Origin of the sequence: Nocardia australiensis, assembly GCF_020733705.1 — a bacterium.
In the GTDB taxonomy this organism is placed as follows: domain Bacteria; phylum Actinomycetota; class Actinomycetes; order Mycobacteriales; family Mycobacteriaceae; genus Nocardia; species Nocardia australiensis.
Genome location: NZ_JAJFZM010000001.1, coordinates 1,609,431 through 1,666,395 on the forward strand (window position 1 = coordinate 1,609,431; position 56,965 = coordinate 1,666,395).

General features: G+C 65.4%; 55 protein-coding genes and 1 pseudogene (1 of these 56 running past the window's edge). 26 read left to right on the top strand and 30 right to left on the bottom strand.

The features are described 5' to 3' along the window. The first annotated feature begins 70 nt into the window (after nucleotides 1–70). From aroQ to LKE06_RS07275, 4 genes are all read left to right on the top strand, one after another. On the top strand, nucleotides 71–706 hold the full coding sequence (gene aroQ, locus LKE06_RS07260) for a gamma subclass chorismate mutase AroQ (RefSeq protein WP_227997847.1): 636 nt from the start codon (nucleotides 71–73) through the stop codon (nucleotides 704–706). A 714-nt stretch (nucleotides 707–1,420) separates the two neighbouring features. Next, entirely contained in the window at nucleotides 1,421–6,073 is a 4,653-nt protein-coding gene (gene gltB, locus LKE06_RS07265; protein WP_227997848.1) for a glutamate synthase large subunit, read from the top strand. Between the two features lie 59 nt (nucleotides 6,074–6,132). Continuing rightward, a complete protein-coding gene (locus tag LKE06_RS07270; protein ID WP_227997849.1) occupies nucleotides 6,133–7,602 on the top strand; it encodes a glutamate synthase subunit beta in 1,470 nt (489 codons plus the stop codon). 366 nt (nucleotides 7,603–7,968) lie between these two features. Continuing rightward, nucleotides 7,969–8,868, top strand: a complete 900-nt coding sequence (locus tag LKE06_RS07275; protein ID WP_227997850.1) for a cutinase family protein — start codon at nucleotides 7,969–7,971, stop codon at nucleotides 8,866–8,868. 81 nt (nucleotides 8,869–8,949) lie between these two features. Here LKE06_RS07275 and LKE06_RS07280 read toward each other — a convergent pair whose 3' ends face one another. From LKE06_RS07280 to lysX, 4 genes are all read right to left on the bottom strand, one after another. Further along, a complete protein-coding gene (locus tag LKE06_RS07280; protein WP_227997851.1) occupies nucleotides 8,950–9,261 on the bottom strand; it encodes a hypothetical protein in 312 nt (103 codons plus the stop codon). Between the two features lie 133 nt (nucleotides 9,262–9,394). Beyond that, entirely contained in the window at nucleotides 9,395–10,012 is a 618-nt protein-coding gene (locus LKE06_RS07285; protein ID WP_227997852.1) for a histidine phosphatase family protein, read from the bottom strand. A gap of 59 nt (nucleotides 10,013–10,071) precedes the next feature. Next, complete coding sequence (locus LKE06_RS07290) at nucleotides 10,072–10,275, bottom strand: hypothetical protein (RefSeq protein WP_227997853.1); 204 nt, start codon at nucleotides 10,273–10,275, stop codon at nucleotides 10,072–10,074. Between the two features lie 108 nt (nucleotides 10,276–10,383). Beyond that, a complete protein-coding gene (gene lysX / locus LKE06_RS07295; protein WP_227997854.1) occupies nucleotides 10,384–13,707 on the bottom strand; it encodes a bifunctional lysylphosphatidylglycerol synthetase/lysine--tRNA ligase LysX in 3,324 nt (1,107 codons plus the stop codon). Nucleotides 13,708–13,892: 185 nt separating this feature from the next. Between lysX and LKE06_RS07300 the strand changes: the two genes are divergently transcribed. Beyond that, nucleotides 13,893–14,114, top strand: coding sequence for an RNA-binding S4 domain-containing protein (locus LKE06_RS07300; protein ID WP_227997855.1), 222 nt, complete (start codon nucleotides 13,893–13,895; stop codon nucleotides 14,112–14,114). A gap of 29 nt (nucleotides 14,115–14,143) precedes the next feature. Here the strand turns inward: LKE06_RS07300 and rraA are convergent, their stop codons facing one another. From rraA to LKE06_RS07345, 9 genes are all read right to left on the bottom strand, one after another. After that, nucleotides 14,144–14,632, bottom strand: coding sequence for a ribonuclease E activity regulator RraA (rraA, locus tag LKE06_RS07305; RefSeq protein WP_227997856.1), 489 nt, complete (start codon nucleotides 14,630–14,632; stop codon nucleotides 14,144–14,146). Between the two features lie 49 nt (nucleotides 14,633–14,681). Further along, nucleotides 14,682–15,047 (bottom strand): DUF5313 family protein, encoded by a 366-nt coding sequence (locus LKE06_RS07310; RefSeq protein WP_227997857.1) that lies wholly within the window; start codon nucleotides 15,045–15,047, stop codon nucleotides 14,682–14,684. Nucleotides 15,048–15,107: 60 nt separating this feature from the next. After that, nucleotides 15,108–15,488, bottom strand: a complete 381-nt coding sequence (locus LKE06_RS07315) for a DUF5313 family protein (RefSeq protein WP_227997858.1) — start codon at nucleotides 15,486–15,488, stop codon at nucleotides 15,108–15,110. Nucleotides 15,489–15,568: 80 nt separating this feature from the next. After that, nucleotides 15,569–16,027 (bottom strand): SRPBCC family protein, encoded by a 459-nt coding sequence (locus LKE06_RS07320; RefSeq protein WP_227997859.1) that lies wholly within the window; start codon nucleotides 16,025–16,027, stop codon nucleotides 15,569–15,571. Between the two features lie 30 nt (nucleotides 16,028–16,057). Continuing rightward, nucleotides 16,058–16,990, bottom strand: a complete 933-nt coding sequence (locus LKE06_RS07325) for a CopD family protein (RefSeq protein ID WP_227997860.1) — start codon at nucleotides 16,988–16,990, stop codon at nucleotides 16,058–16,060. Next, nucleotides 16,987–17,526: a copper resistance CopC family protein gene (locus LKE06_RS07330; protein ID WP_227997861.1), complete on the bottom strand. Its 540-nt coding sequence runs from the start codon at nucleotides 17,524–17,526 to the stop codon at nucleotides 16,987–16,989. Before LKE06_RS07330 ends, LKE06_RS07325 begins: the two co-directional genes overlap by 4 nt. Beyond that, on the bottom strand, nucleotides 17,523–18,179 hold the full coding sequence (locus LKE06_RS07335; protein ID WP_227997862.1) for a YcnI family copper-binding membrane protein: 657 nt from the start codon (nucleotides 18,177–18,179) through the stop codon (nucleotides 17,523–17,525). Before LKE06_RS07335 ends, LKE06_RS07330 begins: the two co-directional genes overlap by 4 nt. A gap of 41 nt (nucleotides 18,180–18,220) precedes the next feature. Beyond that, nucleotides 18,221–18,745 (bottom strand): hypothetical protein, encoded by a 525-nt coding sequence (locus LKE06_RS07340; protein WP_227997863.1) that lies wholly within the window; start codon nucleotides 18,743–18,745, stop codon nucleotides 18,221–18,223. Between the two features lie 13 nt (nucleotides 18,746–18,758). Next, entirely contained in the window at nucleotides 18,759–19,391 is a 633-nt protein-coding gene (locus LKE06_RS07345; protein ID WP_227997864.1) for a DUF6474 family protein, read from the bottom strand. Between the two features lie 310 nt (nucleotides 19,392–19,701). On the opposite strand from LKE06_RS07345, the gene LKE06_RS07350 reads away from it, so the two are divergent. The 5 genes from LKE06_RS07350 to LKE06_RS07370 all read left to right on the top strand — a co-directional run bounded on the left by LKE06_RS07350 (nucleotide 19,702) and on the right by LKE06_RS07370 (nucleotide 25,973). Then, complete coding sequence (locus tag LKE06_RS07350; RefSeq protein WP_227999319.1) at nucleotides 19,702–21,366, top strand: TM0106 family RecB-like putative nuclease; 1,665 nt, start codon at nucleotides 19,702–19,704, stop codon at nucleotides 21,364–21,366. Between the two features lie 110 nt (nucleotides 21,367–21,476). After that, complete coding sequence (locus tag LKE06_RS07355; RefSeq protein ID WP_227997865.1) at nucleotides 21,477–22,040, top strand: VOC family protein; 564 nt, start codon at nucleotides 21,477–21,479, stop codon at nucleotides 22,038–22,040. Further along, nucleotides 22,033–22,839, top strand: coding sequence for a MerR family transcriptional regulator (locus tag LKE06_RS07360; RefSeq protein ID WP_227997866.1), 807 nt, complete (start codon nucleotides 22,033–22,035; stop codon nucleotides 22,837–22,839). Before LKE06_RS07355 ends, LKE06_RS07360 begins: the two co-directional genes overlap by 8 nt. A gap of 251 nt (nucleotides 22,840–23,090) precedes the next feature. Then, nucleotides 23,091–25,064 (top strand): molecular chaperone HtpG, encoded by a 1,974-nt coding sequence (gene htpG, locus LKE06_RS07365; protein ID WP_227997867.1) that lies wholly within the window; start codon nucleotides 23,091–23,093, stop codon nucleotides 25,062–25,064. A 90-nt stretch (nucleotides 25,065–25,154) separates the two neighbouring features. After that, nucleotides 25,155–25,973 (top strand): class I SAM-dependent methyltransferase, encoded by an 819-nt coding sequence (locus LKE06_RS07370; RefSeq protein WP_227997868.1) that lies wholly within the window; start codon nucleotides 25,155–25,157, stop codon nucleotides 25,971–25,973. Between the two features lie 49 nt (nucleotides 25,974–26,022). Here the strand turns inward: LKE06_RS07370 and LKE06_RS07375 are convergent, their stop codons facing one another. Next, nucleotides 26,023–26,790, bottom strand: a complete 768-nt coding sequence (locus LKE06_RS07375) for an SDR family NAD(P)-dependent oxidoreductase (protein ID WP_227999320.1) — start codon at nucleotides 26,788–26,790, stop codon at nucleotides 26,023–26,025. 153 nt (nucleotides 26,791–26,943) lie between these two features. On the opposite strand from LKE06_RS07375, the gene LKE06_RS07380 reads away from it, so the two are divergent. After that, nucleotides 26,944–27,822 (top strand): SDR family NAD(P)-dependent oxidoreductase, encoded by an 879-nt coding sequence (locus LKE06_RS07380; protein ID WP_227997869.1) that lies wholly within the window; start codon nucleotides 26,944–26,946, stop codon nucleotides 27,820–27,822. A gap of 52 nt (nucleotides 27,823–27,874) precedes the next feature. Continuing rightward, a pseudogene (locus LKE06_RS07385) lies at nucleotides 27,875–28,093 on the top strand (TetR/AcrR family transcriptional regulator); the annotation flags it as partial. A gap of 334 nt (nucleotides 28,094–28,427) precedes the next feature. Here the strand turns inward: LKE06_RS07385 and LKE06_RS07390 are convergent. From LKE06_RS07390 to LKE06_RS07400, 3 genes are all read right to left on the bottom strand, one after another. After that, nucleotides 28,428–29,204, bottom strand: coding sequence for a TMEM165/GDT1 family protein (locus LKE06_RS07390; RefSeq protein WP_227997870.1), 777 nt, complete (start codon nucleotides 29,202–29,204; stop codon nucleotides 28,428–28,430). A 295-nt stretch (nucleotides 29,205–29,499) separates the two neighbouring features. Further along, a complete protein-coding gene (locus LKE06_RS07395; protein ID WP_227997871.1) occupies nucleotides 29,500–30,027 on the bottom strand; it encodes a peptidase in 528 nt (175 codons plus the stop codon). Nucleotides 30,028–30,211: 184 nt separating this feature from the next. Further along, entirely contained in the window at nucleotides 30,212–30,835 is a 624-nt protein-coding gene (locus tag LKE06_RS07400) for a superoxide dismutase (RefSeq protein ID WP_227997872.1), read from the bottom strand. Nucleotides 30,836–31,015: 180 nt separating this feature from the next. Between LKE06_RS07400 and msrA the strand changes: the two genes are divergently transcribed. Continuing rightward, complete coding sequence (gene msrA / locus LKE06_RS07405; protein WP_227997873.1) at nucleotides 31,016–31,696, top strand: peptide-methionine (S)-S-oxide reductase MsrA; 681 nt, start codon at nucleotides 31,016–31,018, stop codon at nucleotides 31,694–31,696. Between the two features lie 103 nt (nucleotides 31,697–31,799). On the opposite strand, the gene LKE06_RS07410 is transcribed toward msrA, so the two are convergent. Next, nucleotides 31,800–32,411, bottom strand: coding sequence for a hypothetical protein (locus tag LKE06_RS07410; RefSeq protein WP_227997874.1), 612 nt, complete (start codon nucleotides 32,409–32,411; stop codon nucleotides 31,800–31,802). Between the two features lie 573 nt (nucleotides 32,412–32,984). Between LKE06_RS07410 and LKE06_RS07415 the strand changes: the two genes are divergently transcribed. From LKE06_RS07415 to LKE06_RS07430, 4 genes are all read left to right on the top strand, one after another. Then, entirely contained in the window at nucleotides 32,985–33,317 is a 333-nt protein-coding gene (locus LKE06_RS07415) for a rhodanese-like domain-containing protein (RefSeq protein ID WP_372477352.1), read from the top strand. Between the two features lie 20 nt (nucleotides 33,318–33,337). Beyond that, nucleotides 33,338–34,438 (top strand): DUF4328 domain-containing protein, encoded by a 1,101-nt coding sequence (locus LKE06_RS07420; RefSeq protein WP_227997876.1) that lies wholly within the window; start codon nucleotides 33,338–33,340, stop codon nucleotides 34,436–34,438. Further along, nucleotides 34,435–35,202 carry a glycerophosphodiester phosphodiesterase gene (locus LKE06_RS07425; RefSeq protein WP_227997877.1) on the top strand — a complete coding sequence of 256 codons (768 nt, stop codon included), beginning with the start codon at nucleotides 34,435–34,437 and terminating at the stop codon, nucleotides 35,200–35,202. The genes LKE06_RS07420 and LKE06_RS07425 overlap by 4 nt, the downstream gene beginning before the upstream one ends. Before the next feature lie 66 nt (nucleotides 35,203–35,268). Beyond that, nucleotides 35,269–36,189, top strand: a complete 921-nt coding sequence (locus LKE06_RS07430) for a DUF5926 family protein (RefSeq protein WP_227997878.1) — start codon at nucleotides 35,269–35,271, stop codon at nucleotides 36,187–36,189. 304 nt (nucleotides 36,190–36,493) lie between these two features. Here LKE06_RS07430 and LKE06_RS07435 read toward each other — a convergent pair whose 3' ends face one another. The 5 genes from LKE06_RS07435 to LKE06_RS07455 all read right to left on the bottom strand — a co-directional run bounded on the left by LKE06_RS07435 (nucleotide 36,494) and on the right by LKE06_RS07455 (nucleotide 41,068). After that, complete coding sequence (locus tag LKE06_RS07435) at nucleotides 36,494–37,042, bottom strand: ferritin (RefSeq protein WP_227997879.1); 549 nt, start codon at nucleotides 37,040–37,042, stop codon at nucleotides 36,494–36,496. A 93-nt stretch (nucleotides 37,043–37,135) separates the two neighbouring features. Then, nucleotides 37,136–37,684: a ferritin gene (locus LKE06_RS07440; RefSeq protein ID WP_227997880.1), complete on the bottom strand. Its 549-nt coding sequence runs from the start codon at nucleotides 37,682–37,684 to the stop codon at nucleotides 37,136–37,138. 10 nt (nucleotides 37,685–37,694) lie between these two features. Then, nucleotides 37,695–39,044 (bottom strand): LCP family protein, encoded by a 1,350-nt coding sequence (locus LKE06_RS07445; protein ID WP_227997881.1) that lies wholly within the window; start codon nucleotides 39,042–39,044, stop codon nucleotides 37,695–37,697. 175 nt (nucleotides 39,045–39,219) lie between these two features. After that, on the bottom strand, nucleotides 39,220–40,011 hold the full coding sequence (locus LKE06_RS07450; protein WP_227997882.1) for a CPBP family intramembrane glutamic endopeptidase: 792 nt from the start codon (nucleotides 40,009–40,011) through the stop codon (nucleotides 39,220–39,222). Between the two features lie 295 nt (nucleotides 40,012–40,306). Further along, complete coding sequence (locus LKE06_RS07455; RefSeq protein WP_227997883.1) at nucleotides 40,307–41,068, bottom strand: DUF2470 domain-containing protein; 762 nt, start codon at nucleotides 41,066–41,068, stop codon at nucleotides 40,307–40,309. Nucleotides 41,069–41,079: 11 nt separating this feature from the next. Between LKE06_RS07455 and LKE06_RS07460 the strand changes: the two genes are divergently transcribed. From LKE06_RS07460 to LKE06_RS07480, 5 genes are all read left to right on the top strand, one after another. Beyond that, entirely contained in the window at nucleotides 41,080–41,679 is a 600-nt protein-coding gene (locus LKE06_RS07460) for a hypothetical protein (RefSeq protein ID WP_227997884.1), read from the top strand. Between the two features lie 235 nt (nucleotides 41,680–41,914). Then, a complete protein-coding gene (locus tag LKE06_RS07465; RefSeq protein ID WP_227997885.1) occupies nucleotides 41,915–42,247 on the top strand; it encodes a glyoxalase superfamily protein in 333 nt (110 codons plus the stop codon). A 67-nt stretch (nucleotides 42,248–42,314) separates the two neighbouring features. Beyond that, a complete protein-coding gene (locus tag LKE06_RS07470; RefSeq protein ID WP_227997886.1) occupies nucleotides 42,315–42,701 on the top strand; it encodes a transposase in 387 nt (128 codons plus the stop codon). A gap of 82 nt (nucleotides 42,702–42,783) precedes the next feature. Further along, nucleotides 42,784–43,698, top strand: a complete 915-nt coding sequence (pheA, locus tag LKE06_RS07475) for a prephenate dehydratase (protein WP_227997887.1) — start codon at nucleotides 42,784–42,786, stop codon at nucleotides 43,696–43,698. Then, nucleotides 43,659–44,348, top strand: coding sequence for a histidine phosphatase family protein (locus LKE06_RS07480; RefSeq protein WP_227997888.1), 690 nt, complete (start codon nucleotides 43,659–43,661; stop codon nucleotides 44,346–44,348). The genes pheA and LKE06_RS07480 overlap by 40 nt, the downstream gene beginning before the upstream one ends. Before the next feature lie 49 nt (nucleotides 44,349–44,397). On the opposite strand, the gene LKE06_RS07485 is transcribed toward LKE06_RS07480, so the two are convergent. The 5 genes from LKE06_RS07485 to LKE06_RS07505 all read right to left on the bottom strand — a co-directional run bounded on the left by LKE06_RS07485 (nucleotide 44,398) and on the right by LKE06_RS07505 (nucleotide 48,429). Then, a complete protein-coding gene (locus tag LKE06_RS07485) occupies nucleotides 44,398–45,228 on the bottom strand; it encodes an ESX secretion-associated protein EspG (protein WP_227997889.1) in 831 nt (276 codons plus the stop codon). Beyond that, complete coding sequence (locus LKE06_RS07490; protein WP_227997890.1) at nucleotides 45,225–46,379, bottom strand: PPE domain-containing protein; 1,155 nt, start codon at nucleotides 46,377–46,379, stop codon at nucleotides 45,225–45,227. Before LKE06_RS07490 ends, LKE06_RS07485 begins: the two co-directional genes overlap by 4 nt. A 45-nt stretch (nucleotides 46,380–46,424) precedes the next feature. Continuing rightward, complete coding sequence (locus LKE06_RS07495) at nucleotides 46,425–46,748, bottom strand: PE family protein (RefSeq protein WP_227997891.1); 324 nt, start codon at nucleotides 46,746–46,748, stop codon at nucleotides 46,425–46,427. Nucleotides 46,749–46,922: 174 nt separating this feature from the next. Beyond that, nucleotides 46,923–47,273 carry a metallopeptidase family protein gene (locus tag LKE06_RS07500; RefSeq protein WP_227997892.1) on the bottom strand — a complete coding sequence of 117 codons (351 nt, stop codon included), beginning with the start codon at nucleotides 47,271–47,273 and terminating at the stop codon, nucleotides 46,923–46,925. Nucleotides 47,274–47,283: 10 nt separating this feature from the next. Further along, nucleotides 47,284–48,429, bottom strand: a complete 1,146-nt coding sequence (locus LKE06_RS07505; RefSeq protein WP_227997893.1) for a septum formation family protein — start codon at nucleotides 48,427–48,429, stop codon at nucleotides 47,284–47,286. A gap of 98 nt (nucleotides 48,430–48,527) precedes the next feature. Between LKE06_RS07505 and serS the strand changes: the two genes are divergently transcribed. The 4 genes from serS (at nucleotide 48,528) to LKE06_RS07525 (ending at nucleotide 54,457) form a co-directional block, all read left to right on the top strand. Further along, nucleotides 48,528–49,790 carry a serine--tRNA ligase gene (gene serS / locus LKE06_RS07510; protein WP_227997894.1) on the top strand — a complete coding sequence of 421 codons (1,263 nt, stop codon included), beginning with the start codon at nucleotides 48,528–48,530 and terminating at the stop codon, nucleotides 49,788–49,790. A gap of 84 nt (nucleotides 49,791–49,874) precedes the next feature. After that, on the top strand, nucleotides 49,875–51,737 hold the full coding sequence (locus LKE06_RS07515; RefSeq protein WP_227997895.1) for a putative bifunctional diguanylate cyclase/phosphodiesterase: 1,863 nt from the start codon (nucleotides 49,875–49,877) through the stop codon (nucleotides 51,735–51,737). Between the two features lie 244 nt (nucleotides 51,738–51,981). Continuing rightward, nucleotides 51,982–53,232, top strand: coding sequence for an oxygenase MpaB family protein (locus LKE06_RS07520; RefSeq protein ID WP_227997896.1), 1,251 nt, complete (start codon nucleotides 51,982–51,984; stop codon nucleotides 53,230–53,232). A 268-nt stretch (nucleotides 53,233–53,500) separates the two neighbouring features. Then, the gene (locus LKE06_RS07525) at nucleotides 53,501–54,457 is read left to right on the top strand and encodes a DMT family transporter (protein ID WP_227997897.1); all 957 of its coding nucleotides are present in this window, start codon (nucleotides 53,501–53,503) and stop codon (nucleotides 54,455–54,457) included. A gap of 67 nt (nucleotides 54,458–54,524) precedes the next feature. Here the strand turns inward: LKE06_RS07525 and LKE06_RS07530 are convergent, their stop codons facing one another. Continuing rightward, nucleotides 54,525–56,066, bottom strand: coding sequence for a Rieske 2Fe-2S domain-containing protein (locus tag LKE06_RS07530; RefSeq protein WP_227997898.1), 1,542 nt, complete (start codon nucleotides 56,064–56,066; stop codon nucleotides 54,525–54,527). Between the two features lie 190 nt (nucleotides 56,067–56,256). Continuing rightward, nucleotides 56,257–56,965, bottom strand: the 3' portion of a protein-coding gene (locus LKE06_RS07535; protein ID WP_227997899.1) for a hypothetical protein. The gene runs 188 nt beyond the window's last position; the window shows 709 of its 897 coding nt (coding positions 189–897); the start codon falls outside the window, past its right edge — the gene reads right to left on this strand; the stop codon is at nucleotides 56,257–56,259.

Here is a 56,965-nt window from a genome sequence, read left to right on the forward strand (position 1 = left end):
CCTGTTTGGCGGGCGTAGATGTGGTTGCCGCCTAATCTGGCGCGGTGACTCGTTCGGCGAACATGGAGGCATGGAAATGCGGGGACTCGTCGGTGTCATCTTGTCGGTGCTGTTGGTGCTGGCACCTGCCAATGCGCACGCGGAGCCGGGCGAGCAGGACCCCGCAACGGTGAGCGTGGAGCCGATGAACGCGGAGCAGGTCGACGCGGAGTTGTTGAATCGGTTGGTCGAGTTGGTGGCCGATCGGCTCGATACCGCGGATGCCGTCGCCGCCGCGAAGTGGGCGACCGCCGTACGCGATGGCACCGAGCTCACCGTCGACGATCCGGCCCGCGAGGCCGAGGTCTATGACGGCATGGCTCGCCTCGGCGCGCGTCGTGATCTGCCCGAGAACTGGGTCAGGCAGGTGTTTTTCGGCCAGATCGAGGCCAACAAGATGGTGCAGCGCGGCCTGCTGACGCGTTGGCGTTTCGACCCGGCCGCGGCGCCGTCGACCCTGCCGGACCTGTCCGCGGTCCGGCCTCGGATCGATCGACTAAATGCGGACATCGTCGATCAGTTGGCCGCCCGGCACGACGAACTCGCCGCGCCGGACTGTGTGGAACGACTCGCGCACAGCGTCTTCCGCACCCTTACATCGGGCGGCGCCGATCCGTTGCATCAGGCGGCGCTTGTCCGCGCGGCGGCCGGTTTGTGTAAGCCATAGGCGCGCAACGGTATCCAGTGTGGCGAATAGCACTCCAAGACTGTTGCTGAAAGTGTGCTGAAAACCATAATTGCAAAAAGAGTCCGGACGGTCGGATCCGGTTTGCTGCTCGTCACGCCCCTGTCGGAAATGTCTCATCAGGCCCGTTGACGAGTTAGCCGCAGTACGGGTGGTTTGCCTGCCCCGGACCGGGGGAAATCATCTTCGATGCAGGTGAGCGCCGGTTCCGGAATTCGGTCGGCGCACCGGATCGGGCTCGGTACGCTCGTTGTCGCTGGTTAGCGCGGCGAGTCGGGGGATCGCTCCTGCCGGATTCACTGCTTTACACTGGACAACGCGCACACGTGGAGGATCGAATGAAGAAGCCCAGCTAGACCTGGTTATTAGTGCAACCTAAGTTGGTTGGGCCCCGGACCTGAATTATCGTTTGCTCTTACGCCGAACGCAGAATGTTCGGCGCTATGCCCCGCTCTGGCAGCCGAAGCAGGTGCCCAGCGTAGCGGGCTAGCATTCGCACGGAGGTAGGGAACACGTAAGTATCCCGTTACCATCGAGCACCCACTACGTGGTACCCGCGGGTGGACAACTGGAGACGTGACTGCACGCCGAAGACCATCAGCGCGGCTGGATTCGGACCGTACGGGCGCAGTCTTGACGGAGGCATTCGACGAAAGGCCCTTTTCTTCGAAGGCCGACTTTCCTGAAGGCAGAGGCATGACGCAACTTCCTGGCCACAGGTCCCCTGGACCTATCGGGCTCTATGACCCGGCGAACGAACACGACGCCTGCGGTGTCGCGTTCGTCGTCGACATGTACGGCCGCCGCAGCCGCGACATCGTCGACAAGGCTATTACTGCTCTGTTGAACCTGGAGCACCGCGGTGCCGCAGGTGCCGAACCCAACAGCGGTGACGGCGCCGGCATCCTGATCCAGATTCCGGACCGGTTCTTCCGGGCCGTGGTCGACTTCGAGTTGCCGCCCGAGGGCTCCTACGCCACCGGTATCGCCTTCCTGCCGCAGGCCCGGCGCGAGGCGACGAAGGCCGCCTACGGCCTGGAGCGCATCGTCGAATCCGAGGGCCTCGCCGTGCTCGGCTGGCGTGAGGTCCCCACCGACGAATCCACGCTCGGTGCGCTCGCGCGCGATGCCATGCCGACCTTCCGGCAGATCTTCATCGGATCTCCGAGAGGCGCGGCCGAACAACTGTCGGGCATGGATCTGGAGCGTCGTGCCTATGTCGTGCGCAAGCGCGTCGAGCACGAGCTCGGCAAGGCGGGCGCCGGTGAGGGTGCGGTTGGCAAGGAGTCGGTGTACTTCCCGAGCCTGTCCGGTCAGACCTTCGTCTACAAGGGCATGTTCACCACGCCGCAGCTGCGCGCGTTCTACCTGGACCTGCAGGACGAGCGGGTGGAATCCGCCCTCGGCATCGTGCACTCCCGGTTCTCCACCAACACCTTCCCCTCGTGGCCGCTCGCACACCCGTTCCGCCGGGTGGCGCACAACGGTGAGATCAACACCGTCACCGGCAACGAGAACTGGATGCGGGCCCGCGAAGCGCTGCTGCGCTCGGACGTATTCGGGATCAACGAGGCAGGCAACAACCGGCTCGAGAAGATCTTCCCCGTTTGCACGCCCGGGGCGAGCGATACGGCCCGCTTCGACGAGGTCCTGGAACTGCTGCACCTCGGCGGCCGCAGCCTGCCCCACGCGGTCTTGATGATGATTCCCGAGGCGTGGGAACGCACCGAGACAATGGACGCGCAGCGACGCGCCTTCTACGAGTACCACTCGATGCTGATGGAGCCGTGGGACGGCCCGGCATCGGTGTGCTTCTCCGACGGCACCGTCGTCGGCGCGGTGCTCGACCGCAACGGCCTGCGCCCCAGCCGTATCTGGGTGACCGATGACGGCCTGGTCGTGATGGCCTCCGAGGTCGGTGTCCTCGACATCGATCCGTCCAAGGTGGTCAAGAAGATCCGGCTGCAGCCCGGCCGCATGTTCCTCGTCGACACCTCGCAGGGCCGCATCGTCGGTGACGACGAGCTCAAGACCCAGCTCGCCGCCGAGCAGCCATATCAGGAATGGCTCGACGCCGGCGTGACCAAGCTGGCCGACCTGCCTGATCGCCCGCACGTGCACATGTCGCACGATCGCGTGCTGATCCGTCAGCAGATCTTCGGATACACCACCGAGGAGCTGAACCTGCTGATCTCGCCGATGGCGAAGACCGGTGGTGAGGCGCTCGGTTCGATGGGCACCGACACCCCGATCGCGGTGCTTTCGTCGCGACCGCGACTGCTGTTCGACTACTTTTCGCAGCTGTTCGCGCAGGTCACGAACCCGCCGTTGGACGCGATCCGGGAAGAGGTCGTCACCAGCCTGCGCCGGGCCATCGGCCCCGAGGCGGACCTGCTGCACCCCGGCCCTGAGTCTTGCACGCAGATCGCCATCGAGCAGCCCATCCTGGACAACGACGAGCTGGCCAAGCTCATGCATATCAACGACGACGGTTCGCAGCCCGAGCTGCGTTCGGTGGTCGTGCGCGGTCTCTACGCCGTCAAGAAGGGCGGCAAAGGCCTGCGCAAGGCGCTCGAGGCGATCAACACCCAAGTGTCGGCCGCCATCGACGGTGGCGCGCGGATAATCGTGCTGTCCGATCGCGAATCCAACGAGAGGCTGGCGCCGATCCCGTCGCTGCTGCTGACCTCGTCGGTGCACCACCACCTGGTCAGGGAACGCACCCGCACCATGGTCGGCCTGGTTGTGGAGGCCGGTGACGCCCGCGAGGTGCACCACATGGCCATGCTGGTCGGTTTCGGCGCGGGCGCGATCAACCCGTACATGGCTTTCGAGACCATCGAGGACATGATCGACCGCGGTGCGCTGGTGGTGCCGGGCAGCACCGGCGACACGTCCGCCGACTATCGCAAGGCGGTCGCGAACTACAACAAGGCCGCGAGCAAGGGTGTGCTCAAGGTGATGTCCAAGATGGGCATCTCCACGCTGGCCTCCTACACCGGCGCACAGTTGTTCCAGGTGATCGGCCTTTCGCAGGAACTGGCCGACGAGTACTTCACCGGGCTGCGCTCGCACCTCGATGGCATCGGGCTCGACGAGGTCGCCGCCGACGTGGCGGCGCGGCACAACATCGCATTCCTGGAGAACCGCAACGAGCGCGCGCACCGCGAGCTCGAGGTCGGCGGTGACTACCAGTGGCGGCGCGAGGGTGAATACCACCTGTTCAACCCGGATACCGTGTTCAAGCTGCAGCACGCGACCCGCACCGGTCAGTACTCGATCTTCAAGGAGTACACCAAGCTGGTCGACGACCAGTCCGAGCAGCTGGCCTCGCTGCGTGGCCTGTTCAAGTTCAACACCAAGAGCCGCGCCTCGATCTCGATCGATGAGGTCGAGCCCGCCAGTGAGATCGTCAAGCGGTTCTCGACCGGTGCGATGAGCTACGGGTCCATCTCCTCGGAGGCTCACGAGACCCTCGCGGTCGCGATGAACCGTCTCGGCGGTCGCTCGAACTCGGGTGAGGGCGGCGAGAGCCCGGCTCGCTTCGAGCCGGAGGAGAACGGCGACTGGCGGCGCAGCGCGATCAAGCAGGTCGCCTCCGGCCGCTTCGGCGTGACCGCGCACTACCTGACCAACTGCACCGATATCCAGATCAAGATGGCCCAGGGCGCCAAGCCGGGTGAGGGCGGCCAGCTTCCGGCGCACAAGGTGTACCCGTGGGTCGCCGAGGTGCGGCACTCGACACCAGGTGTCGGCCTGATCTCGCCGCCGCCGCACCACGACATCTACTCGATCGAGGATCTCGCGCAGCTGATCCACGACCTGAAGAACGCGAACCCGCAGGCTCGGATTCACGTGAAACTTGTCGCGGAGCCGGGTGTCGGCACCGTCGCGGCCGGTGTGTCGAAGGCACACGCGGACGTGGTGCTCATCTCGGGTCACGATGGCGGCACCGGTGCCTCGCCGCTGACCTCGCTCAAGCATGCGGGTGGACCGTGGGAGCTCGGCCTCGCCGAGACCCAGCAGACGTTGCTGCTCAACGGACTTCGTGACCGGATCGTTGTGCAGGTCGACGGCCAGATGAAGACCGGCCGCGACGTGATGATCGCCGCGCTGCTCGGAGCCGAGGAATTCGGTTTCGCCACCGCGCCTTTGGTGGTGTCGGGTTGCATCATGATGCGCGTCTGCCACCTCGATACCTGCCCGGTCGGTGTCGCGACGCAGAACCCGGTGTTGCGGGAACGTTTCAACGGCAAGCCGGAGTTCGTCGAGAACTTCATGCTGTACATCGCCGAAGAGGTCCGGGAACTGCTGGCGGAGTTGGGCTTCCGCACGTTGAACGAGGCGATCGGCCGGGTCGACATGCTCGACACCACCAAAGCCAAGCAGCATTTCAGGGCCAGCAAGCTGGATCTCTCGCCGATTCTCGACGATGTCGAGACCGCGTTCATGCGTCAGGATCGTCGCTGCACCAAGACCCAGGACCACGGTCTGGACCGAGCGCTGGATCAGCAGCTGATCACACAGAGCCGCGATGCGCTCGAGCGTGGCCAGGCGGTGAAGTTCGAAACCAAGATCACGAACGTGAACCGTACCGTGGGCACCATGCTTGGTCACGAAGTGACCAAGCTCTACGGTGGCGCGGGCCTGCCCGACGACACCATCGACATCACCTTCACCGGGTCCGCGGGCAACAGCTTCGGCGCCTTCGTGCCCGCTGGCATCACGCTGCGGGTGCAGGGCGACGCGAACGACTATGTGGGCAAGGGACTTTCCGGCGGCCACATAGTCGTCCGCCCGTCGCTGAACGCGCCGGCCGAGTTCGTTGCGGAGCAGAACATCATCGCGGGCAACGTGATTCTGTTCGGCGCCACCAGCGGCAGGGCGTTCATCCGCGGTGTCGTCGGCGAGCGGTTCGCCGTGCGCAACTCGGGCGCCCTCGCGGTGGTGGAGGGTGTCGGTGACCACGGCTGTGAGTACATGACCGGTGGCCGGGTCGTCATCCTCGGTGAGACCGGGCGCAATTTCGGCGCCGGCATGTCCGGCGGTGTCGCGTTCGTCTACGACCCGAACGGCGGCTTCCGAGCGAAGCTCAACCCGGAGCAGACCGACGCCGTCGAGACGCTGTCCGGTGACGACTTCACCTGGCTGCGCGACATCATCACCGAGCACCGTGAGCAGACGGGTTCGGCTGTCGCCGAACACATTCTGACCGACTGGTCGCAGCAGGTGAACCACTTCGTGAAGGTTATGCCACGCGAATACAAGAAGGTACTGCTCGCTATCTCCGAGGCTGAGAAGAGCGGCAAGGACGTGGACGAGGCGATTATGGAGGCCGCTCGTGGCTGACTTGACCCGCGACCAAGAGATGATCACCTCCTCGAGGGGCGAGAAGACGGAGGCGGCTCGTGGCTGACCCGCAGGGATTTCTGAAGAGCACCTCTCGGGAGCTGCCGACGCGTCGTCCGGTCCCGCTGCGCCTGATGGACTGGAAAGAGGTCTACGAGGAGGGTTTCGCGCACGAAACCCTGCAGCGTCAGGCCAGCCGGTGCATGGACTGCGGTATTCCGTTCTGTCACAACGGCTGTCCGCTGGGCAATCTCATTCCCGAGTGGAACGACCTGGTCTACAAGGGCCAGTGGCGTGAGGGCATCGACCGGCTGCACGCGACCAACAACTTCCCGGAATTCACCGGGCGGCTGTGCCCCGCGCCGTGCGAGGCGTCCTGCGTGCTCGGCATCAACCAGGACCCGGTGACGATCAAGCAGGTCGAGGTTGAGCTCATCGAGAACGCCTTCGACGAGGGTTGGGTGACGCCGGTTTATCCGACCCGCCTGACCGGTAGGAAGGTCGCGGTCGTCGGATCCGGCCCGGCCGGCCTGGCGGCCGCGCAGCAGCTGACCCGGGCCGGTCACACGGTCACTGTATTCGAGCGGTCCGACCGCATCGGCGGCCTGCTGCGCTACGGCATCCCGGAATTCAAGATGGAGAAGCGCTTCATCGATCGCCGCGTCGCGCAGATGGAGGCCGAGGGCACCATCTTCAAGACCAGCGTGAACGTCGGTATCGACATCACCGCCGACCAACTGCGTGAGCGGTTCGACGCGGTGGTGCTCTCCGGTGGCGCGACCCTCGCGCGTGACCTGCCGATCCCGGGCCGTGATCTGGACGGCATCCACCAGGCGATGGAATTCCTGCCGTGGGCCAACCGAGTGCAGCTCGGCGACGACGTCACCGACGCCGACGGCCTGCCTCCGATCCACGCCAAGGACAAGAAGGTCGTCATCATCGGTGGCGGCGACACCGGCGCGGACTGCCTTGGCACCTCGCACCGTCAGGGTGCGGCGAGCGTGCACCAGTTCGAGATCATGCCGCGCCCGCCCGAGGAGCGTGCCGTCTCTACTCCGTGGCCGACCTACCCGCTCATGTACCGGGTGTCCTCGGCGCACGAGGAGGGCGGCGAGCGGGTGTTCTCGGTGAACACCGAGCGTTTCGTCGGCGCCGACGGCAAGGTCACCGGGCTGGACGCGCATGAGGTCAAGATGGTCAACGGCCGCTTCGAGAAGGTCGAAGGCACCGACTTCACCCTCGAAGCCGACCTGGTCCTGCTGGCCATGGGCTTCACCGGTCCCGAGAAGCGGGGCCTGCTCGAGGGTCTCGGTGTCGGCTACGACCAGCGCGGCAACGTCCAGCGCGACAAGAACTGGTCGACCAACGTCCCCGGCGTCTTCGTCGCCGGCGATATGGGACGTGGCCAGTCGCTGATCGTCTGGGCTATCGCCGAAGGCCGTGCCGCGGCGTCCGCGGTCGACAAGTTCTTGGAAGGGGAGACCGCGCTGCCCGCGCCGATCACCCCGACCATGGTCGCCCAGCGCTGAGGAAGAACCCGCCTCTTACCGGAGCGGAAAAGGCGCCTGTGGACAGTTTGTCCACAGGCGCCTTTGTCGTTCGCGCTCGAAGTTTGCCGGTACCCCAGTAGCGGTCGTCGAATCGCAACGGCGGCATAGTCATCGAGGCGGAAATCGGACATGGATCGGGGTTCGAATGGCGTCTGCGCAGTTGTGGCCTTATTGTGATCCCCGGTGTGTTTCGATTGTCGGGATGTCGGTCCGTGTAGCGCACGTGATACCGGAGGGGACCCGCGTTGACACGGTGTGTACCAGAACGACATCCTTCGAGGTCAGCATGGCTAGCGACAACTTGTCAGGAACGCCCCTCGAGAGGCAAATATGAACTGGAGCAGTATGCAGTTGAAGAAGGTTGCGGCGGCTGTCGGCGCGTGCGCGGCTGTTGCGTCTGGATTGGTTTTCGGTAGCGGTTCCGTAACGGCGGATCCGGGATGCCCGAACCTCTACGTCGTGGCGATTCCGGGTACCTGGGAAACCGGTCACGACAAGGAGTCGCAGCCCGGCATGTTGTCCGGTGTCACCAATGGGCTGCCGCGCGGGACAGACGTCGACTACGTGACCTATGCCGCGACCGCGTTCCCGTGGGAAGGCGACGTCTACGGCGCTTCCAAGAAGGAAGCGACCGATAAGGCGCGCGGGCTGGTCGGTGCGATGGGCGCACGCTGCGGCGGCACCAAGATCGCGCTGCTCGGCTACAGCCAGGGCGCCGACGCGGCCGGTGATCTCGCGGCCGAGATCGGCACCGGGCTCGGTGTCGTTCCGGCGGACCGGATCGTCGGTGTCGGCCTGATCTCCGATCCGCGCCGTTCACCCACCGACGTGCAGGTCGGCCCGCTCGCCGCGGGCGCCGGTGCGGGTGGCCCGCGAGTCGGCGGATTCGGCTGGCTCAGTGACCGCACCAAGACCATCTGCGCCGTCGACGACCTCTACTGCGCTACCGCCTCGGACGACTTCGTAACCCGGTTCGCGGGCTTCCTGGCGCAGACCTCGGAAGCGAACCCGGCCAATATCTGGCGTTATCAGCTCGAGGCGGGTGCCATCATGAACGACCTGATGGCACGCGGCGGCGTCCCGATCCTGCAGTCGCAGCTCACCGATGGGGCGAACCAGCAGCGGGCCAAGGATCTCGAGGACTTCTACAAGTCGCAGGCGCATGAGCGCTACGGCAGCTATGGGGTCGGCGGTGGTCAGACCGCTATCTCCTGGATGCACAACTGGTTCTCGGGTATGGCCTGATCGGCGCCCGAAACGCGTACTGAACAACTTGAAGGCCACCTCTCTGTACGGGAGAGGTGGCCTTCACCATTTGTCGGGTTCCTAGCCACTTCCGGTCGGCGGGAGCAGCCGATAGAAGTCCGGGCCATCCTGATGATCGCCCCGATCGTGGCGATGGTGGCGATGGTGGTGCGGCCCGTTCCGATCGGGCCCATCGTGCCGGTGCCCGTCGATATTGGTGCCTTGCGGCATGGAATCGTCCGAAACCGCCTGCACCGCAGTGGTGTCGGATGCCGCAGGGGTCTCGGCGGACGCGGTGACGGCCAGGGTGGCGAGCGGAACGGTGACCAGCGCGCCCGCCACCGCCACCCGGGCCAGGCGCCGCCGCAACGAGGTCGATGTCTTGGAGAGCAAAACGAATCCTTTCTCTCGGACTGTGCGCCGCGGGCAGCGGCTCACAAGTCCCATAGAAGGCGCCGACGCTGGGACTGTGGTGCGATCGGCCTGGCAATCGACTGTGAGTGCGTGCGCGAACGCCGACGAAATCTCAAGCTCGAGCAGTGATGTTGCGCGGTAACAGATCCCACACATGCCCGTTCTCGTTGACAGTCGCCGCAGTGCGACGGCCGGTGCGGGAGTACAGGATTCGGGTGATCGAGCAGTAGTCGATCGGGAACGTCAGCGGGCGCGCCAAGCCGAGCACGTCCTGCAGGATCACATTGATCACGCCGCCGTGCGCGAAGACCGCCACCGTCTCGGACGGGTCGGTGGCGGCCGCGATCCGCAGTACGGTGTCACGAACGCGAGTCACGAAGGCGTCGGCGTCGATCTGCTCGGGCAGATGCCCCGCCTTGATCCGCTCGTAGGTTGCCCGCAACTCGACCTTGGCGTCCTCGATCGGAATGTATGCGGGCAGGTCACGATCGTATTCGGCAAGGTCATCCATGATCTCGACCGCGAGCCCCAGCTCGGCCGCGGTCGGTGCGGCTGTTGCCCGCGCCCGCAGCTGCGGGCTGCTCACCACCCGGCTGATCCGATGATGTCTCAATGCCGCGGGCACCCGTTCGGCCTGCTCGACCCCCACCGCGGCCAATTCGGGATCGGCGGGACCATCCGCGTTCAGAAGACGAAGCGGCTGGGCGTGACGGACCAGAATCAACTGCATCCCGCCCACTCTGCCGTACGGGCACGCGCGGAATTACATGGCGTCGGTCGTGTATCGAGCTAGTCCTTGTTGCGGTTGGCCAGCTTGTAGATACCGAAGATGATCGCCGCCACCACGAGTAGGCAGCAAATGCCCCCAATGATGAAGACGAACAAGCCGCCTCCGCCGCGCCGCTTGCGCCGCGCCTGGATCTCCAATGCCGAGGTCCATACATCCGGGCTCGCCCATGTGTGCGCGTCGAGGAGGTTAGTGTTGGTCAGCATTTCAAGGTACATATCGGTCGCCATTTCATTTTCGGTCCTCCACCGAATGATCAAGGGTAGCTGTCTGATTCGTCCGATGTCACCGTGAGGAAGGCCGAGCGCTACCCATCAGCGCGGTTTCACCAATGGGAACGGCAGCGTCTCGCGAATGCTGCGACCGGTGATCAGCATGACGATGCGGTCCACGCCCATTCCGAGTCCGCCGGTCGGCGGCATCGCATGCTCCAAAGCCTGTAGGAAGTCCTCGTCGAGCTCCATGGCCTCCGGATCGCCGTTGGCCGCCAGCATCGATTGCGCGGTGAGCCGGCGCCGCTGTTCGACCGGATCGGTGAGTTCGCTGTATGCCGTGCCGAGTTCGACGCCCCAGGCCACCAGATCCCAGCGCTCGGCGACGCCGGGAATGCTGCGGTGCGCCCGGGTCAGCGGGGACACCGAGGTGGGGAAGTTGATGTAGAACGTCGGTTCCTGTGTCTGGGGCTCCACCAGATGCTCGTACATCTCCAGCACGACTTGCCCTGCGTCCCAACCATGTTGGTAGGGCACATGCGCCCTGTCGCACAATGCGCGCAGCTCGTCCACCTCCGTGCGCGGCGTAATCTCGGTGCCGAGCGCCTCGGATATCGCACCGTGCACGGTCTTTACCGGCCAGTCGCCGGAGATGTCGACCTGATCGAACGAACCATCGGGCTTGGGTCGCAACGCGACCATCGCACCGTTGGCCGCCAGCGCGGCATTCTGGATGAGCTGGCGGCTCGCATGCATCATGCGCTCGTAATCACTGTGCGCCTCATAGGCTTCAAGAATCGTGAACTCGGGGTTATGGCTGAAGTCCACGCCCTCGTTGCGGAAGGTGCGACCGATCTCGAATACCTTCTCCATGCCACCGACACATAGTCGCTTGAGATATAGCTCCGGCGCGATGCGCAGGTATAGGTCGAGGTCGTAGGCATTGATATGGGTGATGAACGGAGTCGCGTTGGCGCCGCCGTGTACCTGCTGCAGGATCGGGGTCTCCACCTCCAGATACCCCCAGCCGTCCAACGAGTCGCGCAGCGAACGCACCACCGCGCTGCGTTTGGCAAGCACCTCGCGGGCCTCGGGGTTGATCGCCATATCGACATAGCGCTGGCGCACCTTGGCCTCGGGATCCGACAGCCCTTTCCACTTGTCCGGCAATGGATGCAGGCACTTGCCGATCATCCGCCAGTCCGCGGCCAGCAACGAGAGCTCGCCGCGGCGACTGTGCCCGATCTGGCCACTGACCTCGATCAGGTCGCCGAGGTCGAAGAATTCGGTGAATTCGGCGCTGCGTCCGGCGCCGACCCGGTCGCGGTCGATCACCAGCTGGATATCGTCGGTCCAGTCGCGGACCAGCGCGAAGATCACCCCGCCGTAGTCACGGATGCGAAGCAGCCGCCCACACACCCGGACGGTGGTGCCACGCGGCGAGCGACGCGCGTCGGCGACCGTATGGGTCGGCGGGTAGGCCACCGGATATGCCTCGACCTGGGCGTTGGTGAGCCGGTCCAGTTTGTCCATCCGAACCCGCACCTGCTCGGGGCGGCGATGCTGCAATTCGGCGATCACGTTGTCGGATAGGTCCGGCGGGCTGCCGTCGGCATGCAATCCGGTCAGTGTCGCGGGCACCGCACTGTAGGCGCCGGTATGGGTCGCGGTGTCGGGCTCCTTGCCGAATCGAGGCAGGAATCCCTCGGCCAGTCCGCTGGCCACCGCGACCCGCGGTAGGTGCCTGCGGTCTTCGAACAGGAAGAACCGTGGCACCCAGTGCGGCCCGTATTTGACGTTCGACCGGTACAGCGCCTCTAACTGCCACCATCGCGAAAAGAACAGCAGCACACCGCGCCACAGCCGCAGCACCGGCCCGGCCCCGATGCGTCCGCCCTCCTCGAAGACCGAACGGAACACCGCGAAGTTCAGCGAAACCTTGGTGATGCCGTGTCGCTCGGAGGCCAGGGCCAGCTGGGAGATCATCAGCTCCATGACGCCGTTGGGGCCGTGCGGATCGCGGCGCATCAATTCCAGCGATACGCCCGTGCGGCCCCACGGCACCAGCGACAGTATGCCGAGCACGCGATCTTGGCCGTCGACGGCTTCCACCAGGAGGCAATCACCGTCCAGCGGATCACCGAGACGGCCGAGCGCCATGGAGAAACCGCGTTCGGTCTCGGTATCACGCCAGGCGTCCGTGCGGGCGATGACCTGCGCCATTTCCTCCGGCGAGATCTCGCGCTGCCTTCGAATACGCACCGTGACGCCATGCTTGCGTAACCGGTTCGCGGCCTGGCGCACCTGTTTCATCTCGGGCCCGGCCAGCGAAAACGTCCGGGTGTCGAGGATGGCCTCATCGCCGAGGCGCAGCGCCGACAGCCCGGCCCGCCGATACGCACCAGCGCCGATTTCGCCAGCGCCCATCACCGCGGGCGCCCAACCGAATTTGTCGGCCAGCCGCAGCCACGCATCGATCGCCTGCGGCCACGCCTCGCGGACACCGACTGGGTCCCCACTGGCCAGACAGACGCCGAGTTCCACCCGATAGGTGACCGCAGCCTTCCCGCTCGGCGCGAACACCACCGCCTTGTCGCGCCGGGTGGCGAAGTAGCCGAGTGAATCCTCGATGTCGGAGCGCTCGAGCAGGCCGCGGATCGCGGATTCGTCGGTGCCGGTCATCGCGTTCGCGGCCCGCTGCGAACGCAGCAGAATGATCACCGCCGCCAGCAGTGCGATCGCGCCGAACAGACCGAGTAGGAAATTGACGAACGCACGCGGATGGCCGTCGAAGTGTTCGTTGTCGACCAGCACCGCCGCGGTGACCCGATAGACCGCCCATGCTGGCCGCTGGGCGCCTTCCGGCAGCGAACCGGGGAACAGTTCCACCAGAGCCCAGCCGAGCAGGCTGCCGACCACCAGGCCGCCGATCAGCACACCGAGCGCCTTCAGGCCCGCGCCCCTGCGCACCCTGGTGTAGAACTCGCGCCACGCCGCGATCAGCACCCCGATCGTGATCAGATGCACCACCAGCGCGATCACGGCGTCGGATCCGCCGTAGTTGACGAAATCGGCCACATTCGACAACGCGTACAAGGCGAGGTAGCCGACCAGCAACCACCACGCGATGCGCTTTCGGCTGGCCAGCGCACCCGCGAGCAGGCCGACCAGCAGCGCCCACATCAGGTTGGTGTCCGGCGCATCGAAGTAGTACGCGTCGATGTAGCGGCGCGGTACGTGCGTCAAAAAGCGCAACGCGGGCGAGAGGCTCCACAGGAAACACAGCACGGCGAACACACCGAGGACCATCCCGGCGATATGCGGGACCTCCCTGAGCCGTCCATGTCCGCGATGCGGGATGGGCGGGGTCGATCTATTCGCGGATGGTGCGGTATCCGTGTGGTGAGCGGCGTGCGTGGGGGTCACTAAACCAGTGTGTACGGTGCTGCCGCCTCGTTGCTCCAAGACCGCCCGGGCATGTCGGTTATCGACGGCTACCAACGTGGGTGTCGGTCGTCACCGTGCCAGATTTGCGGCGCGTCGGGCCGTCGCTCACGCCGAGGGAGGGGGCTGGCGTTTCCCGATTCGCCGTCGCAGGTAAGGATGTACCTATGTCCGATCCAGTCGAAGTGCCGATCGATGACGACGCCATTCGGCTCGGCCAATTCCTGAAGCTGGCCAACCTGATCGAATCCGGTTCCGAGGCGAAGACCGTCATCGCCTCCGGGTTGGTCCGGGTGAACGACGAGGTGGAACTGCGTCGTGGCCGACAATTACACCCCGGCGACGTCGTTGCCATCGCCGGTCACAAGGCGCGCGTCGCGGCAGCGTGACCTGGGCCTGATCGAGCAGCCAGCCCGAATTAGGACTCGGTGCGGACCACGACACCGTCGTGGTCGCTGTAGAGCATGTCGCCGGGTATGAAGGTGACGCCGCCGAATTCGACGGGGACATCGCGTTCACCCGAACCGGTCTGGGTGCTTTTGCGCGGGTTGGTGCCCAACGCCTTGACGCCGATCTTCAGCGTGCGCAGAATCGCCGAATCGCGTATCGCGCCATTGACAATGACACCCGCCCAGCCATTGGTTACACCGCGACCGGCGATGATGTCGCCGACCAGCGCGGTATGCACGCTCGCGCCGCCATCGACAACAAGCACACCGCCATTGCCCGGTTCGCCCAGCGTTTGCTTCACCAGCAGGTTGTCCTGGAAGCAGCGGATCGTGGTGATTCGGCCCGAGAAACTCTGATGGCCGCCGAACTGAACGAACTGCGTATCGCAGCTACGAATCTCGGGGCCGATCTCGTCGGCAAGATCAGCAGTGGCGACAATATTCTGCGATTCGGTCACGGAGTCTATTTTGCCCCTTGCCAGCGAGTTACGACGCTTGCTCGACCCGTCAACGGTGGCCGTGGCGGAGTTCGTAGAGGTCGCGGTCGTGTTCTGAGATCTTGGTGTGATCGACCAGGTCGGGGTCCAAGCCGTGCTGGACCAGCCGGAAGCGGCGCCATACGTAGCTCAGGGCCACGGTGAAAATGACCATTGGCACGATCATCATCACGATGAGGCCGATCTTGAGCGGCATCGGTCCGGGAAAAAGCAGCACCAAGGCGAAGAACGGAATGACGGGTCCGAGGAACCGGACGAGATAGCGCTCCATGGCCCCGTGGCCGACGAGGTCGTGGATAACCCACTCGTGCAGCTCCACGGGGAGCTCGCGGCCCAGATCATAGGCTATCCGCTGCCTTATTCTGGGGCTTTTCATATCTTCAGGCTATGCCCGTGATGCGAGTCACCGCCAGGTCTGAAGGGAATCCAGCGAACTTTAGGCGCGGCCGTAGCGGCGTTCGTAGGACAACCGTTCGTGCGCCTCGCGTCGCTGCACCTCCGCGTCGGCGAGCGCCGGATCGAGCCCGTGTTTGATCAGGCGGCTGCGCCGGTACACGTACATCAGGGCCACCGTGAAGTAGATCAGCGGCAGATACAGCAGCGCCATCATCGCCAGGCCCATCCATGCCGGACCCGGTACCAGCAGGAACAGCATCAGCACCGGAATCACCGGGATCAGGAACCGCATCAGAAAGCGTCGCGCCGCACCGGGGCCGGTCAGGTCGTCGAGAACCCAATCCGACATCGACTCCGGCAGCGTTCGCCCGCAGATGTAGCCGATCCGTTGTCCAATAGTCGGTGTAGTGCGTTCAGCCATGATTCCAGCTTCCTTGGTGGTGGCAGTTCGGGTAAATCGTACATTCGGCCGGGGGAGCCGAGCGCGTGATTTGTGTCGCTTCAGGTGCTTCTACTCGCGTGGAATTCGGCGATCTGGTTGGTCAGGTTGTGTGTCGAGTGCTTGACGGCAATCTTCACGAACGGCTCGATGGTCTTACCGAGGACGCGTCCGGCCAGACCGCCGGGGACGCGATAGTCGACGATCGCGTCGACCGTGGACAGGTTCGCGTCCTTCGGCTTGAACAGAAAGGTGGATTCGACCTCGAACCCCTTGATCGACTTCACCGCGATCGCGGCGCCCTCTTCCCAGCGCACGACGCGAATTGTGGAATGCAGTGTCGCGGGGCCGAGTTTGATGGTGGCGTCGAATGTCGCGCCGATACCCTCGATCTGGTCGCTGACCGGGGTGAAGTCATTGACCTCGGAGATGAATCGCGGCAGGTTCCGGTAATCGTTGACGTAGGCGAATGCGGTTTTGGCCGACGCCGCGCAGTCTTCGACGATTTTCACTTCGGTCATGATCCCACCGTATCGGTGCTCCCGGCCTGGTCACGCTGTGACAGCGAGCGTGGCGGCCAGCCCGAAGGCCAGTGCCATCACCGATACCTCGACCACCGCCCGACGCAGCGATGCCTCAGCGTTCACGCGATGTTCGGCGGCCTGCGACACCCACGTGCGCCGCCACCACCAGCCCAGCGCCAGCAGTCCGAGCAGCACCAGGGTCTTCACCAGCAGGATGCGTCCGTATCCAGTTGTCACCAACGGCGTCACCCCGCCGAGGCGAACCAAACCGTTGACGAGCCCGGTGCAGGCGACCGCCGCGACCAGCGGGCCTGCCAGTTTCGAATATCTCGGCAGCGTCACCGCCCATTCGCCGCGGGTGCGTACGACCAGCGCGAGCGCGATCAGCAGTCCGAACCAGGCCGCCGCCGCCAGCGCGTGCACCGCGCCGAGAACTGAACCGAACGGCTGTTGCGACATATGTCCGGTGATGGGCCGCAGCGCCAACGAGACCGCGGTGAAAACCAGCACCAGATCGGTCGACGCGGTATCGGGCCGCCGGAAGGCAAGCGCCGAATAACAGGTGACCGCACCGGCGCCGACCAGAATGGCGATGCCGACCTGGCCGCCGCTGACATCGACAAGGAAAGTACCGAAGTCGGCGCCATCGAGGCGTTCGATCGGCACACCGGCGACCGCGGCACCCTCGAAGGCCAGCACGGCGAACTCGGCGAGGCACCAGATCGCGGCGAGTACGGCGAGCAGCCGCCATGGCGGTCGCAGCCGTGCGTGTACCCGCGGCAGCGCGGCCAGTCCGAGCACGGTGGCGCCGGTGCCGTCCGCGATCACCCGGACACTGCCCTCCGTTGGCATCGGTGCCGGAATGTTCAGTGCCCAGGCGAGTGCCACCCCGAGCAGGCCGACCAGGACAACCAGCAGCAGGGCCCGCGCGTCCCGGCCGCCGGTTATCGAACCTTTCACGGTTGTTTCCGGCTCCTGCCGCCGAACAGGGCGAACGCGAGGCCGCCGCCGAAAAGCACCACTGCGCCAACGATGAACACCCACAACGGAATTCCATTCGAGCCGCCGTCGTCGGTGGCGCCGTTGTTCGCGGTCGGCTTGGGGCCGGGGGTGCCGGTGCCCGCTTTGCTGAGGGTGAAGTGCCGCTTCCCGCTGACGGGATGCCCGTCGGCCGAGGTCACCCGATAGGCAATGGTGTATTCGCCGACAGGGCCGAGTTCACCCACCTCGACGCTGACCGTCTTACCCTCGACCATCGGCGCGCCCTTGGACCACAGATGGTCATCCGGACCGACGACCGTCAGCGCCGGAAAGCTGGTCTGCAGTTCCTCGTTGAAGGTGATGCTGACCCTGGCCGGGCCGGCGTCAATGGTCGACCCGTCCTCGGGTGTGCTGCCGACCGCCTCCGAATGCGCGGCGGCGGTGCCCGCGGCGGCCAGGCCGACCCCGATCAGCAGCAGCCCGGCTACGAGCGCGGTGAGCACGCGCCGTGTCATGAGCGCCGTGCCCGAATGACGTTGCCGAGGCTGAGCGCAACGGCGAAAAGACCGAGCGCGAGCCCGATACCGCCGAGCCAGCGGGCGGTGTCGTCGGTATCGGCCGACTCGTGGTCGGCTGCCTCGGAGTCGGTGCCGCCGTGGTGGTCACCCGACTTCGGGGCCGCGAGTGTCACGGTCGGAGCGGGGTACTCGGGCTCGGACCCGTCACTGCCCATCGGCTGATCCCAACTGACGATCTTGCCGTCGCTATAGGTCTGCCTGGCCGGGAAGCTGACCTCTCCCTCGGTCGGCAGTGGGCCGATCGAGAGGGCGAAACGCTGGAACTGACCGGGTGCGACTCCGGGTGCGCCTGGCTCAGCGGTCCAGGTAACCGCGGTGATCTCGGATTTGTCATTGCGCTCGATCTTGGAGCTCCAGCCTGGAATGGGCTCCGTGCGAGCGCTTTTCGGGGCGGGCAGCGTCACGGTGAGCGCGGTGGTGTTCGCGGTGTCGGATTCTGTCGGGACCTTGAAGGTGACTACCGAATATCCGCCCTGGGTGGCGCCGGGGGCATCGGCGCTGACGTGCGCGGCGGCGGTACCGGCGGTCAGTAGGACAAGGCCGGTGGCGGTGACGACCGTGCAGGAGGCACGGAAAATAGTACTACGCATTGTGAAAGGCTTTCTCTACGAGCGGAATTGGTGCGAGCCGGTCAGGCAGGCACCGGTGGCGCGCGCGGACCGATCGCGCCGCTCGGATGAAAGCGATAGTGTCGCGCGGCGTTATCCGGCCAGCGCGACGGGCCTGCGATCTTTTGTCGGGCCGGTGGGGTGAGTGCCGCCCGGATCGCGCCGGAGGCCACCACATAGAGCCGTTCGGCCAGCAGGATCAGCGTGGCGCAGGCGAGTGTCGCGACAAGGTGCGCGGCCAGCATCCCATCGGTGGGCACGGCCGCGGCCAGCCCGGATCCATGATCGTGGCCGAGTAAACCGGACAGCACACAGTGCCCGGTGAGCTGGCCGAGCGCGAGCACTCCGGTCACTCCGGCCCGCCCGCGCCCGATCGGCAACCCACCCGCGGCGAATCCCGCCACCGTGGCGACAAGCAGGACCATCGCCGCCTCGGCCGAACTCGGATAACCGCCGCCCGCCGCCCCATGCGCGGCAATGACGAGTGCGCCGACCATGACACCGGCCAGGCAACCGCGCGGGCTGCCTGTGTTCGGTCTGTGGCGCATGTCGGAACCGAGGTCAGTTCACGCCGAGGCGCGCGAGGACATCCGCCTCGATCCCGGACAGCTCGTTCGAGATCGACGCGTGCACGGCACGACGACGGGTCGCGGGCATCTGCTCCGCGGTGCGCACCGCGGTGGTCAGGTTGTCGAGCCGATCCTGGGTGGCGGCGACGAATGCCTTGCCATCACCATTGCTGTCGCCGATCTTGCCAAGGGCCCCTTCGGTATTGGCGATACGAGCCTGTAGCCGGGCGCCATGCCCGCTGAAATCGCCGAGCTGCTCGATACCGATACCGAGCTGATGGGCCCGCCGGTTATCGATCTGGCCGCGCATGAAGGTGGCGCCCCGATACGCGAGCGGAGCGAGCACCGGAATGAGTACGCGGGCAACCCCGAGGTACTTGCGAACCTGGCCGGCGCTGAACGGATCACGCTCGGCCTTGGCCGCCACCTTCAACGCGGCCTTCTCCTCCGCATGCAGTGTCGAGATCTGCGCCTTTGCCACCCTGCGCTGGGTACGAGCCTCCGCTCGGTGCGCCTTGCGATCGTTCTTGGCGCCGAGTTTGGCCTCGATACCGGCTTTGTGTTTGAGAGCTTTGGCCTCGGCCCGACGGCTCGGCCGTCGCTTGCGCTTGGTGAACAACCCCATCGAAGGCCCTCCGTCATGCTGGTTTGCCATGGCAGAACGACGTCGGGGAACGCCCGTCCGCCCATGTCACACGTTTGTCGACACCTTATATGGTGAAGTTTTGCCGCGCCGGTGGCGCCGCGTGTTCGCAGGCATGAGGCATAACGCATCGCGACCATATTGCTTGTGATGAGCGTTGTATCAGGCGATTCGCGGAGTTGTCGGGGGTAGGGACCATACTGCTTACGTGTATTCGGGCATCGGCGACCGTGACGGCCGCAATAACGGAGGCGGCGATCGTGACGGCGCGGCCGACGATCGGCCGGTCGGCGTGCGCGATGCCGCAGCAGCGGGCACGCCCCGCGCATTCGTCGATGCCAGGGCGCTGATCGGGTGCCGTCATCGACTCCACCTCAACGCGGCACATCCGGACGTGCTCACCGGGATGGCCGAGGACGCCGGGGTCCGGCAGCGCCGTGACGCCGCCTCCGCGCATCGGGCCGCGGTGCGTGATGCGCTGATCGCGGCGGATCCCGATGGATGGGTGGTGATCGACCCCGGGCTGCGCGCGGGAGAGCGCGCCGAGGCGACGATGCGCGCGTGTGCGGCTGGTACCCACCATATTTGGGGTGGACTGCTGCCACAGGAGCCCGATACCGGTAGGCGCGGTGGTTCGGAAGTTCTGCTGCGCGACCTCGATCGCGGCGGCTACATTCCGGTGATCGTGGTCAATCACAAGGTGACCGACCCCAGGCAGCCGGAACCGGCCGATTTCCATCCGACCACTTCGGATCTGTATCACTGGGATCCACAACCGGATCCGCATCGCAAACTGCGTCAGCAACCGCGTGACCAGCAGCGCCTCGCCCATCTGTATCGGATGCTGCAGCGCCACGGCCTGGCGAGTCCGGCCCTGGTCGGCGGCGTGATCGGCTATCACTTCGACCGCATTCTTGTCCACGATCTCGCGACCGTGCTCGCCGATTACGACCTGCGCTACGCCGACCGGATCGCCGTGGTGCGCGGCGAATTGCCGACGGTGCCATCGAAGGTGCCCGAGTGCAGGCAGTGCCCGTGGTGGTCGCGCGGCGCCGAGGACGAAGATGGCCGGACGACCGCGAGCTGTGCGGACTGGTTGGCGCAACACCGTGATGTGAGCCTGGTGGCGCCCGGTTCGCGCGCCGAGGTGCTGCGCGGACACGGCGTGCTGACCATCGACGATCTCGCGGCGTGGGTGGGTGAGGATCCCGAGGACTGGCAGCACGGCCCATTCGACGAGGCGGTGGTGACGGCGCGCGCGTGGCTCGCGGGCGCGCCATTGGTCCGCCGGGTCGACAAGGTGTGGGTGCGCCGCGCTGACGTCGAGGTGGACGTCGACCTGGAGAGTTTCCAGGAGTACGGGGCCTACCTGTGGGGGACGCTGCTCGATGGGCAGTACCGGCCGTTCGTCACCTGGGATCCGCTGCCCACCGATGACGAGTCCCGCTCGTTCGGCGAGTTCTGGACCTGGCTGATGACAGTGCGTGCCGAGGCCGTCGCCGCCGGGAAAACCTTTGCCGCCTACTGTTATTCACGCACCGCTGAGGACAAATGGCTCTACGAGTCGGCGCGCAGGTTCGCGGGCCGCCCCGGCGTGCCGACGGTCGAACAGGTGCGTGCGTTCGTTGACGGGCCGCAGTGGGTGGACATGTTCCAGGCGGTGTCGGACCAGTTTATCTGCCCGAATGGCAAGGGGCTCAAGAAGATCGCGCCGGTGGCTGGTTTCGCGTGGCGCGATGCCGAGGCCGGTGGCGAGGCGTCGATGGGCTGGTATCGCAGGGCCGTCGGCTACGACGATGAGCCGGACCTCGGCCAGCGCACGCGATTGCTGGAATACAACGAGGACGATGTGCGCGCCACCATGGTGTTGCGCGAGTGGATGCACCCGCGCGAGCCCACGCGGCATTGCGCGGACGTGGAGGTCCCCGCACTGGCAGATTTCGGAGCTCGCGTCTGACCTGCGGTCTAGTTGTACCCGGTCACGACGTTGGTCGCATCGCAGTGATAGGACCGGATTTACGGATTCGGCTTGACCCTCACGTTGCGTGAGGCCGGAGGATCGGGTCCATGAGTGACTACTACAACGCTTTTGAGATGAGCCCGGTGCCGAATGCCGGCCCGGATGCGGTGGCGCCGGAGCCGTTCCGGGGCATTTATGCAATGCCCACGTTCGTGAAGATCCCGACGAGCGATATGGCGGCGTCGGTGGACTTCTGGGTTCGTGGGTTGGGGTTTATCGAGCTGTTCAGCGTCCCCGACGGGGTTGTGCATCTGCGTCGGTGGGCGTTCCAGGACGTGCTGCTGGTCCCGGCGGGGAGTATTCCGGAGCAGGCACCAGAAATGAGCGTCAGTTTCTCGTGTGTGCTTGACCAGCTCGATTCCGTTGTCGAGGCCTGTCGTGCGTTGCGCCCGAACTCGGTCGACGGTCCACGAGATACTCCGTGGAACACCCGCGATGTCGAGGTGATCACCCCCGAGAACGCACGGATCGTTTTCACTGCGGCGAAGCCCTTTGATCCGGCCGGCCAGGAGGCGCGGAACTTTGAAGCCATGGGGATCACCGCACCGCTTGATGCCTTGGGGATCACCCCATCGGACGCCGGTCGCGGCGACAATGGGGAGCATGCTTGATGCCACTGACACCGATGGCCTGACCGTCGGTCATGTCTCGACCCATCTGGGTGTGACAGTCCGCGCGCTGCACCACTGGGATGACATCGGTTTGGCGCGACCGTCGCTGCGTACGACTGCCGGATACCGGCTTTACACCGCTGGTGATCTGGAACTCCTACAACGCATCGTCGTCTACCGGGAGGTCGGCCTCGGCCTGGACGGGATTCGGGCCGTACTGGACGGCTCAGGCACCGACGTGGCCGCCGCACTTCGCGGGCAGCGCACCCAGGTTGCCGAACGGATCGATCGCCTCCAGGAGCTCAGCGTCGGTCTGGATCGGATGATCGACGCGCACGAGCGCGGCCTGCTGCTGACCGTCGAGCAGCAGGTCGCGATCTTCGGCCCCCAATGGGACCCGGACTGGCCTGCCCAAGCCCGTCAGCGCTACGGAGACACGGAGCAATGGCAGCAGTTCGCCGAACGCTCAGCCTCTCGCAGTCCGGAGCAATGGCAGGCCATCGCCGACACCCTTGCTGACTTCGATCGTGCCCTCGGGGACGCGATGGACTCTGGTGTCACACCTGGCAGCCCAGAAGCGAGTCAACTCGTCGAGCGGCACCGCGAAGTGTTCACTTCTTCGTATTTTCCCCTCACCAGGCAGATGCAGGTCTGTCTCGGCCGCATGTTTGAGGCCGATCCGGAATTTGCTGCCCACTACGACGGCATCCGCGCCGGCCTTGCCACGTGGTTCCGGCAAAGCATCGACGCCAGCGCACGCGCCCACAGCATCGACCCCGACACCGCCACCTGGCAGTAGAGCGAGGGTCCGGAAACCCGCACTCGTGGAGGCGTTTGACGCCCCGCAGCCATCAAGCCCCACTGGCCACCGCCGCGCTCAAACCCCGGGCTAGAGCACTACAACAACGAACGACACCACGCAGCCCTCGGAGGCCGGCCGCCAGTCAGCCGACTGCGACCAACCTCATGACCGGGTACAGCTAGGGGCTGCCCGCGTGATTTCGCCGCGCTGCCTGCTACGGCGCCGGGCCGCGGCGGTACCATCGCGACGTGACTCAGCACGTCGAACAACTCGAGTTCCAGGCAGAAACCCATCAGCTGCTCGAGCTGATGATCCATTCGGTCTACTCCAACAAGGACACCTTCTTGCGGGAGCTGATCTCGAACGCTTCCGACGCGCTGGACAAGCTGCGCCTAGATTCCTATAAGGACAAGGATCTGCATGTCGACACCTCTGACCTGCACATCGAGCTGGAGGTCGACGCCGACAACAGGGTCCTCACTGTCCGGGACAATGGCATCGGCATGTCCCGCGCCGAGGTTGTCGATCTGATCGGCACGCTCGCCAAATCGGGCACCGCGGAACTGCGTAAGAAGCTGAACGAGGCCAAGAGCGCCGCCGGGGATCCGGCGGAGCTGATCGGCCAGTTCGGTATCGGCTTCTACTCGACCTTCATGGTCGCCGACAAGGTCACCCTGACCACCCGTAGGGCGGGGGAGACCGAGGGCACCCGCTGGGAGTCCACCGGCGAGTCGACTTACACCATCGAAACCCTTGATGAGGCACCGCAGGGCACCACGGTGTCGTTGCATCTCAAGCCCGCCGACGAGGACGATCACCTCTTCGATTACACCCAGGAGTGGAAGCTCCGCGAGATCGTCAAGAAGTACTCCGACTTCATCGCCTGGCCGGTCCGGATGCAGGTGGAGCGAACCGTCACCGAGGGGGAGGGCGAAGACAAGACCGAGAAGACGGTCATCGAGGATCAGACCCTCAACTCCATGAAGGCGCTGTGGACCCGTCCGAAGAGCGAGGTCAGCGACGAGGAGTACAAGGAGTTCTACAAGCACGTCAGCCACGGCTGGGACGATCCGTTGGAGATCATCCCGCTGAAGGCCGAGGGCACCTTCGAATACCAAGCGCTGTTGTTTATTCCGTCGCACGCGCCGTTCGACCTGTTCACCCGCGAACACAAGCGCGGAGTCCAGCTCTACGTCAAGCGGGTGTTCATCATGGACAACTGCGAAGAGCTGATGCCGGAATACCTGCGCTTCGTCAAGGGTGTGGTGGACGCACAGGACCTGTCGCTCAACGTTTCCCGGGAAATCTTGCAGCAGGATCGGCAGATCCAGATGATCCGCAAGCGCCTGGTGCGCAAGGTGCTGTCCACGGTCAAGGACCTGCAAGGGGCCACGCTCGAGGAAAAGCCGGATCAGCAAAAGTACCAGACGTTCTGGAAGGAGTTCGGCCGCGTCCTCAAGGAGGGCCTGCTCTCGGATGTCGACAATCGCGAAACCATCCTGCAGGTTTCGTCTTTCGCGTCCACGAACTCCGACGAAGAACTGACGACGCTGGCCGAGTACGCCGAGCGGATGAACGACGGCCAGGACGCCATCTACTACATGACCGGCGAGTCCCGCCAGCAGGTTGAAAGTTCCCCGCACATGGAGGCTTTCAAGGCCAAGGGCCTCGAGGTACTGATCCTCACCGACCCGGTCGACGAGATGTGGGTCGGTTCGGTGCCGGAGTTCGACGGCAAACCGTTCCAGTCCGTCGCCAAGGGCGAGGTCGATCTGGAATCCGAGGACGAGAAGAAGGCTTCCGAGGCGCTGCGCGAACAGCAGGACAAGGACTTCGCCGAGGTGCTGACCTGGCTCGGCAAGACCCTCGACGAGAGCGTCAAGGAGGTGCGCCTGACCAACCGGCTGACCACCTCCCCGGCGTGCCTTGTCGGTGACGTCTTCGATTTCACTCCGATGCTGGAGCGCATGTATCGCGCGTCGGGTCAACTGGTTCCGGAGACCAAGCGGATTCTCGAGCTCAACCCGACCCACCCGCTGGTCACCGGCCTGCGCGAGGCTTATGACACGCGCAAGGACGACGCCGACGAAGGCAAGGTTCCCGAGCTCACCGAGACGGCCGAATTGCTGTACGGCACAGCGGTGCTGGCCGAGGGTGGCGAGCTGAAGGATCCGGCGCGGTTCGCGCACATCCTCACCGATCGGCTCACCCGCACGCTGTGATGTCCGTGGGGCCACCGCCATTGGCGCGGCGGGTGGCCCCAAGGACGGGGGAGCGGATCAGCCTCGGAGAGTCGAAAGGACCGTTCGAATATGTCGGGTGACCCGCTCGCCTCGGCCGAACCGTGGGATCTCGTCGCCGACGGATACGCCGAATTCGCGCCCGCCATCCTGGCGCCTTTCTCCGCTCGCGCGCTCGAACTCGCCGGACTGTCGCCCGATTCGCAGGTGATCGATGTCGCGGCGGGGAGCGGGATGCTCAGTCTGCTCGCCGCCGAATGCGTTGCGCGAGTTCAGGCTATCGATTTCTCCGGCCTGATGATCGAGCGGCTCACCCATGCCGCGAGGGCCGCCGGTCACGACAATGTCGAGGCACAGATCGGCGACGGTCAGGCGCTGCCGTTCGATGACGATTGTTTCGATGCGGGTTTCTCGATGTTCGGCCTGATGTTCTTTCCGGAGCGCCGACGTGGATTCGCGGAGCTGTTGCGGGTACTGCGCCCCGGTGCCACCGCTATCGTGTCGAGTTGGGCGCCGATGGCGGAATCGCCGCTGACGCGAATGCTGTTCGGCGCCTTGGCCGCCGCCGATCCGAGCATTCAGGAGCCGCAGCCCAATTTCCTGAGCCTGGAGAACCCGGAGGTCTTCGCGACCGAGATGGCGCAGGCCGGGTTCGCCGGTGTCTCGATCCAGCGTCACACCACCTCGGTCACCTTCGACAGCGCCGCGCAGATGTGGGAAACCATGGTCCGCAGCAGCGCACCGCTCACGCTGATGCGACGCACGGTCGGCGAGCAGGCGTGGAACGAACGCGCCGCGCTGATGCGGACCTACCTCGACCGGAACTATCGCCCCAACCGCCCGCTGTCCACGACCGCCTTCCTCGGCATCGGCCACAAACCGCAGGCATAAAAACACCGCGCCCCGTCATCATGATGAGGCGCGGTGCGAATGCAATTTTTTACCGCGGCGCCATGCGCAGGGCGCCGTCCATGCGGATGGTTTCGCCATTGAGGTAGTCGTGCTCGATGATGTACTGCGAGAGCTGCGCGTACTCGTCCGGGCGGCCGAGGCGCGACGGGAACGGGACACCGGCCTCGAGGCCCTTGCGGTACTCCTCGGTGACGCCGGCCAGCATCGGGGTGTCGATGATGCCGGGGGCGATGGTGTTTACGCGGATGCCGAACTGGGCCAAGTCACGTGCGGCGGGGACGGTCATGCCGTGCACGCCACCCTTGGAGGCCGAGTAGGCGATCTGGCCGATCTGGCCTTCGAACGCGGCGACCGAGGCGGTGTTGATGATGACGCCGCGCTGGCCGTACTCGTCGACGGTGTCGGTTTTGGCGATCGCGTCCGCCGCCAGGCGCATGACGTTGAAGGTACCGAGCAGGTTCACCATGATGACGGTGCGGAAAAGTTCCAGGTCGTGCGGGCCGTTCTTGGACAGGATGCGGCCTGCCCAGCCGACACCGGCGCAGTTGACCGCGATGCGCAGCGGGACGCCCGATTCGACGACCTTGGCGACCGCGGCGGAAACCTCGTCATTGCTGGTGACGTCGGCCGGAATGAGGGTGACACCGGCTGGCACGTTGTCGCCCGCGCGCTCGATCGACTGTGGCACGTCGAAGCCGAACACGGTGGCGCCCAGATCGGCGAAACGCTTGGCGGTGGCGGCCCCCAGACCGGAAGCACCTCCGGTGACAATGGCGGCGGAACCCGAAATCTCCACGATGGTCCTCTCGTTCGTGACAGCCAGTTGGCCCTTCGTCAATTGCACCCTAGCTAATGCTCGGCGAGAGCCCGATCACGGCACCCACTCCTATCGGAGTCGCTCGCAAACTATTTGCGAACAGGTATGTTCATCGGTGGTACCGTCGCGAGTATGAGTGTGTTCTCCGCCACCCCTGTGGCCGGTCGGCGCGTCCTGATCACCGGGGCGGCGCGGGGTATCGGGGCGGCGCTGGCACGCCAACTCCACGCGGGTGGGGCCAAGGTGGCGCTGCTCGGACTGGAGGCGGACCTGCTCGCCGAGGTCGCGCACGAATGTGGTGACGCGCCATGGCGTTACTGCGATGTCGCGGACTCGGCGCAGGCAGAACGGGTGGTGAACACGCTGGTCAGCGAGCTTGGCGGGCTGGATGCTGTGGTGGCCAACGCCGGCGTGGCCCGGCAACTCGCACTGCTCGGCGGTGATCCGGCGGTAATGGAAGAGACCCTCGCGGTGAATGTGCTCGGCGTTTACTACACGCTGCGCGCCGCCGGGCCGCACATCTGTCATCCGACCGGCTACGCGCTGATCGTCTCCTCACTCGCGGCCGCGGTGAATCTGCCGCTGGCCGGCGCCTATAGCGCGTCCAAGGCCGGTGCCGAGGCGCTTGGCAATACCCTGCGCAACGAGATCAGGCATACCGGCGCAAAGGTTGGCATCGCCTATTTCGCCGAGCTCGACACAGATATGACTACGCGCGGATTCGGCACCGCCGCCGCGCGCGCGATCCTCGGCCGTTCGACCGTTTCCGGAGTCGCTCCGCTCGGTCCCGCGATCGATGCCCTCGAGCGGGCCATTCGCCGCCGCAGGCGCCAGGTCGTTTCGCCGTGGTGGGTGGCGGTGGCACTGCCGTTTCGGCCGATCGCCCAGTGCATCATCGATATCGCGTTGCGGCGTGGCGTCGCGCACGCACTCGACATCGCCCGCACCGAAGACGCACCCTTCACCACCGAGCAGCCGGCCCGGCCCCGCAGAATGGAGCGGCCCAACTAGCGCGACCGTGCGCACGAGCAACCAGCCCCATATCGAACACCGGAGCCCGCGAATGACCGAACCGGCCAGCACCGTACGCCAACTGCCTCGGGGCCGTCACGGCCTGCCGAGGGAGCAGGTGATCGCGTCACAGCGGGAGCGGATCCTGCACGCACTGGCCGATGCGATGGCCGAAAGTGGTTATGTCGGAACGTCGGTCGCGTCTATCCTCAAACGAGCCGGGGTTTCGCGAGAGACGTTCTACGAGCAATTCCGTTCCAAGGAGGACTGTTTCGAGGCGGCCTATGAGCGGGCGGTCGAGCTTTCGCTGGCCGGCATAGCGGATGCCGCCGCGTCGCAATCCGATTCGGAGTCACCCGACCGTTCGAGCGCCGATCCGCAACGGATGAGTCGCATCCTCGGCGCCTACCTCGACGGCCTCGCCGACGAGCCCGCCTACGCCAGGTTGTTTCTCGTCGAGGTCTACGCGGCCGGCGCCAAGGCTTTGAGCCGCCGTGCGCTGCTACAGGAATCGTTCGTGTCGTTGATCGCCGATGTTCTTGGCGCCGAGACCGAACAACAGCGTTTCGCCTGTCAGACCCTGGCCGCCGCGGTCAGCGCGATGGTCACGGCTCGAGTCGCGGCCGATGATCCGGACGGACTTCGTGCGCTGCGGGAACCACTGCTGGATCTGGTTCGCCGTAGTGGCGATCTATATGGGACAGCGATGGTTCGCCACGACGGCGGGCGCGCCTGACCAGCAGCACCGCGCCGACCAGGGCGGGTGCGAGCATCGCGAGAACACTGCCCGCGAGCATGCCGAGCCCGGGTGCGGCCACCGCGATGAACGTCGCGGTGCCGAAATAGAGGAACAGCAGCCCGGAACAGATGCCGATCACTCGTTCCGGCAGATGCTTGCCGACGAGGATGCCGACCCCGATGGCGAGCGCGTCCGCGGCGACCATGCCGATGGTCGAGCCGATCCACACACCGAACCAGCTGTTTTCGGTGGCCAGCGCGGCGGTTGCGAACATTGTCCGGTCACCGAGTTCGGCGAGCAGGAATGCCGAGAGGACGACGAAGTACGGCGCGGTGGTCGAGCGTGGCGGTTTTGTTTCCTCGTCGTCGGGATCGGCGCCGAGATGTTCGCGGAGAGTCCATAGCCCGACCGCCAGGAAGGTGATCGCGGCGATCAGTGAGATGGCTCGGGTCGGCAGCGCGGCCCCGAGGTAGAAACCGACGCCCACCGAGATCAGGTGCACCGCCGCGGTGGCGCTGGCGATCGCGCCCAGCACGACCCACCAGCGATAGCGCAGCGCGAACGTCAGCGCCATCAGCTGGGATTTGTCGCCGAGTTCGGCGAGGAAAACGATACCGACGCTCAGCAATATCGTGGCGATCATGTGTGTGCTCCCGGGTCTCCGGCCTGTCGGCTGGGAGATCTGGGGTACGTCTCCGGCCGACAACGAAACAGTTGTCAAGGCCGAAGGTCTCGCCCACCGGTATCTACCGGTTCATGCAGCCGGACCCGCGTTCTCATGGAACCGCGGATCAGTATGTCGACTGCATGATTGGGGGCTACTCCCCTTCGCTGCTGTCGACCATACCCCGGTTGCCGCCTATGCGCCAAGTCGGTGTTATCGAAATCGTAATGCGCACAATAAGTTTGGCGATCCGCGCCGAGGGTTTCGGGCACCCTTACGCGGCCAGCAGCATGGCCAGAACCGCAGTATCGGGATCACTGATCGGATCCAGTCCCACCCGGCTGATCAGCGAGGTGATGGTGCCGTCGGATTCGGCCTCGACCCATGCGGCGCGATGCTCCAGCCCGAGATGCGGGACGCCCGGCAGCAGCACGCAGCCGGAGGCGGCACCAGAGCACTCCGGTAGCGAAGGACGGGTTTCCGAGGGCGGATGCAACATGAGCAGAGCCGCGGGCACATGCTCGGCAAACCTGCCGGGGGTCAGCGCCTCCATACCGAGCACCGGCCCCTCGGCCAGCACCAAACCCACCGTGCCCGGTTCCGGGTCGTCGGGCAGCTCCTCGCGCACTCCGAACACGGTCGAGGTGGTGAGCAGTCCGGGCAGGGTGGCCACCCGGACCGCGAGCACCAGCACCTGGGCCCATTCCTTGGTGGTATCCGGCCAGCGGCCGGAGATGACGAAACCGCGCAGCGATCCGCGGGCTTGGAACGGCGTGATGCCGATCGGTCCATTTGTGTGCATGGTGCCTCCCGTCATGAACCCGGGGGCGGCTTGCCCGTCCTCGTACCTGTGGATTCCGAGAATGACCCAAGACTCACCTGGCACACAAGTACCAAAGAGTGCCAACCGGACAAAAGGAAAAGCCCGTGGGCGTAAAACTGCCCACGGGCCGGTCGAAGCCGCGATCAACGCCTAGTCGAACAACTCACCCGAAGATGAGGCCCTTGGCCTGGCCGACGGCGCGAGCGAAGCGCTCCTGCACGTCTTCCCAGTTGACGACGTTCCAGAACGCGGTGACATAGTCCGCCTTGACGTTCTTGTACTGCAGGTAGAAGGCGTGCTCCCACATGTCGACCTGCAGCAGCGGGATGATGCCCAGCGGAACGTTGGCCTGCTGGTCGTAGAGCTGGAAGGTCAGCAGCTTCTGGCCAAGGGTGTCGTAGCCGAGCACGGCCCAGCCGGAGCCCTGCAGGCCGTTGGCCGCAGCGGTGAACTGGGCGCGGAACTTGTCGAACGAACCGAACTGGTCGTCGATGGCCGCGGCCAGCTCGCCGACCGGCTTGTCGCCACCGTTGGGGGAGAGGTTCTTCCACCAGATGGAGTGGTTGACGTGCCCACCCAGGTGGAAGGCCAGGTTCTTCTCGTTCAGGAAAATCGCGCTGTGGTCGCCGGCCTCGCGAGCGGCTTCCAGCTTCTCGGACGCCGCGTTGACACCGGCGACATAGGCGGCATGGTGCTTCGAATGGTGGATCTCGTTGATCTGCCCGGAGATGTGGGGCTCCAGGGCGCTGTAGTCGTAATCCAGATCTGGCAACGTGTAGTCAGCCACGATGTCCCTTCCTATATGTCGGGCTGTGTGCGCGTCGTCTTCGAGCACACCCAACCATCATTCGTACACCCGCTCCGTTGCAACCGGGCCCTGTGCCCCCGCATTCCGTGGGGTCGGTATTTACTGTGCGGCAAGTGAAGCTGATGGGATCGTCACACACCGCACGCGTAGCATCGAACCATGTCGTGGTACGACGAACTAGTCGGGCGCGTTCGGTTTCCCGAACCGTCGATGGTTTCACCGGAGCAGGCGCTGCCGGGGCGGGATGAGGCGCTGGTCGTACCAGCTACGCACTATGTCAACGGGCATTCGATCCTCCCGCCGTTCCCGGAGAATATGCAGGTCGCTGTGGTGGCGATGGGCTGTTTCTGGGGTGCGGAGCAGGAATTCTGGCAGCTCGACGGTGTCTACACGACCGCTGTCGGGTATGTCGGCGGCTATACGCCGAATCCGACCTACGAGGAAGTGTGTAGCGGACGGACCGGGCATGCCGAAGCTGTGCTGGTCGCCTTCGATCCCGAGGTCATCGACTACCCTGGCGTGCTTCGGCAGTTCTGGGAGAACCATGATCCGACGCAGGGCATGCGTCAGGGCAACGATCGCGGAACCGCGTATCGCTCGGCCATTTTGACGTTGAGTCCGGAGCAGACCGAGGTTGCGCAGGCGACCGCCAAAGCTTATGGACAGCGGTTGGCGGCGGTCGGCTATGGGCGGATCACCACGGAGATCGTCGAGTTGGCGGATCTGTCTGGCTTCTATTACGCCGAGGGCTACCACCAGCAGTATCTGGCCAAGAATCCCGGCGGCTACTGCCCGGTGCATGCCACCGGCGTGAGCTGCCCGGTCGGCCTGGGTGCCTGAGTGAGCTCGGGTACCTGAGTGGGAGAGCGCGCTGTAGCAGCGAAATACCGCACATTCGCTGAGCGGATGTGCGGTTCCCGGCGTTCGGTCGGAGATAGCGGACTTACAGCTGCGGCACGATGCCGGGACGGATGGTCTGCGGGTCGCCCGCGTCGTGGGCCTTCCACCAGCGCACACCGCCCGCGATGAACTCGCGCAGCGGGATCTCGTTGCCGCTGGAGTCGTGAATGATCATGTTGTCGAACCACACCCGCACATCGAGTTCGCGCGGATCGATGCCCTCCTCCTGGGAGAACTCCAGTACGTGCGCGGAGATGTGGTCGTCGATCTTGGTGTCGAAGCTGAGGAATTCGCCCCACAGTGCCCAGCCGCTGTCGTCTACGTCGATGAACTCCCAGCCGTGCAGGCGCCCGCCGCCGAAGCTGCGGATTCCCTCGTCGAGGCCATCCAGTCGCAGCGGCAGCACGGTGGCGACCACGTCGTCCCAGCGTTGGACGCGCATGGAGGCGGCGACCCGGCTGACACCGGTGAAGGTTAGTCGGACCCGATGGTCCTCGATCGCGGTTCCGTCCGGTGGAAGCGTCAGCACTTCCAGTTCCAGGTTCAGCCGACCCTCCGTTTGGTCGACTTCCAGCCCGAGGCAGGTCGCCTCGGAGAGCGCGGTGTTGAGTCCGGTGGTGTCCATTCCGTCGAGTAGCCCCCTGCTCACGTTCATAGGCCAAGGCTACCGACAGCACCTGCTCGAACCCGGTATTTCATTTTTTCGCTAGTGTTGTCGTTTTTATGGAACCGAATCGACTCGGGCGCCGTCCAAGTAGTTGTCGGGACCTGCTCAGCCTTCAGTCCCGAAGCCGCGGCGAATGACCGCTCCGGGATGGCAAGGAGGGGAGTCCCGGATCGGTCGTTCGCAACGCTCTAGTTCGCTATCAGGCTGCTGGAACGCCCACTGGAAACCTGTCCCCATGCGGCAGTGTTCGTATATGCGACCCACCAGCGGATTGCCTGATAGGCGGGGGCTGTTGGTGGTGTGCTGCTCAATAGCCAAGGGCTGTGGATCAAGTTGTGGATTATGTGGATAACTCTGATGAAGGTATGCACATACCGCCCCGGAGCGGGGCATCCGACAGGACCCGGAAGGACAGAACATACCCGAGCTACTGGTCTGCTGTCGAGGCGGCTATCGGGCCTGGGGATTCCGGGGCGGGACCAGAACTCCGCGACTGTGTCGTACCCATGGCAGGATCGAAGAGTGACGAGCTCCGAAGTCGCGTCGGTGCCGGTGGAAGCCGTGCCCGGCGAATTCGACAACACCGAACGTGCCGCCTCGGATGCGCGGTCGGCGATACTGCTCGACGTGCGCGAGGTTGACGAATGGCAGCTCGGCCATGCGCCGGGAGCGATTCACATCCCGATGGTCGACGTGCCCGCTCGGGTGGACGAGCTGGAATACGACGTGGACCTCTATGTCATCTGCAGACAGGGTGGTCGATCTATCGAGGTGGTCAAGTACCTCACGCATGTCGGATTCGACGCCATCCAGGTCAACGGTGGCATGGTGGCATGGCAGAAGTCGGGTCGTCCGCTGGTCGCCGAGGGCGATCACCAGGCGAAGATCTATTGACGAACGTAAAAGGAGCGCCCGTGAGTACGGTGGTGCAACCTTGTGCGCGGTGCGGGGCGCGCTGGGCCGTACAGGCGACGCCGATGCTCTGGTGCCCGCGCTGCCGCGGCGTATTGCTGTCTCCGGCGCCCATCGATGCTCCTGCGAAGCAGCGCAACTATCGGTGGGTGGCGCGACGGCCCGACCAGCGATATCGCCGGTCGGCGCCATCCGAGCGGAACGGACCGCCGGTCGAGACGCCCCGCTACACCGAGATCCCGCGTTGGGGACTGTTGGATCCGCCCGCCGCGCCTGCCGCCGCCGCACCACGTCCGCTGGCCGCGTTCACCGACCGGGTCGGGGTATTGCTGCTTGCCACCGCCATCGCGTTCGCGGTGGCCTGCCTCGCCGAACTCGGTCGTTACGGGATATTGCTGCGCAACCGCACCCGGCTGATCGATCCACTGCTGCTGACGGTTTCGGACTACCTGTTGTATCTGTCCGCCCTGCTCGGACTCGGGCTCGGGCTGGCCTCCGCCGTGGCGATGCTCGGCTGGCTGATCGATGCTCGGCGCGACGCCTATGCCCGGTCCGGTCGAGCCGACGCGAGGTCGGTTCGCTCGCTTGCTCTCGGCTGCTTGGTTCCGGTCGTCAACCTGGTGTGGCCGGGAACCTATCTCACCGAGCTGGTTTCGGCGCCGGATCGGCCGGCCGATCCTCGGGTGCTGCGGGCGATCCGAATCTGGTGGGCCGCCTGGGTGTTCGGCGGGATCGTCGCGGTGGCGGCGCTGCTGTGGCGGTTCCCGGATTCCCTGCAGGCTAAGGCGGACGGGGTACTGTTCACCGCGTTCACCGACGTTGTCGCGGTCGCTGTCACCGTGCTGACGTTGTGGTTGCTCCGGATGATCGAGGGCCGCGATCTGTTCGGCCATGCCAGGACTGCCCATCGCTGGGTGATCGCGGTAGATCCGCATGCGCCGATTATCGAGCCGGTGCATCCGGGTGGCTCGGCGTCGAGTGAAGTCCGGCCCGATTCCGTGAATTCAACGGGGCGTGACGTAGCGGTTGCCGGCATCGCCGAGGATCAACCGGTCGGCGAAGACGCTTCCGATCGTGAGCACGAGGAGGTTATGGCCAAGTGAACCAGGGCAGTCGCGCGCCGTTCGTCGTCGCGCACCGAGGGGCATCGGCGGCACGCCCCGAGCACACACTCGCCGCCTATGAGCTTGCGCTGCAGGAGGGCGCCGATGGGGTGGAGTGTGATGTCCGGTTGACCCGGGACGGGCACCTGGTCTGCCTGCACGACCGGACCGTCGATCGGACCTCGTCGGGCACTGGGCTGGTGAGCGAGATGACCCTGGATGAACTGAGGAAATTCGATTTCGGCGCCGACGGCGAACCGTCGTCCGTGCTGACTCTCAGTGAGCTGATCGAGCTGGTGCTCGACTGGCGCAGCAGGCCGACCAAGCTGTTCATCGAAACCAAGCATCCGGTGCGCTACGGAGCGTTGGTGGAGAACAAACTACTCGCCGAACTACAGCGCTTCGGGATCGCTACGCCCGCATCCGCCGACCATTCGCGCGCGGTGGTGATGTCGTTCGCGGCTACCGCGGTGTGGCGCATCCGGCGTTCCGCGCCGTTGCTGCCGACGGTGCTGCTCGGCGAATCCTCACGCTACCTGGGGGGCGGCGCCGCGACAACGGTCGGCGCCACGGCGGTCGGTCCGTCGGTGAAAACGCTGCGTGAGCACCCTGATCTCGTCGATAAGGCTGCCGCGGCCGGTCGCGCTACCTACTGCTGGACGGTGGACGAGCCCGGCGATGTGCGGCTGTGCGCCGATCTCGGCGTCAGCTGGCTGGCCACCAACCATCCCGGCCGCACCAAGGCGTTGCTGGCCGCCGCCTGATTTCGCGGCCACACGCCGCCGCAGGCGCTGCGTTGACCCGCACCGCACCCTGTAGGTTGTGCTCCCGTGGGTAAGAGCAAGCGCAATAGTCCGAAGCCCGGCGGGAACCGGGCGCAGCGTCTCGCCGAGCGGCGAGCGGCGCTGCAGCAGTCGGCACAGGGCGTCGCGCGCCCGTTCGAGGGTCTGGCCGCGGAATGCGATCTCGTCGCGTTACGCGAGTTCGTGCCGTCGGCGACCGCGACGCTGAAGCTGTCGTCCGATATAGCGGCACAACGATCGGTGGTGCTGGCCACGGTGCTGCCCGGCGCGGTCGCGGCGCTGGTGCGCGCGGGCGAGGATCCGACCGGTTATGTCGGAGCACAGGTCCAGTTCCAGGGTGTGGACCCGGGCGCCGATCTCGCGGCGGCCATTCTGTGGACGCAGTCCGCGCAACCGGGTGAATCTCTGTCAGCGGCCGACAGTATGGAGGGCGGTCCGCGTCTGGCCGACGTGATCGACCCCGGTGCCGACCTCGAGCTCACCGTGCATCAGGACTTCGACTGGTGGGTGCCCGAGGGCGTCGAGCCGGATCCGCAGGTCGCCGCGACGATCGAGCAGGCGAAGGAGGCGATCATGCCGTCGGCCCGCCTGGAACTCAGCGAGGATTCGATCGGCGCGGCCTGGTGGGTCGACGCGGGCGAAAAGGCGCATGTGCGCTGGGTTCGCCCGGAGAACGAGGATGACCTCATGCTGGCACTGGCCCGGCTGCATGCCGCGGGTGGACTGCACTTCGGCGAGGGGTCGCGATTCGCGGGATCGTTCCGTACCCATGGCCTGCTGGTGCCGGTGTTCGATCTCGATCCGGAATTGCATGCCAGCGAGTGGAATACGCCCGCCATCGAGTTCGGAGCCCGGTTGGGTGAGGCGCTGGCGACGGACGCACCGCTGTCGGCCGACGAGCGTCGTTCCCGGGACGGTTTGCGGTCGCGTCAGGTCACCTTGCGATGAGTCAAAAAATGTTGCGCTGAATTTTGTGAAACACGCTCATTTCTATTCATCCTCGATTATGTTCTGAACATCACCGATAGATGGTGGTGGTGAGGACACTCTCACCGATTCAGATGAGGAAGTAGGAACACGCCATGGAAGCGATTCTCGGTTTGATCGTGACGCTGCTCAGCTCGCTGAGCGCTTCGTAGACAGCCCGCGCAACAATAAGATGGCGGCGGTAAGACGCCGCCCTCGATATACCAGCGACAGGCCCAGTTCGTCGCGACGAGCTGGGCCTGGTCTGCAACAGTTTTCGACTTGATCAGACGGTGCCGCCCGCGGTGGACGGAGCGCCGGAAGTATCGCTGACACCGCTCATTTCGCGGGCGATGAAATCTTCCAGATCGAAGAGATTGGAACCGGCACGATCGGTAATGGTCAGCAACGTCGTCATATTGGCGACCTCCTCGACCTGTTCCTTGAGGAACCACTGCATGAATTGTTCGCCCAGGTAATCGCCCTCTTCGCGCGCCGTGCTCGCCAGTTGGACGATCTGGTCGGTAACGGCCTTCTCCTGTGCGAGTGCCAATGCGATCGGTTCGCGGGCATTCTCGAAACGAGATTTCGCGCCATCGATTCCGGCGAGTTCGACGCTGATATCCCGATCGAGGAAATACTGCACGATCATCATCGCGTGATTGCGCTCTTCGACGGCCTGGGCGTAGAAGCGCTTGGCCAGCTGCGGCAGATCCGCATTGTCGAACCACACCGCGATCGCGATGTATTGATGTTCGGCATTGAATTCATGCCGGATCTGGTCATGAAGCAGACTGTGGAATTTGCTGCGCGGGGACTCCGGATGGCTGGACATGCAAGCGACAATATCGCTGGTCAGACCGCGTGTCATCCAAGTACAGCCTTATTGAGGCTAGTGTTGCCTAATTAGTTCCCGGCCGATTCGGGCTCAGTTTCGCGCTGCGCCCGCCATTTTCGGCGCGGTCAGGTCGGCACGTGGTGTCGTACGCAGTTCTCGTGAGATGAAATCCTCCACGTCGAACAGATCGCCTGCCGCGCGGTCGATCACGGTAAGCAGTGTTGTCATCCCGGCGACCTCCTCGACCTGCTCCTCGAGGAACCACTGGATGAATCGTTCGCCGAGATAGTCGCCCGACGAGCGCGCCGCACCGGCCAGCGCGGTGATCTGGGTGCTGCGGGTTCGTTCCGCCTCCAGCAGGAAAGCGATCGTCTCGCGAGGGGACTCGAAACTGGACTTGACCTCGTCCAGTCCGCCGACCTGGACCTCGAGGTCGCGATCGAGTAGATACTGCACCATTCGCAGGGCGTGTCCGCGATGCTCGCCGGACTTGCCGTAGCAGTATTCGGCCAACCGAGGCAGCCGATTCGAATCGAGGTACACCGCCGCGGAAAGGTACTGCTGGGCTGCGGTGAAGCCGCGCCGGATCTGAGCGCGCAGCAGCAGGTTGAACGGCTGGACCTCGTCGTTGTCGGGCATAGTCTCGACGCTACCTCGTCAGAAGGTCGTCCGGGATGGGTTGGTCCTTGGACAGCGCATCGAAGAACGCACTGGCCCGTTCCTTGTCCCACAGCAGCACATTTCCACTGTCGGTATCGCTGAACCCGCCGACCGGAACGGTGGTCGCGACGGTGTCGCCGCGCAGCGCCCAGCCGAGTTGACCAAGGTCCCAGATGTGATCGCCATTATCGACCTTCAGCGTCTTTGCGGTGTCGCGGGCAAGTGGCCACAGCTTCAGCGGGTTCGCCAGGGTGGAGGTGCTTGTCGCCTTTTTCAGCAGCGCGGCCATGAACAGGCGCTGATTGTTCATGCGGTCGAGGTCGGCGAGGGCGGTGGCGCGGCTGCGAACGAAGCCGAGTGCCTCGGGGCCGTTCAGTTTCTGGCAACCTGCGGGCAGGTTGATGCCGGCCAGGGGATCGTCGATGGCCTGGGGCACGCAGACATCGATGCCGCCGAGCGTGTCGACCAGACTCGCGAAGCCGCCGAATCCGATCTGCGCGTAATGGTCGATCCGCACATCGGTCGCCGTCTCGACCGTCTGGACCAGCAACTGCGGGCCGCCGATCGCGAAGGCGGCATTGAGTTTGTCCTTGCCGTGGCCGGGGATGCCGACATAGGAATCGCGCGGCAGGCTGACCAGCGTTGTCGGCCCGGACTTCGGGACATGTACCAGCATGATGGTGTCGGTGCGTTCCGGTCCGACCTCACCGCCGGTGGCCAGTTGTTGTTCCTGATCGGCCGTGAGTCCGGCCCTGCCATCCGAACCGACGAGCAACCAGTTGGTGCCCGGCGTGTCACCCACTCGATCGGCATAACTGGTGAGCGCGTCGATACGGGTCAGCGAGCGGTCCAACTGGACGATCGCACCGACAATGGCCAGCACGAGTACCAGCAGCAACACCAGAAACCACCGGAACAAGTGCCGTTTGCGGCGGCGGCGTGGCGGCGGCTCGGGCTCTCGATCGCGACGTCGCGGCGGCGCGGCGGGCGGTACCGGTGGCGGCGCCGCACGGTATGGCATCGGCCGCTGTGTCTGCGCGTGGGTTCGTTGCGCGGGTTCGTGATAGGGCACCGGTTGCTGGGTGGGCTGATGCGTCGGTCCTGGCTTGCGTGGTGGTGGCGTGCGCGTCGCGGCCGGATCCGGCGGGACCTGCGAGTACGCCAGCGGCGGCGCGTAGTTCGGCGGTCCGTCCCGATGCAGCTTCCTGGTGGGTCCGTTGGGGGATTCCGGTCCGAAGCGCGGGGGGTGCTGTGGCCGCGCAGGCGGATACGGTGCCTGGCCCGACGGTGGCGGGACCCGGCGCGTCCGTGCGTTGTGCTGGGGGTCGTCGCCATTCATCATGTGGACTCTACTGAACGGGGCTGCGCGGGCTCGGCTCGCCGCGGCCGGATCTCGGTGGGTCGGGGTCGGCGGATGCTGCTGTTCGCGGTCGATCCGGGCCGCCGTCCCAGCGCCGATCGCGAGCGCCCGCGATCGGGCGCTCCTATTGATTTCGCGTATCGACAGCACTTGGTTACGGCAGCCAGGAAACGTGGCCGTGCAGCACGGTGTAGCCGATGTAGGCGACCGTGTCGATGGTCGCGTGCGCCAATATGAGTGGCCACGGGCGGTTGGTGCGCTGCCAGAATCGGCCGAAGATCAGGCCCATGACCAGATTGCCGATGCCACCGCCCAGGCCCTGATAGAGGTGGTAGCTGCCGCGAAGTACCGCGGAGGCCAGCAGCGCCGAGTTTTCCGTCCAGCCGAGCTTGCGCAGCCGGGTGATCAGGTAGGCGACCACGAGGATCTCTTCGGCGAAGGCGTTCGCGCACGCGGACAGGATCAGCACGGTCAGTCGCCACCAATAGTCACCGAGCGAACTCGGCACGATCGTCACGCTGAAACCCATGGCGTGCGCGGTGAGGTACAGGCCGAGACCGGGAAGTCCGATGATGGCCGCGAGCGCGAGTCCCGGCAGCATGTCGGATCGGAAGCGGATGCGTGCCAGGCCGATCAGGCGCGGCCCGATTCCACTGCGCCACAACAGGTATAAGCCGAGAGCCGCCCATCCTGCCAGCCGCAGCACGCTGAGCAGCTGGAACAACAGGTCGATGGTCGACTGGGTGGCCCGCGAAGGGTTCAGCGCGACCGTCTTGCTACCGACACCACCGGGCGATAACGCGCTCTCGATCAGCGACAGCGCCGCGCTGAGCCCGCTCAGCCCGAAGGTGACAACCAGAACCACCACGATCTCGAGCCGGATCGCGAACCGTTCCCGATCCGGCGACTCGGGCTCGTCCCAGGTGGGAGCCGACTCAGCACTCATGCGGTCGAATCTATTGCCAGCGCGACCCCGTGTGCCCTCGCACTGTCGATTGGGTGAATTGCCGAGGCGCTCGGGTAGCCACGCGAGAGGTGGTGCACTGAAGGGAATTCGCCCGATTATCCGATCGCTCGTGCGGATCTGAGCACGCTGCGATCGTCAACTAGTCGCCCGTTGCCGAACGGGTTATCGGATGACGCACGACGAAGTGCGGCTCGTTATGACGTAGCGCGGTGCTGTCCAGGCATGTCGCGCGCGAGTGTGATTGCGGGACAGCGTGGGTCGGGGCACAGGACGATCAGATGCGGCGCAGGCCGTTGCGGAAGGGGCAGCCCGCGAGGGTTCGGACGGCGCGGCTGAGGGACTCGATGTCCTCGACGGGGGCGCTGAAGGGCAGCCGGAAATCGTGGTCGCCGTCGAGTCCCTCGATGCGTAGCGTCAGGCCGAAGCGATCGATCGCGAGCGGATGTACCGAACCGCGTCGCAGGCTGGGCGGCAGATGCCTGGCGAGCTGACTCACGACGTCCGCGTGATCGGCGTCCATGTGCAGCAGCCAGGCGGATTCGAGGGCGCAGAACGGGTCGGGTTCGGCGAGGCGCAGGTCGTCGACGCACACGGATTCGGCGCCGACGGTATCGGCGACCACGGCGGAATTGATGACCACCCGCAGCAGGGTCGCGGTGTGGCCGACGTCGAGCAGCGCGGGGTGCGGATTGTCCTTGGCGACCTCGCTCGCCAGCGCACGCTGTGCCTGGGCGGGCACCGATCGCACCCAACCGCGCAACCAGACCAACGCGCGCACCGGTTCTCGCAAGGTCAGCGGCGAGTGGTCGGTGAGTTCCAGCACCGCGGGTGCGCCACCGTCGCCCGAGTTTCCGGTGAGCACCGCGGCCATCGACTTGGTGGGCACCGCGATCACCGCGTCGCCGCATTGCCGCAGGTGGTGCACCGAGACCGTGGTCGGATCAATACCGGGCATCGCGAGTACCGACTGCTCGGCATGGGCACACGCACTACGTATCCGCTCGGCAGTGGACGGTGCGACGGTCGTGTTCGGCATGCGGACCTCCAGTGCTCGACGCGTTCGGCATTAGTTTAGGTAAACCTAAGCTAAGTGGCGAGCCGATAATCCGCAACCGTTCACACCACCCGGATGCTGAGAGCTGCCGTCGAATACCGCCCGAACGTCATCGCTACGGTGAGCGGATGGCGGATGGATCGCATGAACCGGTGTTGGTCTCCTTGATGGCACCCGCGCGTCGCAACCTGGTGGATGGCCTGGTCCGCGGTACGAAGCCGGGCAACCGGGACCCGGCATCAGCCGAAGACACTGTGACACAGCAGAATTCAGGGGCGCGCAGCGTCGATGCGGATTTGCCGGATGTGGAGATCGCCGACTTTCTCGCGGAGATCGCGCACTCGGATGCCGGGTTCGTTGCTCGAACCTCGCGCGGTGAGCGTGCTCTGGCAATTGTTGCCGCAACGGCTGCCGCGCTCTGTGGCGAGGACATTCGTGCGGCACTCGGAACTCCCGACATCGCCTTTCTGACATCGCTGAAACCACCGGCGATCGAGGCCGTCCGGACCGTCTTGCTCGCAATCGAAACCGACAGTCCCGGTGAGGTTGGGGATTCGCTCGCAGTTCTGATCGTCGCAGATTCGCCCCGATAAGAGCTGTTTGGTGCTGGGGCGCGCAGTTAACGACTAGTTGTCTCCCAATCCGCGTCGTCAGTGGGTGATCACCGCCATGAGCCGATCGAATCGCGGCGCGGCGTGGGTCGTGCGGACGAGACTCGGTGTCCGCCCATGCGGAGGGCGGCATCGGCACCGTCAAGTGACCGGTCTCACCTGCAGTGCCGCATCAAGCAACGTTCGCCCCGCCGGGTGGTCTGAGACGATGGGCTACATGGACGAGGAAGTCATTCCCATTCTTCGCGTCGAGGACGCTGCAGCGGCGGTCGCGTGGTACGAGCGACTGGGCTTCGCCAAGCAGTCGGAACACCGCTTCGAACCGGGGCTTCCCGCGTTCGTCGAGGTCGCCCGGGGCGGGGTGCGGTTGTTCTTGTCGGAGCACAAGGGCGACGCCCGCCCCGACACGTTGGTCTACCTCCGCATTCGTGATGTCGAGGCCATCGGTTCCGAGTTCGGTGTGCAGGCGGAGGACGCTCCGTGGGCGCGTGAGATCGAGCTGCGTGACCCTGACGGCAACCGGCTGCGGATCGGCACGCCGACGGAATGACACGCGTCGGCAGCGCGCGGCAGGGAAGCTGTGCTGGTGGCTGAGCGAGTACGCGTCCGCGAGATCGATGACGACGAGGGGAAGCGCCTGCTGCGAGAACCGGACGAGGTTCCTGGAGTTCTGCCGTTACCTGCGCAGCCTCTACCCGCCGAAGATCCGTATCGGGATCGTGCTGGACAACTTCTCCCCACACCTGACTACGAAGAAGGACACTCGAGTCGGCGACTGGGCTGCGGCCAACAACGTCGAGTTCGCCTACACGCCGACCAACAGCTTCTGGCTGAACCGCATCGAAGCCCAGTTCACCGCCCTGCGCTACTTCGCACTCGACGGGACGGACCACGCCAGCCACACAGAACAGGGCAGCATGATCCGCCGCTACATCATCTGGCGGAACAAGCATGCCGCCGACGAACGCCTACGCCAGGTGGTCGACAGGGCGAACGTTGCCTGATGCGGCACTAGGTCTGAGCGTGGCTTACCGGTCCTGGCAAATTTTTCCAGCGCGCGAGCAACCGCAAAGTACTGTCGTAACCGTGCCGCGTATTGCGTATTTTGGGCCGTCGGGAACCTTCACCGAGATGGCCCTTGCTGAGCTCGAAACCTCGGAGGTCTTCGATGGACCTGTCGAGCGGATCGCCGCGCCCAGCCAAGGGGCCGCGTTGGAGCTGATTCGCTCCGGCGACGTCGAGGGTGCGGTCGTGCCGATCGAGAGCTCGGTGGAAGGGTCGATCTCGGCGACACTCGATTCGCTGGCAATCGGTCCTCGGCTACAGATAGTTGCCGAGACCGAGTTGGAGGTAACCTTCACGATTCTCGCCCGGCCCGGCACGACGCTGGCCGACGTCCGGACGCTGGCCTCCTATCCGGTGGCCGCCGCGCAGGTGCGGCTGTGGGTGTCACGCAATCTGCCCGGCGCGCAGACATATACGTCCGCGTCGAACGCCGCGGCCGCCGAGGATGTCGCGGCAGGCCACGCCGATGCCGCGGTCTCCACGGCACTGGCCGGTGAGCGCCTGGGCCTGACGGCTTTGGCTACCGGCGTGGCCGACCATGATCAGGCGATCACGCGTTTTGTTCTGGTCACCCGGCCGCGGATCGCACCGCCCGCGACCGGTGCGGACCGCACCTCGATCGTGCTGGAACTGACGAACGAGCCGGGATCGTTGATGCGGGCCTTCGCCGAATTCGCCACTCGCGGTATCGATCTGACCAGGATCGAATCCCGCCCGACCCGAACGGGTTTGGGTACCTACCGCTTCTATCTCGACTGCGTCGGCCACATAGGCGATACGGCCGTCGCCGAGACACTGAAGGCGCTGCACCGCACGGCGCGGATCCGATTCCTCGGTTCCTGGCCCGCGACCTCGGCGACCGGAACGCCGCCACCGTCGGACGAGGCGGCAGCGGAATGGCTGACCCAGCTACGGAAGGGGGTGGCGGACCTGTGAAGCTGATTCTGGTCCGGCACGGCGAGACCGAGGGCAATGTCGCCAAGATTCTCGACACCAGACTGCCGGGGCTACCGTTAACCGAACGTGGTGCGGCGCAGGCGAAGACGTTCGGGTCGAGTCTGTCGACACCGCCGCGGGCGCTGTTCTGCTCGCAGGCGCTGCGCGCCAGACAGACGGCCGGCTACATCGAGGCGGCGACCGGGGTGCGCGCCGAGGTGCTCAACGGCGTGCACGAGGTACAGGTCGGTGAGCTGGAGGGGCTGGGCACCGAGGAAGCGCACGAGACCTTTCAGCGGATCTACCGTGCCTGGCACGAAGGCGATCTATCGCAACGGGTGCCCGGCGGCGAATCCGGGTACGACGTGCTCGCCCGCTTCCTGCCGGTGATCGAGACTCTGCGGACCACGTATTTCGATGGCACCGATGGTGATGTGCTGCTGGTCGATCACGGCGCGGCAATGCGGTTGCTCGGGCGCACCCTCGCCGGGGTCGAGCCGCCGTTCACGACAAACAATCACCTGGACAATACGGAAACCATCGAACTGGTGCCCCGCGCCGTCGGAGGCTGGAAATGTGTCCGCTGGGGACGCTTCACACCCCCATTCAGCCACCGGGTGCCGGCGACCTCGGACGACCCGATGGGCTGAGTTGCCCTGTGCGGCGGGGTTCTTCGGTCTCGTGACGCTGTGTATTTCGTCAGGACAACGCGGGATTGCGGGGGAACTCTTCGCGTTCGGGGAGTGAATTGATCAAGTCCTGCAATGCCGTTCGCAGGCGGGCGGGGGTACCGCTGCTCAGCGACGTCCATTTGGTGCCGTCGTCGGCAACACTCGCGGTGGCGATGAAACGTCCTGAGCGGGTGTTGAATACGGCGATGTGGTTGTCGGCGGTTTCTCTGGTGCCGTCGCCGTACACGATGCCGACGATCTCGGTGTGCGAATGGAACTCCACCATGGCCGAGGCCAGGACCTGCGCGTCTCGGGTGGGTTGGCCGACCTTCGCCAATCGGCTTGCGGTTGAGGCCGTGTTGCCGGTGTCGCTGAAGATCGGCACGAGATGTTCGGTCTGGGCGCGCATGCCGGTCAATTCGAGCGGCTCGGCGGGACCGAGCGCCGTGATCACCGCACCGGGAAGGTCTTCGTCCGCTTCGTCGATGACGTACGACTGCGGCCCACGAAGCGCGACAGTGACAAAGTCGTCACCCTTCGCGAGGCACATGCGACTGACTTGACCATCGACGACCAGGCGTACCGCGATCACCCAGTGCGGGCGGTACAGCGTCCGCAGCCGGTCTTCGAGGTCGTTGTGGACCACATCATCGATCAGGAGTTCCCGATCGATGAGGGACTGGGCGGCCACGGCCATCGCGGCATCGTGGTCGGTCACGTTGTCGTAGGTTCCCATCGCTTGCAGCACGATAGGAACCTCGTCGATCTCCAGTTTCTCCAGGAGGAACTGCATTTCGTCGAGCGACAGCACGACCGACTCGAGCATCGATGGGCCGCGGCCCGCACCGAGCACCGTCACTTAGCCGTCCCGGGGGCGCCGCCGATGACTCCATCGGCGGTGTACCGGCCATCGGTGAAGTTGTCGTCGGACCGCAGGTAGTCGGCGGTCTTGTGGTCGGACTCGTCGTCCTCGGAGTTGCGCGCCTGGTTACCCATCAGTGGGCTGCTCGACGACGCCGGGCGTGCCGGTGTCGACGTCTGCGGGGTGATGTTGACCGCCTCAGCGACCGGGGCGGCGGCGGGCGTACCGAGCGAGCCGCCCGCGCCCCAACCCTCGGGCAGCTTGAACGAGTTATTGCCGAGACCGACCGGGGCCGACGCCGCGGATCGGGTGCCGGCGGCGGCCACGGCGCTCGCCGCACCACCGATACCAATCATGGACATGGGAGCGGCGGCGCCCATACTCGGTGCTGTGCTCGTCACGGCGGAGATCGCGCTCGCGCCGATGTTTCCGGCCGCGCTCACGCCCGTGCTGGCCACGGTGCCCGCGGCATTGGCTACCTGCGTCGCGGCACTGATTACGGCAGGGTTATTAATGAACGCCCCGGCCGCGGAGATCGCGCCGTCTATCGGGCCGCCCTGGAATGCTGTCTGCGCCGATTCGGGTGTCGGTGTCGCTGTGCCCGCGCCATTGGCGATCGGCGGCGGGTTAATGAACTCGCCTGGCGTAACCACGGTTGCCGAAGTTGCGGCCTCATAGGTTTCCATCACCAGGGCGGCGCGAATGTCCATGGCGTGCTTGGCACCCTCGGCCACCTCCAGAGCGCCCGAAAGCGCACCGGGCGGGTTGGCCGACGCGACCACGGCACCGTTGGTCGCAATGATTTCGGGCAGCATCGGCATGGCCAGCGAAGCGACGGTGTAGGCGGTGGCATTGGCCGCGGCCTTCGTCCCCAGGGTGGCGGCCATGACGCTCTGCTGCTCGGCCCACCCGGTGAAGCCGCCGAGGCGCGCCAGCGCCGCGATGCCGTTGACACCCTGCATGCCGACGCCCAATTCCGCCATTACCCGCACAACTGTCGTGGTGGCGTCGACCCACGCGGCGGTGAGTCCACCCCATGCGGTAGCTGCGGCGGAGATCGGAATGGCGTGCGCGCCCGCATTGAGCGCGACGGAGTTGAATTCGGCCATACGGGGCAGCCAGAACACCCCGGTGATTCCTGCGGTCATGCTTTTTTCTCCCCTGGATTAGTTATCGGTGCGATGGCCGCGTGCTCAGATGTTGAGATTTCCGGCGACAACGTTCATGACGCTCGACTTGAGGAGGTCTTCGCCCACGTGTGTTGCGAGCTGCATGCGCAACGTCGCGGCGGCGTGGTGCAACTCCAGGATGCCCTGGGCAACCGCCTGATCGTGGGTTATCGCCGCCTTGTTGAAGTGCTGCGCGGCCATCAGCGACACCTCATCGGCTCCGGACGGCAGCACGTGGGTCGCGGGCGCGGTCAGCGCGGCGGCTCCCGCGAGTCGTTCGGCGAGCAGATCCAACTCGGCAGCGGCAGCGAGAACGACTTCGGGTGTGATGTTTACCAGGCCAACCATGACTCGACTCCTTCTAGTGGCGGCTACTGGGCGGAACCACGAGAATTCCCCCTACGAGTGATAGGACGCGACAGTTACGCGATCGGTTCCATCGAATCCCCAAATTTCTTTCCGGTCTTACCGTGCTGCGCTACAACCCCGCACAGCTCGTAATCTACACAGCTCGGTAAGAGACTAGCCCCATCCCAGCTGATGAAGACGGTCTTCGTCAATCCCGAAATAGTGTGCAATCTCATGGATCACGGTGATCGCCACCTCTTCGACGACTTCGCCCTCGTCACTACAGATTTCGAGGATCGAGTCACGGTAGATCGTCACGGTATCCGGCAGCGCGCCACCGTACTGGCTGTCGCGTTCGGTGAGCGCGATCCCGTGGTAGAGCCCGAGCAGCCGAGGGTCTTGCGGATTGCGAGGCTCGATCAGGACGACGACGTTATCGATGGCTCTGGCCAGCTCCACCGGAATGAGATCGAGGGCATCGCCGACGAGCTCTTCGAAGCGATCGGCGGACATGGTGACCGGCATGCGGTTCGGCCTAACGCGGCTGCGGCAGTGGCGCCGCGCCGGGCAGCGGTGTCGGCGTCGAGCGCCCGGAGTTCGGCGGTGGCACCGGCGCCTGGCCGTTGATCAGGATGTCGCCCTTGGCCGTTCCGGTGATGGGCGCGAAGCCCTCGCGGTCGGTGCCCTTGCCGATCATGCAGTCCAGCTTGCGACTACCCGCCAGCCAACTCCGCGCGTCGAGGTAGTCGAAGAACAGCGTCAGTGTCTTGTTGGGCACCGCTTCGGCCGAGCCCAGATAGTCGGCGGCGGACTTGGCGCATTCGTCCTCGACGAATTTGTCCTGCTCCGCTTTCGCGGGCGGCCCGCTGGAGAAGCGGGCGCCGAGGTCGACAGTGGACACGATCTCGACGGCGTGCGGCTGTGAGCAGTCCACCGGATCGGTGGGCAGGTTCTGATTGATGCCAAGACAGGTGCCCGCTTCGAACACCCTCGACTGGTCGTGTTCGACGGCGCTGCCGGTGGACGGCAGCGGCGTGCCGGTGCTGCCGGAGAACTGGAGGCCGCAGCGCAGTGTGCGGTCACCGTGATTCCACCCGTCAGGGCTCGGGTACATCAGGCCGACGACGTAGCGTCCGCGCGGATCGAAGCTTCCGCCCATGTACTTCTCCACCGCGGGCACGCAATGCTCTTCCTTGAGTTCGGTCAGCCGCAGCGAGTCGGGGAACCGGGAGCCGACGCCGAACTCCTTGCCGGGGTACCTGGTCATATCGATATCGGCCGCGACCTCGAATAGGTGCTTGTTCGAGCAGGCCACCTTCACCAGATCGGCGCGGTCCGGCTTGGTCCAGCTGAGACAGTCGCCCGAGGACGCGGTGCCGAACTCCTTGTCGAGCACGGTGCCGCCGGGCGAGGCGGGACTGTGCGCCTCCAGCCCGGTCTCATTGTCGAAACCGGTCACGAAGAGGGTGACCAGGGCCGCGATAACGGCGCCCGCCGCGACCGCGAGCAGCCCCCAGCGCAGCGTCGGGGCTGACAGGTGCAGGTCGGCGCCCGGCAACGACTTACCGAGCGTCGCCTTGCGGGCGGAACCGAATGACCGGGACAACGAGCCGGCGCGTGATGATTCGCCGTCCGAGTCAGGCTCGGGGGCCTGGTGCTGGGGCATATCTTCGGAGGACATCGCGATCCATCATGGCAGCGTCCGATCTTCGGTGCCACGACCTGGTCTCCTCGACCACCGAACGCGTCCGCATCGCGCGACCATTAGGCTGACTTCCCATGATCGACCTCCGATTCCTGCGGGAGAATCCAGACGTGGTCCGTGCCTCTCAGCGCGCCCGCGGCGAAGACCCCGCCCTCGTCGACGCGCTGCTCGAGGCGGATGCGGCGCGCCGGTCCGCGGTAGCTACCGCGGACAACCTGCGCGCCGAGCACAAGGTGATGGGCAAACAGGTCGGGAAGGCGAGTCCCGAGGAGCGTCCCGCGCTGCTCGCGCGCGCGCAGGAAATGTCGGTGAAGGTCAAAGAGGCCGAGGTGGCGCAGCACGCCGCCGACGACGACCTGGACACCGCGCAGCGCGCCATCTCGAATGTCGTACAGGAGGGCGCGCCCGCGGGTGGTGAGGACGATTACATCGTTCTGGAAACCATCGGCACCCCAAGGGAATTCGACTTCGAGCCGAAGGATCATCTCGAGCTGGGTGAGGCGCTCGGCGTGATCGACATGGAGCGTGGTGCGAAGGTCTCCGGCGCTCGCTTCTACTTCCTGACCGGGTACGGCGCACTGCTACAGCTCGGGCTGCTGCAATTGGCGGCGCAGCGCGCGGTGGCCAATGGCTTCACCATGATGATTCCGCCGGTACTGGTACGCCCGGAGATCATGGCGGGCACCGGTTTCCTCGGCCAGCATTCGGCCGAGGTCTATCACCTCGCCGACGACGATCTCTACCTGGTCGGCACCTCGGAGGTGCCGCTGGCGGGCTACCACTCGGGAGAAATCCTCGATCTCGGTGCCGGACCGAAGCGCTACGCGGGTTGGTCGTCGTGCTTCCGTCGCGAGGCGGGCAGCTACGGCAAGGACACCCGCGGCATCATCCGGGTGCACCAGTTCGACAAGATCGAGATGTTCGTCTACACCACGCCGGATCAGGCCGACGCCGAGCACCGGCGGCTGCTTGCGTGGGAGCAGGAGATGCTCACCGCGATCGAGGTGCCCTACCGGATCATCGATGTCGCGGCGGGCGATCTGGGCAGTTCGGCGGCGCGCAAGTTCGACTGTGAGGCTTGGGTTCCCACGCAGCAGACCTACCGTGAGCTCACCTCTACCTCGAACTGCACCACCTTCCAGGCGCGCAGGTTATCGGTGCGATACCGCGACGAAAGCGGAAAGCCGCAGATCGCAGCGACTTTGAACGGCACGCTGGCCACGACCCGCTGGATCGTGGCGTTATTGGAGAATCACCAGCAGGCCGATGGATCGGTGCGCGTGCCCGCCGCACTGGTTCCGTTCGTCGGCACCGATGTGCTGCGGCCGCAGCGGTAAACATTGGGTTATGGCGGCTGGCTTGCCATGTCGGATTCACGGGATGTGGCAACCACTGTGAATCCTTACCTCTAGGCTGTTGCCGTGCGAGGAATCGGGGCGCGCGGCGATACCCGAACCCGGGTTCGGGCGGCATCGGCGCTGGCGACAGCTATGGTCATGGCCCGCACCACCGGGGCGTTCTACGTCATGGGTGGTGTGCTTGGCATGCTTATCACTGCCATCGCACCGGGAGACGAGGGTAATCGACTGCTGGTGGGCGCGGCGGCGGCGATCGCCCTGATTCTCGGTCTGACGCTGCTCGCCTGGGGACCGCGCCTGCCGCATTCCATCCACCACGGATACGTCGCGATCGCGACCGTGCTGGTGACCATCGCGGTGCATTCGTTCCCGAACACCGTCGGCGCGGTCAGCCTGGCCGCGTTCTATGTGTTCGTGGCGTGTGACGCGGCACTGTTCTTCGCGTGGTCGGAGGCGCTCGCGCACATCGCGTTCGCGATGGTGCTGTGTTTATGGGTGCTGCCCACCCGGCCCGTGGCTCCGTCGCTGCCGTGGTGGTCGGGATTGATTCCGGCCGGTGTCACCTTCGGTGTCGGTGTCGTCGTCGGCATCCTCACGCGGATGGCGTCGGAAGCCGATATCGACGTGCTGACCGGCTTGCTCAACCGGCGCGGCTTCGACCGGGCGCTGAACGCCGCTATCGAACACGCCACCCGCAGCGAACAGGGACTGGCGCTGGTGCTGGTCGACCTCGACCGCTTCCGGAAGATCAATGACCACCTCGGCCAGCGCGCCGGAGACGCGGTATTGCAGCGAGTCGCGGACACCTGGTCGAAGCTGCTCGCGCCGGATCAACGGCTGGCCCGTTACGGCGGTGACGCTTTCGCGCTGTTGATGCCGAATACCACTGAGCAGGCGGCGATTCTGCTCACCGAGCAATTACGGGCCGCGGTTACCACCGGCTGTTCGGCCGGTGTCACCTCATGGCAGCAGGGGGAATCGGGTTCGCTGCTTGTCAGTCGTGCCGACGTGGGTCTCTATCGGGCCAAGCAGGCCGGGCGGAACCGGACAGTGCTCGAGTCCTCGCGGCAGCTGCCGCTGGCCGTCGAATTGCGTGAGGCGATCGACAGCGGCGCCCTGGACGTGCACTACCAGCCGATCGTCAGCTTGAGCGAAGGCGGCGGCAGGGCGGTTGGTGTGGAGGCACTGCTGCGCTGGTCGTCGAGCGCGCAGCCGGACGTAACCACCGAGGGGCTAATCCGGGTTGCCGAGGAATACGATCTCATCTCCGATCTGGACGAGCTGGTCTTGCGGCGGGCCTGCGCGGACGCGGCCCGGCTGCAGGAGACCTTCGCCCAGCTCGACCTGACACTGAACGTCAATGTGAGCGGTCTGGAGTTGGCCGAGTCGGGATACGCGGACCGGGTCGCGAATATCCTGGCCGGCACCGGCTGGCCCGCCGATCAACTGGTGCTCGAGGTGACCGAGAGCGAACTGGCCGCCGAATCCCAAACGGCCATCGCGAATTTGCACACGCTGCGGGAGCGGGGCGTGCGTATCGCCATTGACGACTTCGGAACCGGGTACTCCTCGTTGAGCAGGCTGGCTACGCTGCCGAGCGACATCCTCAAGGTGGATCAGTCCTTCGTTGCCGCGATTCGTTCGGACTCGCCCGCGCCACCGCTGCTCGGCGTGATCGCCGCGCTGAGCAAGTCGCTGGACCTGCAGGTTATCGCCGAGGGTGTGGAGACCGAATATCAAGCGGCGGTTCTCACCGAGCTCGGTTTCGCACTCGCGCAGGGCTACCACTACAGCGATTCGCATCCGGTCGCGGATCTGATCAGCGACCTCAATAAGGGAAACGGCCGGGTCGGCCCTGGGCTTACCGATCGCGGACTCGGTGGCGGCGATATGCATGCGGCGAACGGCTGGGTTCCGCTCGGATAATCCGGCTTGGCCGCCGCCGCCTCAACCCCCAATGGCTACCCCCCTAAACCCGAACTAGCTCGGTGAATGGCACCAGCGGGGGTGCTTCTCGGGCGATGTCGCAGCCATGTGCCACGCACCGCTCTGCCGTGAGGAGGATCTGGCATGTGGTCTTGCCAGAATGGGGGAGTTGTGAGACGTTTTGTCTGGAGGTGCTTGGTGGTTGGCCCGGGTGCTGAACTTCGATTTGATGGGTGAAGTGCAAATGACGCATGACAACCAGCTGTTGCCGACTCCGGCGCTGTTCACGGAGTTTCCGTTTCGACAGGCCGTTGCGGTGCTCGCGCCCGGCGATCTGCGCTGCACCGCGGCGCAGCGTGATTCGTTCCGGCGGTTCGCACAGGTCGGCGACCCGCTGGCGGACGATGTCGTAGCGATGATTCAGCGGTTGCCCATCGGTGCGGGTCGCGGGATGTTCGAGATGGCTGTCGAAGGCGGTATCGATTCGGTGCCGGACGCGCCGAAGGAGCTGCGGGCGTTCTTCGAACAGGTCGAGGCAGACCCGTACTGGCTCGATCGCGACAAGATCGACCGCGGCGCGCGCGTGGTCGGTCGCACCAGTGTCTGGGGTGGTATCGCCATGGGCATGTTCGCCCTGATGGGCGGTTACCTCGCATCGCGCGCGGACAAAACGCTCGTCGGCACCGGCGACCTGGACGCGATGGCGCCGCGCAGGTTGGCCGAAACCACCCAGTGGTGGCTGGATGTCACGACTATCGGTGGGCTGCGGCGTAATCAGGTTGGTTACCAGAGCGTGCTGCGAGTGCGACTGATGCACGCGCTGGTGCGGGCGGGAATGAATCGCCGCCCCGATTGGGATTACGAGGCATGGGATCACCCGGTGAACCAGGTGCTCACCGTCGGCACCCTCGGCCTGTTCTCGATGGCGAATCTGGTTGGCGCACAGGCACTCGGCCTGCGATTCTCCGCCGAGGAGAAGGACGCGGTCTTCCACCTGTGGCGTTATGTGGGCTTCCTGCTCGGCATCGACGCGGAAATCCTGCCGACCAATGAGACCGATACCTGGCGTGCGTTCTGGATACTGGCCGACACCGAGTTCATTCCCGATGACGATTCCCGCCGCTTGGCCCAGGCGCTCATCCCGGCGGCAGGCGGCCTGTTCATCGGCAACGACACTGCCGCGCAGCGCGTGATCCGCGGGGCGATCACCAGCTACATGGTCGCCTACAGCCGAATCATCCTCGGCCCCACCAACGCGGACTTCCTCGGCCTGCCCAACAGCAAACTTTCCCAGTCCGCCGTCATGGCCACCGCCGTCGTCAACGGCGCCCTCGAGATTTCCCGCCAACTACTCCCCGGCGCAACCCGATTCCACGAAAACCTCGGCGCCCGCATCCGCGCTCGCCTGGTCCGAGGCTCCATCGCCCGCAATGGGGGCGACCGAACGTACGCCCGTCACGACACCTTCGCCGCGAGCCGGAGACACGCGGGGTAGTTTCCGATGGGTCTCCGGCAATGGGGTGATTGTGGAGATCGGTGGCGACCGCGCGCATGTTCGTGACGACAGCTTCGGCCACGGGGCGCATGGCGTCGGCGTGGGTAGTTGGGACGGGCTCTCGGTTGATCGTGGGGATCAGCGGTGACCGCGGGTAGGTCAATTGCGGCAGCGCGCACTACGAGTCGTATCGCGTGACGGGCGGAGGGGCTTCGACGCATCATCCACGGGCAGCGGCAACGCAGCGATCGCGCGGTACGGTGCGGGAATGACCGGACGGGTGCGGATTGGGCTGGTCTTCGGGTTTTGTATCGGGGCCGGGGTGGCGGGGCAGGGGCGGATCAACGGTGCGCTGGGGGCGCGGTTGCATGATGGGATCGCCGCTGCCTGTATCAGTTTCGGCCTCGGGTTGATGGTGTTGGTGATCGCGTTCGCGCTCAGCCGTCGGTTGCGTGCTGGGCTGGTGCGGGTCCGCGCGGCCGTCAGATCGGGTGAGCTGCGAGCCTGGCAGCTGCTCGGCGGACTGTGCGGCGCGTTCTTCGTTGCCTGTCAGGGGCTTACGGTGGCCGCCATCGGCATCACCGCGTTCACCGTGGCGGTAGTCGCGGGGCAGCTGCTGAGCAGTCTGGTCGTCGACCGGCTCGGATTGGCTCCGAATGGACGTACACCGGTCACCCCGCTTCGCCTTGGTGGCGCCGCGCTGGCGCTGGTTGCGGTCGTTTTGGCCGCGACAGGTCGTTCCGGTACACCGGCCGGTGCTGCCGCTGTGCCCGAGTGGCTGCGCGACGGTCCGGCCGCGCTACTGGTCATATTGCCCGCGCTGGCTGGTATCGGCCTGGCTTGGCAGCAGGCGGTCAACGGTCGGGTGGGGACCGTCGGTGGCCCATTCGCCGCCACCCTGGTGAACTTCGGCATCGGCACCATCGCACTACTCGCGCTCGAATCGCTCGTCCTCGCCCGCGCGGGGTGGCCAAATGAATTCCCCAGTGAACCATGGCTTTACGTCGGCGGCCTCATCGGCGTCGCATTCATCGTCCTGGCCGCGCTGGCGGTGCAATGGATCGGCGTGCTACTACTCGGCCTGACATCGGTAGCCGGCCAACTGCTCGCCTCGATCCTGCTCGACCTCGTAATCCCAACGGGCGCAGGACTATCCGTTACCGCGGTAATCGGTTGCGCGCTCACCTTCGTAGCGGTCGTCGTCGCGGCCCGCTCGCGAACCTAACGGGTGCGATAGTCCACCGCCGAGCCGATCGCCGCCTGACCCCTGGGGGGAGTCCGTGCTAGAGCGTTCAGCTCAATTTGCTCGAGCGCAGTTCGTGGCCCTTGGAGGTTTTGCAGCGGCCGGATTCGAGGTCCCATTGCCAGCCGTGCAAGTTGCAGGTGAGGGTATTGCCTTCCACCACACCGAATTTCGATAGGTCGGCCTTCAGGTGGGGGCAGCGACGCTGGATTTCCCAGCCGGCGAGTTCGGTCGACGCGGAATCGTCGTGCGCCTCGGCGAACCAGCCGTCCGCGTAGGCGATGCGCTCATCGGTGAGGCATTTGAAGAAGGTGTAGAGGAACTCGTTGTAGCCGCCGATGCGCCACGCCTGGAAGCGAGTGGACAGGAAGATGGTGTTTACCCAGTCCGGCTCGTTGTCGCGCAGCACGGTGCGCACCAGTTCCGGTGCGATGCGGAAACCGTAGCGGTACTTGCCTTCTCCCTCGATCGGGCTGCGAACCACGCGCTTGGGGAAGTCGAGCACTACGGTCTCGTCGCCGAGCACCAGGCCGACGGGATAGCCGATGCCGTCGCAGATGAGATCGCTTTGGGCCATGATCGGCTCGAACAGCGCCTGCAACGGCTCGAGTAGCGGGTCTCCGACAGCGGGTGCCCACGAAGCCTTTTCGGCCTCGAGCACCGGTGCGAGACGCTGTGCCATCCGCTCGATGTAGTCGGCCTTGTTGTCGTAGATCAGTCCCGGCTCGAACGGGTGGGTCAACGACAGTTCGGCGCCACGCACGTCGGCGACGGAACCGGGGATCATCAGAATCCCGCCCTCGTTGCCGTGGATGCGCATCTGGTCCAGGAACACCATCTGGTCCGGGAAGATGTTGCCCTCGTCGCCGCGATCGTCATTGAGGTAGCGCAGTTCGTCGTCGAGGAACACCGGGGGACCCGCCGACGGCACCACCCAGGTGGCGCCTACCTGCTCGATATAGCTGCGGCAACGATCCATACCGCGCTGGCGCTTCTGCTTGCCGAAGTTCGACTTGGTGCGGTTGGGGATGTCGTAGACCATCGGGTACCAGATGGCGCCCGAGTACTGCAGCAGGTGAATGTCGATGTGGCCGAAGGAATCGTGCAATACATCCATGTCGACGGGGCGGGCGTCGTTCATGTTGAAACAGGTGGTCGTGCCGTCGGAGACGACCAGCCCGGAGTCGCCGATGGGACCGTCGGCGGGCGCGCGCAGCGCGATGATCATGACGTCGATATCGCCGCCGGGACCGCTGACAGTGTGCTTGACCGAATCCTCGGTCTCGAAGAATTTGGTGAAGCCGAGGTGCTCGAGCTCCCGCTTCAGATCCGGGACGGGAAAGTCCGGCAGCAGTACCGTCGCGTCCTTGTTGACATGCTTCGCCAGGTTTTCGGCGTCGAAGTGATCGCGGTGCAGGTGCGAGACGTACAGGAAGTCGCAATCGCCCAGCTCGTCCCAATCCAGTTGGGTGTTGTCGGGGAACGGGAACCACGAACCGAGGTAAGCGGGGTTGACCCAGGGATCGCAAAGAATCGACCCGGCCACGGTGCGGATATGGAATCCGGCGTGTCCGACGCTGGTGATCTGCACGAGCTGCTCCTCCTAGCCGTTACCAGCCACCCAGGGTAACGGCTGTTTCCGATTGCGGTGTTCACGGTGCCCCCGTGCGGCGACGCACGCCGCCGACTCCGGGCCTGTCGACCACGCCTTCGTACCCGATCGCGATGTTCAACGGTGTCTGAGTGGTCCGTCGCTCCGCCGCAACGAATGACGCGTGCCGCTACGGCGAAACATCGCCGATGCAGTAGCCCTCGGTGCCTTCGGTCAGGGTGAAGGTGCGGGTCTGGGTGCCGCCCGAGGAGCTGGTCACAGGGACCTGGACGGTGATATAGCCGGTGCGCAGCTGCTCGGAGTGGATTTCCTGGTTGTCGAACTTGGTGACGCCGGTCAGCTTGCCGGGGTTGCTCGCCAACGGCGCCGCGCCGGGTGTGCCGCTGTCGGCGGGGTCCCAGGTCGACGCCGAGCAGACCAGGGGATAGGTGTCTTCCTTGTCGGAGGGGTCGAGCGGGCTGCCTGTCGAGCGGGCCAGGTATCGGCGCACGGTGTGACGGGCGTCGGCGTCATCGGGGCCGGGTTCGGTGCCCGCACGGGCCACCCACGGGCAGACGACGTGCGCCGAGTTCTCGATACCGGATTCGACCCAGGTCCTATCGAAGGTGACCGTGGTGTTCGCGCTCTTCCAGGTGACAGCGTTCGGGGTGAGGGTCCCCGGCTGTGCGAGGGCGTCGAGCACCTCGTGGCTGTTGGTGTCGATGTCGATGATGTTGGCCGGAGCCATCATCCAGCACGTGGCCTGCAATGCCGTGGGCGTCGCGGTTACTAGGTCGGCACCGAAGCGGGCCGCGACCTTGTCGGCACCGGGCAGGCCGGGAACGCTGCCGACGGGCGGCGTCGACGCGCTGATCGAGTGCGTTGCGGAGGTCGACGCT

Excerpts from the sequence above, each read along its gene's own strand:
- aroQ (WP_227997847.1), top strand. The coding sequence starts at position 71 with ATGGAAATGCGGGGACTCGTCGGTGTCATCTTGTCGGTGCTGTTGGTG.
- gltB (WP_227997848.1), top strand. The coding sequence starts at position 1,421 with ATGACGCAACTTCCTGGCCACAGGTCCCCTGGACCTATCGGGCTCTAT.
- LKE06_RS07275 (WP_227997850.1), top strand. The coding sequence starts at position 7,969 with ATGCAGTTGAAGAAGGTTGCGGCGGCTGTCGGCGCGTGCGCGGCTGTT.
- LKE06_RS07285 (WP_227997852.1), bottom strand. The coding sequence starts at position 10,012 with ATGCAGTTGATTCTGGTCCGTCACGCCCAGCCGCTTCGTCTTCTGAAC.
- LKE06_RS07290 (WP_227997853.1), bottom strand. The coding sequence starts at position 10,275 with ATGCTGACCAACACTAACCTCCTCGACGCGCACACATGGGCGAGCCCG.
- LKE06_RS07300 (WP_227997855.1), top strand. The coding sequence starts at position 13,893 with ATGTCCGATCCAGTCGAAGTGCCGATCGATGACGACGCCATTCGGCTC.
- LKE06_RS07310 (WP_227997857.1), bottom strand. The coding sequence starts at position 15,047 with ATGAAAAGCCCCAGAATAAGGCAGCGGATAGCCTATGATCTGGGCCGC.
- LKE06_RS07315 (WP_227997858.1), bottom strand. The coding sequence starts at position 15,488 with ATGGCTGAACGCACTACACCGACTATTGGACAACGGATCGGCTACATC.
- LKE06_RS07320 (WP_227997859.1), bottom strand. The coding sequence starts at position 16,027 with ATGACCGAAGTGAAAATCGTCGAAGACTGCGCGGCGTCGGCCAAAACC.
- LKE06_RS07330 (WP_227997861.1), bottom strand. The coding sequence starts at position 17,526 with ATGACACGGCGCGTGCTCACCGCGCTCGTAGCCGGGCTGCTGCTGATC.
- LKE06_RS07335 (WP_227997862.1), bottom strand. The coding sequence starts at position 18,179 with ATGCGTAGTACTATTTTCCGTGCCTCCTGCACGGTCGTCACCGCCACC.
- LKE06_RS07340 (WP_227997863.1), bottom strand. The coding sequence starts at position 18,745 with ATGCGCCACAGACCGAACACAGGCAGCCCGCGCGGTTGCCTGGCCGGT.
- LKE06_RS07345 (WP_227997864.1), bottom strand. The coding sequence starts at position 19,391 with ATGGGGTTGTTCACCAAGCGCAAGCGACGGCCGAGCCGTCGGGCCGAG.
- LKE06_RS07355 (WP_227997865.1), top strand. The coding sequence starts at position 21,477 with ATGAGTGACTACTACAACGCTTTTGAGATGAGCCCGGTGCCGAATGCC.
- LKE06_RS07360 (WP_227997866.1), top strand. The coding sequence starts at position 22,033 with ATGCTTGATGCCACTGACACCGATGGCCTGACCGTCGGTCATGTCTCG.
- LKE06_RS07370 (WP_227997868.1), top strand. The coding sequence starts at position 25,155 with ATGTCGGGTGACCCGCTCGCCTCGGCCGAACCGTGGGATCTCGTCGCC.
- LKE06_RS07380 (WP_227997869.1), top strand. The coding sequence starts at position 26,944 with ATGAGTGTGTTCTCCGCCACCCCTGTGGCCGGTCGGCGCGTCCTGATC.
- LKE06_RS07390 (WP_227997870.1), bottom strand. The coding sequence starts at position 29,204 with ATGATCGCCACGATATTGCTGAGCGTCGGTATCGTTTTCCTCGCCGAA.
- LKE06_RS07395 (WP_227997871.1), bottom strand. The coding sequence starts at position 30,027 with ATGCACACAAATGGACCGATCGGCATCACGCCGTTCCAAGCCCGCGGA.
- msrA (WP_227997873.1), top strand. The coding sequence starts at position 31,016 with ATGTCGTGGTACGACGAACTAGTCGGGCGCGTTCGGTTTCCCGAACCG.
- LKE06_RS07410 (WP_227997874.1), bottom strand. The coding sequence starts at position 32,411 with ATGAACGTGAGCAGGGGGCTACTCGACGGAATGGACACCACCGGACTC.
- LKE06_RS07435 (WP_227997879.1), bottom strand. The coding sequence starts at position 37,042 with ATGTCCAGCCATCCGGAGTCCCCGCGCAGCAAATTCCACAGTCTGCTT.
- LKE06_RS07440 (WP_227997880.1), bottom strand. The coding sequence starts at position 37,684 with ATGCCCGACAACGACGAGGTCCAGCCGTTCAACCTGCTGCTGCGCGCT.
- LKE06_RS07445 (WP_227997881.1), bottom strand. The coding sequence starts at position 39,044 with ATGAATGGCGACGACCCCCAGCACAACGCACGGACGCGCCGGGTCCCG.
- LKE06_RS07450 (WP_227997882.1), bottom strand. The coding sequence starts at position 40,011 with ATGAGTGCTGAGTCGGCTCCCACCTGGGACGAGCCCGAGTCGCCGGAT.
- LKE06_RS07455 (WP_227997883.1), bottom strand. The coding sequence starts at position 41,068 with ATGCCGAACACGACCGTCGCACCGTCCACTGCCGAGCGGATACGTAGT.
- LKE06_RS07465 (WP_227997885.1), top strand. The coding sequence starts at position 41,915 with ATGGACGAGGAAGTCATTCCCATTCTTCGCGTCGAGGACGCTGCAGCG.
- LKE06_RS07470 (WP_227997886.1), top strand. The coding sequence starts at position 42,315 with ATGACGACGAGGGGAAGCGCCTGCTGCGAGAACCGGACGAGGTTCCTG.
- LKE06_RS07480 (WP_227997888.1), top strand. The coding sequence starts at position 43,659 with ATGGCTGACCCAGCTACGGAAGGGGGTGGCGGACCTGTGAAGCTGATT.
- LKE06_RS07490 (WP_227997890.1), bottom strand. The coding sequence starts at position 46,379 with ATGACCGCAGGAATCACCGGGGTGTTCTGGCTGCCCCGTATGGCCGAA.
- LKE06_RS07495 (WP_227997891.1), bottom strand. The coding sequence starts at position 46,748 with ATGGTTGGCCTGGTAAACATCACACCCGAAGTCGTTCTCGCTGCCGCT.
- LKE06_RS07500 (WP_227997892.1), bottom strand. The coding sequence starts at position 47,273 with ATGCCGGTCACCATGTCCGCCGATCGCTTCGAAGAGCTCGTCGGCGAT.
- LKE06_RS07505 (WP_227997893.1), bottom strand. The coding sequence starts at position 48,429 with ATGTCCTCCGAAGATATGCCCCAGCACCAGGCCCCCGAGCCTGACTCG.
- serS (WP_227997894.1), top strand. The coding sequence starts at position 48,528 with ATGATCGACCTCCGATTCCTGCGGGAGAATCCAGACGTGGTCCGTGCC.
- LKE06_RS07520 (WP_227997896.1), top strand. The coding sequence starts at position 51,982 with ATGACGCATGACAACCAGCTGTTGCCGACTCCGGCGCTGTTCACGGAG.
- LKE06_RS07525 (WP_227997897.1), top strand. The coding sequence starts at position 53,501 with ATGACCGGACGGGTGCGGATTGGGCTGGTCTTCGGGTTTTGTATCGGG.